The organism is Kitasatospora sp. NPDC003701 (assembly GCF_053587085.1).
Genome location: NZ_JBSFNM010000013.1, coordinates 55,579 through 111,892 on the forward strand (window position 1 = coordinate 55,579; position 56,314 = coordinate 111,892).

The 56,314-nt window shown below is 75.5% G+C and carries 46 protein-coding genes and 1 tRNA gene (1 of these 47 cut by a window edge); 23 read left to right on the plus strand and 24 right to left on the minus strand.

Going from position 1 to position 56,314, the window contains the following annotated elements; genetic code table 11:
* Positions 1 to 248 precede the first annotated feature (248 nt).
* The gene (locus ACWDRR_RS15000) at positions 249 to 713 is read left to right on the plus strand and encodes an OsmC family protein (protein ID WP_449772593.1); all 465 of its coding nucleotides are present in this window, start codon (positions 249 to 251) and stop codon (positions 711 to 713) included.
* 24 nt (positions 714 to 737) lie between these two features.
* Here the strand turns inward: ACWDRR_RS15000 and ACWDRR_RS15005 are convergent, their stop codons facing one another.
* Positions 738 to 3,911 carry a putative bifunctional diguanylate cyclase/phosphodiesterase gene (locus tag ACWDRR_RS15005; RefSeq protein ID WP_449772594.1) on the minus strand — a complete coding sequence of 1,058 codons (3,174 nt, stop codon included), beginning with the start codon at positions 3,909 to 3,911 and terminating at the stop codon, positions 738 to 740.
* Between the two features lie 344 nt (positions 3,912 to 4,255).
* Between ACWDRR_RS15005 and ACWDRR_RS15010 the strand changes: the two genes are divergently transcribed.
* Both ACWDRR_RS15010 and ACWDRR_RS15015 read left to right on the plus strand, forming a co-directional pair.
* Positions 4,256 to 7,612, plus strand: a complete 3,357-nt coding sequence (locus tag ACWDRR_RS15010) for an amino acid adenylation domain-containing protein (RefSeq protein ID WP_449772699.1) — start codon at positions 4,256 to 4,258, stop codon at positions 7,610 to 7,612.
* The gene (locus tag ACWDRR_RS15015) at positions 7,609 to 8,451 is read left to right on the plus strand and encodes a leucyl/phenylalanyl-tRNA--protein transferase (RefSeq protein ID WP_449772595.1); all 843 of its coding nucleotides are present in this window, start codon (positions 7,609 to 7,611) and stop codon (positions 8,449 to 8,451) included. Before ACWDRR_RS15010 ends, ACWDRR_RS15015 begins: the two co-directional genes overlap by 4 nt.
* Positions 8,452 to 8,505: 54 nt before the next feature.
* Here ACWDRR_RS15015 and ACWDRR_RS15020 read toward each other — a convergent pair whose 3' ends face one another.
* The 6 genes from ACWDRR_RS15020 to ACWDRR_RS15045 form a co-directional block, all read right to left on the minus strand.
* A complete protein-coding gene (locus ACWDRR_RS15020) occupies positions 8,506 to 8,988 on the minus strand; it encodes a PH domain-containing protein (protein WP_449772596.1) in 483 nt (160 codons plus the stop codon).
* A 211-nt stretch (positions 8,989 to 9,199) separates the two neighbouring features.
* Complete coding sequence (locus tag ACWDRR_RS15025) at positions 9,200 to 10,345, minus strand: FAD-dependent monooxygenase (RefSeq protein WP_449772597.1); 1,146 nt, start codon at positions 10,343 to 10,345, stop codon at positions 9,200 to 9,202.
* A 71-nt stretch (positions 10,346 to 10,416) separates the two neighbouring features.
* A complete protein-coding gene (locus ACWDRR_RS15030; protein ID WP_449772598.1) occupies positions 10,417 to 11,028 on the minus strand; it encodes a GTP-binding protein in 612 nt (203 codons plus the stop codon).
* Positions 11,029 to 11,031: 3 nt separating this feature from the next.
* Positions 11,032 to 11,457 (minus strand): DUF742 domain-containing protein, encoded by a 426-nt coding sequence (locus ACWDRR_RS15035; RefSeq protein WP_449772599.1) that lies wholly within the window; start codon positions 11,455 to 11,457, stop codon positions 11,032 to 11,034.
* Positions 11,458 to 11,464: 7 nt separating this feature from the next.
* Positions 11,465 to 11,896: a roadblock/LC7 domain-containing protein gene (locus tag ACWDRR_RS15040; RefSeq protein WP_449772600.1), complete on the minus strand. Its 432-nt coding sequence runs from the start codon at positions 11,894 to 11,896 to the stop codon at positions 11,465 to 11,467.
* Positions 11,893 to 15,060 (minus strand): nitrate- and nitrite sensing domain-containing protein, encoded by a 3,168-nt coding sequence (locus ACWDRR_RS15045; RefSeq protein WP_449772601.1) that lies wholly within the window; start codon positions 15,058 to 15,060, stop codon positions 11,893 to 11,895. Before ACWDRR_RS15045 ends, ACWDRR_RS15040 begins: the two co-directional genes overlap by 4 nt.
* A gap of 392 nt (positions 15,061 to 15,452) precedes the next feature.
* On the opposite strand from ACWDRR_RS15045, the gene ACWDRR_RS15050 reads away from it, so the two are divergent.
* A complete protein-coding gene (locus ACWDRR_RS15050; RefSeq protein WP_449772602.1) occupies positions 15,453 to 15,932 on the plus strand; it encodes a YbaK/EbsC family protein in 480 nt (159 codons plus the stop codon).
* A 167-nt stretch (positions 15,933 to 16,099) separates the two neighbouring features.
* A tRNA-Glu gene (locus ACWDRR_RS15055) sits at positions 16,100 to 16,168 on the plus strand.
* Between the two features lie 22 nt (positions 16,169 to 16,190).
* On the opposite strand, the gene ACWDRR_RS15060 is transcribed toward ACWDRR_RS15055, so the two are convergent.
* Positions 16,191 to 17,597, minus strand: a complete 1,407-nt coding sequence (locus tag ACWDRR_RS15060; protein WP_449772603.1) for an MFS transporter — start codon at positions 17,595 to 17,597, stop codon at positions 16,191 to 16,193.
* Positions 17,598 to 17,727: 130 nt separating this feature from the next.
* Here ACWDRR_RS15060 and ACWDRR_RS15065 point away from each other — a divergent pair, with 130 nt between their 5' ends.
* Complete coding sequence (locus ACWDRR_RS15065; protein WP_449772604.1) at positions 17,728 to 18,417, plus strand: helix-turn-helix domain-containing protein; 690 nt, start codon at positions 17,728 to 17,730, stop codon at positions 18,415 to 18,417.
* Between the two features lie 95 nt (positions 18,418 to 18,512).
* Here ACWDRR_RS15065 and ACWDRR_RS15070 read toward each other — a convergent pair whose 3' ends face one another.
* Positions 18,513 to 19,031 (minus strand): GNAT family N-acetyltransferase, encoded by a 519-nt coding sequence (locus ACWDRR_RS15070; RefSeq protein ID WP_449772605.1) that lies wholly within the window; start codon positions 19,029 to 19,031, stop codon positions 18,513 to 18,515.
* Positions 19,032 to 19,670: 639 nt separating this feature from the next.
* Here ACWDRR_RS15070 and ACWDRR_RS15075 point away from each other — a divergent pair.
* The 6 genes from ACWDRR_RS15075 (at position 19,671) to ACWDRR_RS15100 (ending at position 28,452) form a co-directional block, all read left to right on the plus strand.
* Complete coding sequence (locus ACWDRR_RS15075) at positions 19,671 to 20,921, plus strand: 8-amino-7-oxononanoate synthase family protein (RefSeq protein ID WP_449772606.1); 1,251 nt, start codon at positions 19,671 to 19,673, stop codon at positions 20,919 to 20,921.
* Entirely contained in the window at positions 20,918 to 22,522 is a 1,605-nt protein-coding gene (locus ACWDRR_RS15080; protein ID WP_449772607.1) for a carboxyl transferase domain-containing protein, read from the plus strand. Before ACWDRR_RS15075 ends, ACWDRR_RS15080 begins: the two co-directional genes overlap by 4 nt.
* 8 nt (positions 22,523 to 22,530) lie before the next feature.
* Positions 22,531 to 24,699: an acetyl/propionyl/methylcrotonyl-CoA carboxylase subunit alpha gene (locus ACWDRR_RS15085; RefSeq protein ID WP_449772608.1), complete on the plus strand. Its 2,169-nt coding sequence runs from the start codon at positions 22,531 to 22,533 to the stop codon at positions 24,697 to 24,699.
* Between the two features lie 74 nt (positions 24,700 to 24,773).
* Positions 24,774 to 26,036: an ATP-grasp domain-containing protein gene (locus ACWDRR_RS15090; RefSeq protein ID WP_449772609.1), complete on the plus strand. Its 1,263-nt coding sequence runs from the start codon at positions 24,774 to 24,776 to the stop codon at positions 26,034 to 26,036.
* A complete protein-coding gene (locus ACWDRR_RS15095) occupies positions 26,033 to 27,337 on the plus strand; it encodes an MFS transporter (RefSeq protein WP_449772610.1) in 1,305 nt (434 codons plus the stop codon). Before ACWDRR_RS15090 ends, ACWDRR_RS15095 begins: the two co-directional genes overlap by 4 nt.
* A 299-nt stretch (positions 27,338 to 27,636) precedes the next feature.
* Positions 27,637 to 28,452: a helix-turn-helix transcriptional regulator gene (locus ACWDRR_RS15100; protein ID WP_449772611.1), complete on the plus strand. Its 816-nt coding sequence runs from the start codon at positions 27,637 to 27,639 to the stop codon at positions 28,450 to 28,452.
* A 75-nt stretch (positions 28,453 to 28,527) separates the two neighbouring features.
* Here ACWDRR_RS15100 and ACWDRR_RS15105 read toward each other — a convergent pair whose 3' ends face one another.
* Positions 28,528 to 28,962, minus strand: a complete 435-nt coding sequence (locus ACWDRR_RS15105) for a protein-tyrosine phosphatase family protein (RefSeq protein ID WP_449772612.1) — start codon at positions 28,960 to 28,962, stop codon at positions 28,528 to 28,530.
* A 139-nt stretch (positions 28,963 to 29,101) separates the two neighbouring features.
* Positions 29,102 to 30,484, minus strand: a complete 1,383-nt coding sequence (locus tag ACWDRR_RS15110; RefSeq protein ID WP_449772613.1) for a LuxR C-terminal-related transcriptional regulator — start codon at positions 30,482 to 30,484, stop codon at positions 29,102 to 29,104.
* Positions 30,485 to 30,638: 154 nt separating this feature from the next.
* Here ACWDRR_RS15110 and ACWDRR_RS15115 point away from each other — a divergent pair, with 154 nt between their 5' ends.
* Together ACWDRR_RS15115 and ACWDRR_RS15120 are read left to right on the plus strand one after the other, a co-directional pair.
* Positions 30,639 to 31,571 carry an NADP-dependent oxidoreductase gene (locus ACWDRR_RS15115; protein ID WP_449772614.1) on the plus strand — a complete coding sequence of 311 codons (933 nt, stop codon included), beginning with the start codon at positions 30,639 to 30,641 and terminating at the stop codon, positions 31,569 to 31,571.
* Positions 31,572 to 31,867: 296 nt separating this feature from the next.
* On the plus strand, positions 31,868 to 32,662 hold the full coding sequence (locus ACWDRR_RS15120) for an SDR family NAD(P)-dependent oxidoreductase (RefSeq protein WP_449772615.1): 795 nt from the start codon (positions 31,868 to 31,870) through the stop codon (positions 32,660 to 32,662).
* Here ACWDRR_RS15120 and ACWDRR_RS15125 read toward each other — a convergent pair.
* From ACWDRR_RS15125 to ACWDRR_RS15140, 4 genes are read right to left on the minus strand one after another with little or no spacing between them, the layout of a single operon-like run.
* On the minus strand, positions 32,616 to 33,350 hold the full coding sequence (locus ACWDRR_RS15125) for an ABC transporter ATP-binding protein (protein WP_449772616.1): 735 nt from the start codon (positions 33,348 to 33,350) through the stop codon (positions 32,616 to 32,618). The two genes, ACWDRR_RS15120 and ACWDRR_RS15125, sit on opposite strands and share 47 nt — an antisense overlap.
* Positions 33,347 to 34,156: an ABC transporter ATP-binding protein gene (locus tag ACWDRR_RS15130; RefSeq protein ID WP_449772617.1), complete on the minus strand. Its 810-nt coding sequence runs from the start codon at positions 34,154 to 34,156 to the stop codon at positions 33,347 to 33,349. Before ACWDRR_RS15130 ends, ACWDRR_RS15125 begins: the two co-directional genes overlap by 4 nt.
* Positions 34,153 to 36,129, minus strand: coding sequence for a branched-chain amino acid ABC transporter permease (locus ACWDRR_RS15135; RefSeq protein WP_449772618.1), 1,977 nt, complete (start codon positions 36,127 to 36,129; stop codon positions 34,153 to 34,155). The genes ACWDRR_RS15130 and ACWDRR_RS15135 overlap by 4 nt, the downstream gene beginning before the upstream one ends.
* 13 nt (positions 36,130 to 36,142) lie before the next feature.
* On the minus strand, positions 36,143 to 36,886 hold the full coding sequence (locus ACWDRR_RS15140) for a hypothetical protein (RefSeq protein WP_449772619.1): 744 nt from the start codon (positions 36,884 to 36,886) through the stop codon (positions 36,143 to 36,145).
* A 146-nt stretch (positions 36,887 to 37,032) separates the two neighbouring features.
* On the opposite strand from ACWDRR_RS15140, the gene ACWDRR_RS15145 reads away from it, so the two are divergent.
* Both ACWDRR_RS15145 and ACWDRR_RS15150 read left to right on the plus strand, forming a co-directional pair.
* Positions 37,033 to 37,629, plus strand: a complete 597-nt coding sequence (locus ACWDRR_RS15145) for a hypothetical protein (RefSeq protein WP_449772620.1) — start codon at positions 37,033 to 37,035, stop codon at positions 37,627 to 37,629.
* On the plus strand, positions 37,620 to 39,053 hold the full coding sequence (locus tag ACWDRR_RS15150) for an ABC transporter substrate-binding protein (protein WP_449772621.1): 1,434 nt from the start codon (positions 37,620 to 37,622) through the stop codon (positions 39,051 to 39,053). The genes ACWDRR_RS15145 and ACWDRR_RS15150 overlap by 10 nt, the downstream gene beginning before the upstream one ends.
* 35 nt (positions 39,054 to 39,088) lie before the next feature.
* Here ACWDRR_RS15150 and ACWDRR_RS15155 read toward each other — a convergent pair whose 3' ends face one another.
* From ACWDRR_RS15155 to ACWDRR_RS15170, 4 genes are all read right to left on the minus strand, one after another.
* Complete coding sequence (locus ACWDRR_RS15155) at positions 39,089 to 40,246, minus strand: PP2C family protein-serine/threonine phosphatase (RefSeq protein WP_449772622.1); 1,158 nt, start codon at positions 40,244 to 40,246, stop codon at positions 39,089 to 39,091.
* 125 nt (positions 40,247 to 40,371) lie between these two features.
* Positions 40,372 to 40,794, minus strand: a complete 423-nt coding sequence (locus ACWDRR_RS15160) for a MarR family winged helix-turn-helix transcriptional regulator (RefSeq protein ID WP_449772623.1) — start codon at positions 40,792 to 40,794, stop codon at positions 40,372 to 40,374.
* Positions 40,795 to 40,910: 116 nt separating this feature from the next.
* Positions 40,911 to 42,251 carry a M48 family metalloprotease gene (locus tag ACWDRR_RS15165; RefSeq protein WP_449772624.1) on the minus strand — a complete coding sequence of 447 codons (1,341 nt, stop codon included), beginning with the start codon at positions 42,249 to 42,251 and terminating at the stop codon, positions 40,911 to 40,913.
* A 109-nt stretch (positions 42,252 to 42,360) separates the two neighbouring features.
* A complete protein-coding gene (locus tag ACWDRR_RS15170) occupies positions 42,361 to 43,125 on the minus strand; it encodes a universal stress protein (protein WP_449772625.1) in 765 nt (254 codons plus the stop codon).
* Between the two features lie 352 nt (positions 43,126 to 43,477).
* Here ACWDRR_RS15170 and ACWDRR_RS15175 point away from each other — a divergent pair, with 352 nt between their 5' ends.
* From ACWDRR_RS15175 to ACWDRR_RS15185, 3 genes are all read left to right on the plus strand, one after another.
* A complete protein-coding gene (locus ACWDRR_RS15175; protein ID WP_449772626.1) occupies positions 43,478 to 44,185 on the plus strand; it encodes a M24 family metallopeptidase in 708 nt (235 codons plus the stop codon).
* A 187-nt stretch (positions 44,186 to 44,372) separates the two neighbouring features.
* Positions 44,373 to 45,512 (plus strand): CapA family protein, encoded by a 1,140-nt coding sequence (locus ACWDRR_RS15180; RefSeq protein ID WP_449772627.1) that lies wholly within the window; start codon positions 44,373 to 44,375, stop codon positions 45,510 to 45,512.
* A gap of 135 nt (positions 45,513 to 45,647) precedes the next feature.
* Positions 45,648 to 46,205, plus strand: a complete 558-nt coding sequence (locus ACWDRR_RS15185; RefSeq protein WP_449772628.1) for an NUDIX domain-containing protein — start codon at positions 45,648 to 45,650, stop codon at positions 46,203 to 46,205.
* A gap of 74 nt (positions 46,206 to 46,279) precedes the next feature.
* On the opposite strand, the gene ACWDRR_RS15190 is transcribed toward ACWDRR_RS15185, so the two are convergent.
* The 3 genes from ACWDRR_RS15190 to ACWDRR_RS15200 all read right to left on the minus strand — a co-directional run bounded on the left by ACWDRR_RS15190 (position 46,280) and on the right by ACWDRR_RS15200 (position 49,094).
* On the minus strand, positions 46,280 to 46,978 hold the full coding sequence (locus ACWDRR_RS15190) for a siderophore-interacting protein (RefSeq protein ID WP_449772629.1): 699 nt from the start codon (positions 46,976 to 46,978) through the stop codon (positions 46,280 to 46,282).
* Positions 46,979 to 47,104: 126 nt separating this feature from the next.
* Positions 47,105 to 47,764: a TetR/AcrR family transcriptional regulator gene (locus tag ACWDRR_RS15195; RefSeq protein WP_449772630.1), complete on the minus strand. Its 660-nt coding sequence runs from the start codon at positions 47,762 to 47,764 to the stop codon at positions 47,105 to 47,107.
* A 4-nt stretch (positions 47,765 to 47,768) separates the two neighbouring features.
* Positions 47,769 to 49,094, minus strand: a complete 1,326-nt coding sequence (locus tag ACWDRR_RS15200; protein WP_449772631.1) for an MFS transporter — start codon at positions 49,092 to 49,094, stop codon at positions 47,769 to 47,771.
* 532 nt (positions 49,095 to 49,626) lie between these two features.
* Between ACWDRR_RS15200 and dhbC the strand changes: the two genes are divergently transcribed.
* Positions 49,627 to 50,823, plus strand: coding sequence for an isochorismate synthase DhbC (gene dhbC / locus ACWDRR_RS15205; RefSeq protein WP_449772632.1), 1,197 nt, complete (start codon positions 49,627 to 49,629; stop codon positions 50,821 to 50,823).
* Between the two features lie 171 nt (positions 50,824 to 50,994).
* On the opposite strand, the gene ACWDRR_RS15210 is transcribed toward dhbC, so the two are convergent.
* Together ACWDRR_RS15210 and ACWDRR_RS15215 are read right to left on the minus strand one after the other, a co-directional pair.
* Entirely contained in the window at positions 50,995 to 51,333 is a 339-nt protein-coding gene (locus tag ACWDRR_RS15210; RefSeq protein ID WP_449772633.1) for a hypothetical protein, read from the minus strand.
* Between the two features lie 185 nt (positions 51,334 to 51,518).
* Positions 51,519 to 52,466: a GNAT family N-acetyltransferase gene (locus ACWDRR_RS15215; protein WP_449772634.1), complete on the minus strand. Its 948-nt coding sequence runs from the start codon at positions 52,464 to 52,466 to the stop codon at positions 51,519 to 51,521.
* 347 nt (positions 52,467 to 52,813) lie between these two features.
* On the opposite strand from ACWDRR_RS15215, the gene ACWDRR_RS15220 reads away from it, so the two are divergent.
* From ACWDRR_RS15220 to ACWDRR_RS15230, 3 genes are all read left to right on the plus strand, one after another.
* Entirely contained in the window at positions 52,814 to 53,980 is a 1,167-nt protein-coding gene (locus ACWDRR_RS15220) for a PQQ-dependent sugar dehydrogenase (RefSeq protein ID WP_449772635.1), read from the plus strand.
* 248 nt (positions 53,981 to 54,228) lie between these two features.
* A complete protein-coding gene (locus ACWDRR_RS15225; protein ID WP_449772636.1) occupies positions 54,229 to 55,086 on the plus strand; it encodes a DUF4132 domain-containing protein in 858 nt (285 codons plus the stop codon).
* Positions 55,083 to 56,314, plus strand: partial view of a hypothetical protein gene (locus tag ACWDRR_RS15230; RefSeq protein ID WP_449772637.1) — the beginning only. It continues 3,940 nt past the right edge of the window; 1,232 of the gene's 5,172 nt are visible here — the first part of the coding sequence; its start codon is at positions 55,083 to 55,085; the stop codon falls past the right edge of the window. The genes ACWDRR_RS15225 and ACWDRR_RS15230 overlap by 4 nt, the downstream gene beginning before the upstream one ends.

The window sequence follows — 56,314 nt, forward strand, 5'->3', positions numbered from 1 at the left end:
ACGCCGAGCGTGCACCCGACGGACCTGACGGCGCCGAGCGTGCACCCGACGGACCTGACGGCGCCGAGCGTGCACCCGACGGACCTGACGGCGCCGAGCGTGCACCCGACGGACCTGACGGCGCCGACGGTGCACCCGCGGAGGCCGGTCGCGCGGCTCCGTAGGCTGGGAGCGCCGGGCACGGCCCGGCACCCCCCCGGGGTTGGCGCGTCACCGGGCACGACCGGATCCGCAGAAGAGGAATGACGATGGAACAGCAGCAGACCGACCGCGGGCTCGTCGTGGTGAGCGAGAGCGGCATCGGCCGGTACGGGCAGCAGGTCCGGGCCGGCCACCACGAGCTGGTGGCCGACGAGCCCGCGCCGATCGGCGCCGACAGCGGGCCGAACCCCTACGACCTGCTGCTGGCCGCGCTCGGCAGCTGCACCTCGATGACGGTGCGGATGTACGCGGAGCGCAAGGGCTGGCCGCTGGAGAAGGTCACGGTCGCGCTGCGCCACGAGCGGGTGCACGCGAAGGACTGCGCCGAGTGCGAGAGCGGGCACGGGCTTGTCGACCGCATCACCCGGGAGATCCGGCTGGACGGCGACCTCGACGCCGAACAGCGCCGCCGCCTGCTGGAGATCGCGGAGAAGTGCCCGGTGCACCGGACGCTGACCGCCGGCGTCGTGGTCAGCACCACGGCGGTGCCGCCGGAGGGCGCGCCGGCCTGACGCGGCGGACGCCGCGCCGCCCCGTCACTTCCGCCGCACGCCCGCCAGGTCGGCCTCGCCCCGGACCAGGGCGCCGGCCTGGTCCGGCGTCAGCGGGCGGGCGAAGAGGTAGCCCTGGCCGAGCGGGCAGCCCATGGCGGCGAGCAGGTCGCGCTGTTCGGTGTTCTCGATGCCCTCGGCGATCACCTGGACGCCGAGCGTGTCCGCGATCCTGGTGATGCCCTCGACCAGCGCGTACTGCTGCTGCGACATCCCGAGCCCGTCGATGAAGGACTTGTCGATCTTCAGGATCGAGATCGGGAACTCCCGCAGGTAGGAGAGCGAGGAGTACCCGGTGCCGAAGTCGTCGATCGCGATGCCCACGCCCAGTCCGCTCAGCGTGCGCATGTCGGTGTGCACCCGCTCGTCGCGCCGCATCAGCACCGACTCCGTCAGCTCCAGCACCAGTCCGTTCGGGTCGATCCCGGAGGCCCGGATCGCGCCCCGGACGACGTCGACGAAGCCGGCGTCCCGGAACTGCCGGGCCGACACGTTGACGTTGACCCGCAGCGGGGGCCGCCCGGTGGCGCGGCGGTGGTCGGCGCTCTGCCGCTGCCAGCCGGCGGCCTCCTGGGCGGCGCGCTCCAGGACCCAGGCGCCGAGCGGCACGATCTGGCCGCTCTCCTCCGCGAGCGCGATGAACTCGTCGGGGAGGACCATGCCGCGCCGGTCGTGCGGCCAGCGGACCAGGGCCTCGAAGGCGACCAGGTCACCCGTCGCCAGGTCGACGATCGGCTGGTAGTACAGCTTGAACGAGGACTCGGCGATCGCGGTGTCCAGGTTCTCGTTCAGCTCGTGCCGCTCCACCAGTCCGGCCTGCAGGGCGGGCTGGTAGTGGCACCACTGGCGCTTGCCGGCCGACTTCGCCGAGTAGAGGGCCAGGTCGGCGTGGGTGAGCAGCTCCGCCGCGTCCACGCTGTCCTCCGTGGTCGCCACGCCGACGCTCGCCGTCACCCGGACGGCGCCCGCGCTCAGCTTGAACGGCTCGACGAACGCGGCCAGCACGCTGTCGGCGATGGCGCCGACGTCCGCCGGCCGCACCGCGTCCTCCACCAGCACCGCGAACTCGTCGCCGCCGAGCCGGGCCGCCGTGTCGGAGGTGCGCAGCGCGGTGGAGACCCGCAGCGAGACGGCGACCAGCAGCTCGTCGCCGACCGCGTGGCCCTGGGTGTCGTTGACCACCTTGAAGTCGTCCAGGTCGATGAAGAGCACGCCGGTGACCGCGCCGCTGCGCTCCCCCCGGGAGAGCGCGTGGCCGACCCGGTCCTGGAAGAGCACCCGGTTGGCCAGGCCGGTGAGGGAGTCGTGGAAGGCCCGGTGGGTGAGTTCGCGCTCCATCTGCCGCTGCTCGGTGACGTCGCGCAGGGTGAGCACCAGGCCGCCGACGGTCGGGTCCCCGCGCAGGTCGTTGCAGCGGACCTCGGCCTCGATGGGCGTGCGGTCCTGGCGCAGCAGCCGCCAGTGCTCGCGCTGCGGCTCGCGGTCGTTGCCGGAGCGGGTGCCGCTGCCGTCCAGGCCCCGCATCCGGGCCAGCGCGCTGCCGACGGCGCGGCTGTCCTCGGGCGGGACGAGGTCGGTGATCAGGACGCCGTCCAGGGCGGGGTAGCCGAGGACGCGCTCGGCGGAGGAGGAGGCGTAGCGGACGCCGTCGTCGGCGTTGAGGATCAGGATGACGTCGCTGGCGCTCTGCACCAGGGTGCGGAAGTAGGCCTCGCTGTTGCGGCGGTTGATCTCCTGGCTCAGCATGACGCGCTCGACGGCCAGGGCGGCCTGGGCGGCCAGGATCTCCAGCGAGCTCCAGAGGCTGGCCAGCTCCTGCTCGGTGCCGGTGACGATGAGGGCGCCGATCAGCGGGTCGCCGGAGGGGCGCTCGGCCAGGGTGAGCGGGCAGAGCAGGGCGGAGGGCATGCCGTCGAAGCGGTCGGCGAGATCGGGGCCGATGTCCTCGACGGGGATTAACCGGGTCTCGCGGACGGCCGCGAGGGCGAGCACCTCGTCGGAGTCGGAGCCGTCGTGCGGGTGCTGCTGGGCCGGGCCGCGCTCGGCGTGCCGGATGTGCAGGACCCCGGCCTCGCTGACCGCGAGCAGGGCGACGTGCCCGGGCTCGGTGGGCATCAGGGTGGAGGCGGCGCCCTGGACGGCGTCGGCGACCTCCTCGACGGTGACGGCCGCGGTGAGCGAGGCGCCGGCCTCGCGCAGGACGCGTTCACGGGCGATGGCCTCCCGCCGGGCGCTCACCACGATCGCGAGGCGGGCCAGCACGAGCAGGAAGAGCAGGGCGGAGAAGGCGCCGATCACCCCGGCGTTGTTGTTGTTGCCGTTGACCGACTCGACGATCAGGATCGTCGGCGCGACCAGCGAGGCCGCGGCGAGCAGGGCGAGCCGCCCGCGGCCGAGATCGACCTGCTGGCTGGGGACGGGTTTGGTGAGCTCGACCATCGAGGGGTGCAGGGCGGCCGCGCCCCAGGCGGTGTAGAAGGCCGCCCAGCCGAGGTCGACCGGGGTGCCGATGTGCCAGTTGCCGTGCAGCAGGATCAGCCCGTACAGGATGTCGGAGATCAGCAGGCCGATGGTGCCGACGGTGAGCAGCTGGAGGGCCCGGCTGCCGCCGCCGCGTGGCACCAGCAGGCGCAGCAGCAGGGCGAGGACCACCACGTCGCCCAGCGGGTAGGCGATCGACACGGCCTTCTGGAACCAGGTGAGGTCCGGGTTCCGCGCGTACGGGAGGATCAGGTAGATCCAGGCCAGCAGCGCCAGGCCCATGGTGAGGATGAGGGCGTCCAGCAGGCTGGCGCGGTCCTGATGGGCCGTCCGCCATCGGATGAAGCCCAGCACGCCCGCCGCGTAGAGCAGGTACTCGGCGAGGTAGAAGACGTCGGCGAGGGAGGGGAAGGGGCTGCCCAGGTGCAGGAACTGCATCTGGACGACCTGGACGACCTCGCCGGCGGTGAAGCTGAGGTTGGCGAGGGCGAGCAGGTACCAGAACAGCCGGTGCGCCGGGCGGTTGAGGTGCACACCGATCACGATGGCCGCGACGCCGCCGAGGCCGATGCCGGTCCACCAGATGATCCGCTGGGTCGGGTTGCTGTAGTAGATGCAGGTGAACAGCACCATCCACGACAGGTAACAGACCATCAGGCGTTGTCGCCGACGTGTCAAGGAGGCTACCTCCTCCGCGACATCACTTCGCCGGTCCGGCGGTGATTTCGGGTGAGGGCGGGCCTGCGGTGTGCAGGTCCGCGTTGTGCTCTGGCCGTGCTCGGGGGTCCGAACTCGGGGTCCTGGTCGAGGTCCTGGCCGGGGGTCCGGTCGGGGCTCCGGTCTGGGTGCCCGCAGCTTTCGGGCAGGGGCCTCGTGCGCCCGGTGGCTTGCGGCCGGACGTTCGAAATAGGCCTTGAGTGCGTATAGTCGGAAATGTCGCACCTCCCAGCATTCTGCCGCCAACGCACGAGGTCAAGCCGGTGGACGATGCAGTCGACAGCGCACAGGGCGCACGTTCGGATGTGAACTCCGGGCGTCACGCCGTGCTGCGGAACGAAGACGGTCAGTATGCGATCTGGCCCGGTGACTTCACCGTGCCGGGTGGCTGGCACGCGGTCTACGGCCCGGCCTCCCGCGCGGAGTGCCGGGCCCACGTCGAACGCGAGTGGCACTGGGGCGGGCTCGGGCTCCCGGGACCCGGCGGGGCCGGCCGCGGCCCGGCGCGGGCCGGGTTCTCGGACACCGTGCACGGGCTCTTCCGGGCCCGGGCCGCCCACGATCCGGACGCGATCGCGGTGCTCGCCGAGGACGGCGAGCTGAGCTACCGCGAACTCGACCGGCGCAGCGACCGGCTGGCCGGCGCGCTGCGGGCCCGGGGCGTCGGGCCGGAGCGGGTGGTGCCGGTCTGCCTGGAGCGCGGGACTGACCTCGTGACGGCCTGGCTCGGCGTGCTCAAGGCCGGCGGGGCGTTCCTGCCGCTGGACCCGGCACACCCGCAGCGGCGGCTCGCACAGCTCGTCGAGGACTGCCGGGCGGAGGTGGTGGTCGCGGCGGACGGACGGCGGTTCGCGGGGCTCCCGGCGCTCGGCGCCGACGCCCGCCCCGGGCGGGACCCGGGCGCGGACGCCGCCCCGGTGACGGACACGGCCGCGCCCGACGACCTCGCCTACCTGATCTACACCTCCGGCACCACCGGCACCCCCAAGGGCGTACCGGTCACCCACCGTTCCCTGGTCTTCACGCTGGACCGGGTGATCCACGCCTATGCGCTCACTCCCAGTGACCGGGTGCTGCAACTCGCCGCGCTGGGCTTCGACACCTCGCTGGAGCAGGTCTTCGCCACCCTGGTGAGCGGCGCCACGCTCGTCCTCGGCGGCGCGCGGACCTGGGCGCCGACCGAACTGGTGCACCGGATGCGCGAGCTCCGGCTGACCGTCGCCGACCTCACGCCCGCCTACTGGCACCACGTGCTCGCACTGCTCCCCGAGGGCGGCCCGGCCCCCGAGGGCCTGCGGCTGCTCGTGGTCGGCGGGGACACCGTCCACACCGACGACAGCCGCGACTGCCTGGCCCGGCTGCCCGGCGTCCGGCTGGTCAACGCCTACGGGGTGACGGAGGCGGCCGTCACGTCCACGCTCTGCGAGATCACCCCGGCGGTGCTGGCGCCGGCCGGCGGGACCGGGCCCGGCGCGGCCCCCGTCCCGATCGGCAAGCCGCTGCCGGGAGTGCGGCTGCACCTGCTGGACGCCCGGCTCAGCCCGGTGCGCCCCGGCGAGAAGGGCGAGATCTACCTCGGCGGTCCCGGCCTCGCCCGCGGCTACTGGCGCGCGCCCGGGCTCACGGCGGAGGCCTTCCTGCCCGACCCCTACGCGCCCGTCCCCGGCGAGCGGATGTACCGCACCGGCGACGCCGGCCGCTGGCGGGCCGACGGCCAGCTGGAGATCCTCGGCCGTTACGACGACCAGGTGAAGGTCCGCGGCTACCGGGTCGACCCGGCCGAGGTGGAGGCGGTCCTCGCCTCCCACCCGGACGTCCGGCAGGCCCGGGTCGCGGCCGACGGCAGCGCCGACGGCGCGCACGTCCTGACCGCCTACTACACGCTCGCCGGGCGGGACGGCTCCGGTGCCCAGGCCCGGCGCGCCCAGATCCGCGAGTACCTCGCCGAGCGGCTGCCGGACTTCATGGTCCCGGCCGACTTCGTCCTCCTCGACAGCATGCCGCTCACCGACGCCGGCAAGATCGACCGGCGCCGGCTGCCGCGCACCGCGCCGCAGCTCCAGCGGCGGGACGGCGGCGGCGGCGAGCGGCACGCGGTCGAGGCCCGTGGCGGCGACACCCCGGCCGACGGGGCCGAGCGCCCGCGCCGCGGCGCGGGCTCGCTCCTCGGCGGCAGCGGGAGCACCATCGAGCCCGCCGTCGCCCACCTCTGGTCCGAGCTGCTCGGCGTCGAGGAGGTCGGACCGGCCGACGACTTCTTCGCCCTCGGCGGCAACTCGCTGCTCGCCATGGAGATGCTGGCCCGGGCCCGGATCATGTTCGGCATCGACGTCACCCGGATCCGCTTCCTCACCCGCTCCCTGCTGCGCGACGCCACCCTGCGCGCCTTCGCGATCGCCACCCAGAGCGCCCGCTCCGGCGGCAACGGCTTCGGCGAGACGGCCGTCGACTGGACGGCCGAGGCCGAACTCGGCACCCCCGTCCGGCAGTCCTGGCGCCCGGCCCCCTCGCGCGCCGAGCCGGCCGAGATCCTGCTCACCGGCGCCACCGGCTTCTGCGGCGCCCACCTGCTCGACGCCCTGCTGGCCACCACCCGGGCCCGCATCCACTGCCTGGTCCGCGCCCCCGACGAGGAGCACGCGGTGGAGCGCATCCGCGCCGCCCAGCAGCGGTACCTGCGGCACGACGTGCTGGACAGCCGGGTCGTCCCGCTGGTCGGGGACCTCTCCGAACCGCTGCTCGGACTGTCCCAGCACCGCTTCCAGTCGCTCGCCGAGAGCCTGGACGCGATCCACCACCTCGGCGGGCAGGTCAACTTCATCTACCCCTACCACCAGCTGCGCGGCCCCAACGTCGGCGGCACCCGGGAGATCGTCCGGCTGGCCGGGCACTCGCGGGGCATCCCGGTGCACTACCTCTCCACGCTCGCCGTGCTCGCCGGCTTCGGCCCGGCCGGCGTCGGCGAGGTGACCGAACGGACGCCGCTGGCCCACCCGGAGCGGCTCGCGGTCGGCTACGTGGAGAGCAAGTGGGTCGCCGAGCAGCTGCTGCACAACGCGGCGGCGGCCGGGCTGCCGGTCACCGTGCTGCGCACGAACGACGTCACCGGCGACCTCGCCACCGGGGTGATGAACACCGGTACCGAGATCTGCGCGCTGATCAAGTACATGGCGGACAGCGGGAGTTGCCCGGACGTCCGGCTGCTGCTCGACTTCGTCCCGGCCGACCGGTTCAGCCGCGCCGTCGCGCACATCGCCCGCCACGCCCCCGCGATCGGCGAGGTCTACCACGTGACCTCGCCGCGCCCGGCCGTCCTCGCCGACCTCGCCGACCGGCTGCGGGTGCGCGGCCACCGGGTGGAGCAAGTGCCCTACAAGGCCTGGGTCGAGGACCTCGTCCGGTTCGCCGCCGGGCACCCCACCCACCCGATGACCCCGTTCGTGCCGCTCTTCGTGGACCGCAGCCCGGGCACCGAACTGTCCATCAGCGAGATGTACTTCCGCCCGACGTTCCCGCTGTTCGACCGGGCCAACACCGAACAGGCGCTGGTGGGCAGCGGGATCGACCTGCCGGCGGTGGACGACGCCTTACTCGACCGGTACCTGGAGCAGTTGACGGCGGAGGGCTTCCTGACGCCGCCGGTCGGGGTGGTCCGCCGGTGAGCGGGCCGGGCGCGGCGGACGAGGCCGGCGGGGCAGTCGGGGACTTCGGGGACTTCGGGGCCGCCGGGGCCGGCGCGGCGGGCGGGGCGTTCGAGCGGCTGGACCTGCGGCGGGCACCGGGGGACGGGCCGGTGGCGTTCGGCGCGGGGCTCGGGGCGGACGTGCTGCTGGCCGCCTACCGCCGCGGGCTCTTCCCGATGCCCGCCGCCGACGACTACGCGAGCGCCTTCAACGAGGCCCGGTTCGAGGAGGCGGTGGCGGCGGGGGAGGTGGCACTGCTGCCCGGCGCCGAGGACGACCCCTACGCGCTCGCCTGGTGGTCGCCCGACCCCCGCCCGGTGATCGCCCCGGACGGGGTGCGGCTCGGGAGCCGGCTCGCCCGGCGGCTGCGCAACGGCCGGCGGTGGTGGACCAGCGCCGACCGGGTCTTCGAGCGCGTCCTCGCCGAATGCGCGCAGGGGCGCCGGCCGCCCTGGCTCACCGCGCAGCTGCGCGCCGCGCTGCTCGAACTGCGGGAGCGCGGCGCCGCCCACAGCGCCGAGGTCTGGGAGGGCGAGGAGCTGATCGGCGGGGTCTTCGGGGTCGCCGCCGGCCCCGTCCTCAGCCTCGACTCGATGTTCCACCGCCGCCCCGACGCCGGCCGGGTCGCCGTCGCCGACCTCGCCGCCCGCTTCGCCGCGGCCGGCGGCCGGCTGCTGGACGCCCAGTGGGACACGCCCCACGTCCGCGCCCTCGGCGCCACCGCCGTCCCGCGCGAGCGCTACCTCACCGCGCTCGCGGACCCGGCGGACGTCGGCCCGCTCCCCACCGGGGCGCTCCCGGCGGCCCGGCTGGGCTGAGGCCCGCCGCGCCGGGCCCGCCGCGGTCACCGGGCGCGAGCCGGCGGCCGCCGGTCAGTCGGCGCCACCGGGCTGCTGCCGGTGCCGGTCCAGGACCTCGGTCAGCCGGGCCACCTCGCGGTCCACCAGGACGTGCTTGTCGTCCACGAACGGCAGCTGGACCTTGCGGCCGTCCCGGAGGTGGGCGTAGGTGAAGAACTGCGGTGCGCCCCGGCCCATGTGGGCGTTCGGGTTGGGCTGCTTGCGGATCTCCGCGATCTCGGCCCAGGCGAGCCGCCGGCGCCGGATCATCCCGCGGACCCTGATGCCCTCCCCGGTCACCACGGTCGCGGCCTGTGCGGCCGAGACGACCAGGAGCAGGCAGAGCCCCAGGATCAGCAGGGTGCCGGCGCCCTTCACCCCGGAGGAGAAGCCCTCGTCGGCCCAGAGCGGCAGCAGGGCGCCGAACGACAACAGCAGGACGGTGAACGCGAAGCCCCCGATCCGCGTGCTCGCCACCCGGTACTCGTGCGGAAGTCTCAGACCCTCGGTGCTCATGCCACCCACCCCTGACGAATGTCATCCCCGGTGATCGACCGGTCTCGCAGTGTAGGGGCGGGGGGTGGCCGCCGACAGGGGGCGCGCACCGGCGGGCAGGGCCGGGACCGGACGACGGGGCCCCGCACGGGAGGGTTCCCGTGCGGGGCCGGTCGGTCGTGACGGCGGGGCCGCGGTCGAGCTGACGGGTGACGTCGGTGACGCGCGGGCGTCAGTACGGCTGGACCAGGACGTGGGCGGCGCCCGGGATGCCGACCTTCAGCAGCTCGTCCTCCTCCGGGGTGGTCGGCGTGCCGGTCTCCTGCTTCAGGACCGCCCGCGACAGCGCCTGCACCCACATCGCGCGCGGCCGGCGGCGCTCCTCCCACGCGGCGAGCGCCCCCGCGAGGTCCTCGGCCGGGTCCTCGACGGCGTCCAGGCTCTGGGCCAGCACCAGCGCGTCCTCGACCGCCATCGCCGCGCCCTGCGCCAGGTGCGGGGTGCTGGCGTGCGCGGCGTCGCCGGCCAGCACCACCCGGCCGACGTGCCACGGCTCCTCCACGCTCACCTGCGAGATCCGCGAGTGGACCACCGCGGCCGGGTCGGTGACCAGCGCCAGCGCCTCGGCGACCGGGCCGCCGAAGCCGGCCAGCCGCTCGGCCAGCTGCTCGTGGGCGCGCTCCGGGTCCGGGCGGAAGTCCTCCGGCTCGGCGAACACCGAACCCAGGTACATCAGGTCGTCGGTGATCGGGGTCAGCAGCGCCTTCGCCCGCAGGTTCCCGGTGGACATCACCACGCCCTGCACCTCGGGGGAACGCGGCAGCGTCACCCGCCAGTTGGCGAAGCCGGTGTACTCGGGCCGGTACGCGTCGCCGTACAGCCGGCGGCGCAGCGGCGAGCCGATGCCGTCGAAGCCGACCACCAGGTCGTACCGGTCGCGGTGACCGTCGCTCAGGACGACGTCCACGCCCGCGCCGTCGTCGGTGAGGTCGGTGATCGTGGTGCCGAAGCGGAGCGTGGCACCGGCCGCGGTGGCGGCGCCGCTCAGCACCTCGGCGAGGGCGGGGCGCGGTATGCCGTTGTTGGACGGGGCGTCGCCCATCCGCGGCTGCGGGATCTTGGCGAGGGTGGCGCCGGCGGGGTCGCAGATGGTCAGCACCTCCCACTCGAAGCCGGCCGCCAGGCAGGCGTCCAGCACGCCGATCTCGCGCATCACGTGCAGGGCGTTGGAGGGCTGGATGATGCCGACGCCGAGCGCCTCCAGGCCGTCGCGGAGCTCGGCCACGTCGACCCGGTGGCCGCGCCGGGCGAGGGCGGTGGCCAGGGTCAGGCCGCCGATGCCGCCGCCGTGGATCAGTACGCGCAGGGGTGAGGTCATGACGGGGGGTTCTCCCAAAGGGGTCGAAGCGGTGGGGGCGGTCGGGGGCGGTCGGGGCGGGGCGGGCCGGATCAGCCGACGGGCGCGGGCCGGGCGGCGGAGAGGTCCATCAGGTGGTCGACCAGGGCCAGCAGCAGGTCGCGGCCGAAGCCGCGGTCGCGGACGTCACCGAGCAGCATCGGCACCTGCGGGTCCAGGTCGAGCGCGGCCCGGATCTCGTCCGGCGTCCGGGTGTTGTGCCCGTGGAAGCAGTTGATCGCCACCACGAACGGGATGCCCCGGCTCTCGAAGAAGTCGATCGAGGCGAAGCTGGTGTCCAGCCGGCGGGTGTCGGCGATGACGACGCCGCCGAGCGCGCCGTTCACCAGGTCGTTCCACATGAACCAGAAGCGCTCCTGCCCGGGCGTGCCGAACAGGTAGACCACCAGGTCGGGGCTGACGGTGATCCGGCCGAAGTCCAGGGCGACGGTGGTGGTGTCCTTGCTGTCCACGCCGGACAGGTCGTCCACGCCCACGCTGGCGCGGGTCAGGTACTCCTCGGTGCGCAGCGGCGGGACCTCGCTGACCGAGCCGACCAGGGTGGTCTTGCCGACACCGAAGCCGCCCGCGATGAGGATCTTCACGGCGGAGGGCGCGGCGGTGGTGCCGGGTGCGGAGGGGGGAAGGGGTGCGGTCGGTGCCATGGTTCAGAGTCTCCGGAGTCCTTCGCGAACGGCCGTCAGCAGGCCGAGGTCCACGCCCCCGCTGGCCCGGGCCACCGAGAGCGGGGCCCGGGCCAGCAGCAGGCCCTGGGAGATCAGGTCGCCCAGGAGGATCTTGGTGACCGAGACCGGCAGGTCCAGGGCGGCCGCCACCTCGGCGACGGCGGCCGGACGCCGGCAGCGGTCCAGGATCATCCGGTGCTCGGGCTGGAGCCCGCGCGGCCCCGACCGGGACGAACCCCGGGCCAGGACGGCGCGGGCCTCGTCCGTGACGGTGGTCAGCACCGTGATCAGGGTGAGGTCGTCGCGCTCGGGCGCGGTGCGGCCGCGGGTGATGGTGTACGGGCGCACCATCGTGCCGGAGCCGTCCTCCTCGTCCTCGTCGGGCACCTCGCTCCAGTGCGGGATCACCTGGGCATCAACCCCGGTTCCTGGCCGCGAAGGCGTCGAACTCGCTGCGCACCGGCGTGCTCAGCTTCTGGCCGACCTGCTGGACCAGGGTGTGCATGGCCACCGACATCACCTCGGCGTCCACCTCCTGGGAGGCGACCACGGCCAGGTGGGTGCCCTGCGCGGCGGCGATGATGAACAGCCAGACCTCGGACAGCTCGACGATCACCTGGTGCACCGGCCCGCCGTCGAACAGCTGGCCGACGCCCCGGGCGAGGCTCTGCTGACCGGTGGCCACGGCGGCCAGCCGCTCGGCGTCGGCCCGCTCGATGGTGCGGGAGTGGCTGACGACCAGGCCGTCGTCGGAGAGCAGCACGGCGTTTCTGGTCCCGGCCACCGAGTCGACGAGTCCGTCCAGCAGCCAGTCCAGGTCCTGGTGGGTGGCGATCGTACGGTTCATGGCTGGTCATCCGTCCTAGTGGTTCGGGGATCCGCGGCGGGGAGGGCCCAGGGGGACGGGTCCTGCGCGGGAGTCGGGGAGCCGGTGGGGCCGGTGGGGGGCGCCGGGCGGGAGCGGCGGTCGGTGAAGACGCCGTGGTCGGGGAGGTGGACCTCGCCGGAGTCCTGGCCGCGGGCCACCCGGGACTGTCGCTGGAAGGCGCCGATCGCCGCGCCCGAGCGGCGCGCGGGGCGCTGGAACACGCTCGCCGACCCGATCGGCGTGCCGAACGAGCCCGGCATGCCGGGCGCACCGGTGACGCGCTCGCCGACGGCCTCCGGCGGTGGCGGGACGCGCAGCTCGGCGGCCAGGCTGGCCTGGCGGACCCGCTGCGGCAGCGGTGCCTGCCCGCCGGCCGGCGCGGTGAGCGGCACCGTCGAGGCGTACTCGCGCCGCTCGGCGAGGCGGTAGTGGTCGGCCGGGCGGTACTGCTCGTCGGCGTACGGGGCCTCGGCGGGCGACACCTTGGCGTAGGCGATGTCCGGGTAGGCGGGGGCGTCCGGAGCCGGCGGGCCGGGCGCGGGGGCCTCCTGGGCGGGCGCGTCGCCGGTCGGTGCGGGGTGGGCCGGGCCGGCGTCGGCGGGCGCGTCGTACCCGGCGGCGCCGGGGGCCGACGGGTCGTACGAGCCGCCGTAGGCGTCCGCCGGGTACCCGTCGGTGCGGTACCCGTCCGTCCCGTGGCCGTCCGCGCGGTAGCCGTCGGCGCCGTAGCCGGGGGTGCCGTAGCCGCCGGCGGTGTACCCGGTGGTGGCGTACCCGGTGGTGGCGTACCCCTCGCTGCCGTAGGCCGTGCCGTCGACCGGGGAGCTGTGCTCGACCGGCTGCTCCGGCTCCGGCGGCTGGATGTACTCGACGTGCGCGAACGCCTCGGCCGGACTCGGCGCGGCGGCCGAGGAGACCAGGACGGTCTCCGGCGGCTCGATCGCCGGCGGCGTCGGCGTCGCGACCGCCGTCGCCACGGTGGCCTCGGGGTCCGTCGGCGCACCGTGCTCCGGGCCCGCGCCGAGGGCGGTCAGCCCCGCCTTGTGGGGACGCCGGGCGAGCGGGATCGGCTCGACCGGGGTGGCGTCCGGCAGCCCGGCGTCGCCGTCGATGACCAGCTCATCGGGGACGAGCACGACCACCCGCGTCCCGCCGAAGGCCGACGGCCGGAACTCGATCTTCAGATGGGAGTTGGCCGCCAGCCGGGAGACCACGTAGAAGCCGAGGCGGATGTCGTCCGCCCGGGCCAGCACGTCCATCCGGGGCGGACGGCTCATCAGCTCGTTGGCCGCGTCGTACTGCTCCGGGTCCATGCCGAGGCCGCGGTCCTCGATCTCCACCGCGAGCCCGCGGCCGACCATCGCGGCCCGGACCTCCACCGGCGTCGGCGGCTTGGAGAAGCTCGCCGCGTTCTCCATCAGCTCGGCGATCACGTGCGCGACCGGGCCGACCGCGCGCTCGGAGAGCCACGGGTGGCCCTCGACGTCCAGCATGATCCGCCGGTAGTCCTGCACCTCGCTCTGCGCTGCCCGCAGCACGTCCAGCAGCGGGACGGGCTTGCGCCAGCGCCGCTGCGGCTGGCCGCCGGCCAGGATGACCAGGTTCTCCTCGTAGCGGCGCAGCCGGGCGGTGAGGTGGTCGAGGTCGAACAGGCCCTCCAGCACTTCGGGGTCCTCGTGCTTGCGCTCCAGCTCGTCCAGCTTGCGCAGCTGCTGGCCGATCAGCAGCTGGGTGCGGCGGGCGATGCGCTGCAGCAGCCGCTCGAAGCCGCGGTGCTGGTCGGCCTGGCGGACGGAGGTCTCCAGCGCGGAGGCGCGGGCCAGGTTGAGCGCCTGGCCGAGGCGGGCCAGCTCGTCGGTGCCGTGCTGGTCGGCGGTGATGGCCCGGCTCTCGGCCTCGACGTCGACCTGCTCGCCCCGCGAGAGGCGCTCGACGACCTCGGGCAGGGTGCGCTCCAGCTCCTCGGCCTGGGTGTGCAGCTCCTTGATCCGGCGGCGCAGCGAGCGGGTCAGCCGCCAGCTGGTGAGGATCACCGCGACGACCGCGATCAGGCCGATGACGGTGGTCAGCACGAAGGCGGTGAGCAGGGAGAGGAAGGAGCCCTTGCCGACCTCGACGATGCCGTCGGTGCGGGTCTCGATCGCCGTCACCAGCAGCGGGTTGAGCTGGTCGAGCGCCTGGCGCCACTGGTCCTGGGAGGCCGGGAGCTTGACGGCGCCGCTCGGGTCCGCCGGGGTGGCCCTGATCAGCGCCTGCTCCACGGCGGACTTGGCCTGCCAGGCGGGGCTGTTCATGACGTCCTGCCAGGCCGCCGCCTCACCGGCCGGGATGTAGGGGACGACCTGCACGGTGAACAGGTGCTCCTGCGCGCCGATCGCCTGCTGGACCTGCTGGTAGTCGGCGGCGGCGAGCTTGCCGGACGGCCAGCCGCGGGCCAGCACGGCGTCCTCGCGGGCCAGCATCTCCTTGGCCCAGAAGGCGTTCACCAGGGTCTTGGAGATCCAGGTGACCTCGCCGTTGTCGACGTGGCTCAGCGCGGTGAAGAGCCGCAGGTCGACGGCGATCAGGTCGGTGTAGTAGGCGAAGGCCGTCTGCTGGTCGACGGCGGCGCGGTCGATCGCCGCCCGCTGCTCCGCGAGCCTGCCCATCGACTGCCGGGCCTCGGCGACCGCGGTGCGCACCTCGGTGGGCGCGCTGTCGGCGGTCTCCCCGGAGAGCGTCTGGAACTGGCGCACCGCGTCGTCGGTGAGCTGGCGCTGGCGGCGCAGCGCGTCGGTGACGCTGCCGGGCCGGGCGAGCGCCTCGGCGCTGAGCCGGCGCTCCTCCTGGAGGTTGTAGTAGACGTGGTTGGACGGCTGCCCGGCCTTCTGGGCCAGCAGGCCCTGGGCCGCCTGGCGCTGGAAGTCGAGGAAGGTCTGGCCGCTGGTGACCGCCCAGAGGGCGGCGAGGGCGAGACTGGGGACGACGGCCAGGACGAGCAGCGCCGTTCGCAGGGACAGGCGCGGACGCCTGCGGGGGGACTTCGGCGTCGGGGGCCGCCGATTCGCACGCGCGCGCAGAGCTGACTCCTTGGGACTGGCGGCCGGCCTGGTGGGGTCGAACCGTCCGGGGGCACGAGCTTTTGACGAAGTGATACTAGTCATACGGTGTGATAGGAGTGAAAACCCGTTCGCTGCCTGGACGGTGTGCGCACACAGTCTTAACACACCGTCATCGAGCAGTTAATGATCAGTGAACGAAGGGACCTTGGGGGAACGGCCTCCCGGGAGCTCCCGCGGCCGGTCGCCGATACGGCGTGATCGTGTGCGGAGCGTGCACCCCGGGCTGCCCGGAAGGCCGGGCGGCCGGTGCCCGACCGGTGCGTCCGCGGCCGCCCCGCCGCCGGTCCGGGGCGGGGTCCGGGTGGTCGTGGGGCCGGGGTCGACGGCCGGCCCGTGGTCGCCCCCGGCCGGGACGCCCGCGTCCTCGCGGCCGGGGTCCGGGCGGTCCCGGGTACCGTCGGCCGGGCGGTCCGGGGGTACGGGAGGATGCCGGTATGACACCCACTCTTCCCACCCGGAGCCAGGCGGTCGCCGACGCCCTCGCGGCGGCCGGACTGCCCGGCGAGATCCAGGTGCTGCCCGACTCCGCCCGCACCGCCGCCGAGGCGGCCGACGCCCTCGGCTGCGAGGTCGGTGCCATCGCCAACAGCCTGGTGTTCAGCTGCGACGGCGCGCCGCTACTGGTCATGACCAGCGGTGCCCACCGGGTCGACACGGCGTACCTGGCCGAGCGGTTGGGCACCGGCCCGATCGTCCGGGCGAGCGCCGCCGAGGTCCGCGAGGCCACCGGCCAGGCCATCGGCGGCGTCGCCCCGGTGGGTCACCCGGCCCCGCTGCGTACCGTGGTGGACGTGGCGCTGGCCGGGTACGAGCTGCTCTGGGCGGCCGCCGGGCACCCGCACACCGTGGTGCCGATGACCTACGACGAGCTGCTCCGGCTCACCGGCGGCACGCCGTCCGCGGTCGCGCCGTAGCCCCCGACCGCGCCGGGCCGGGGGCCGGCCGCCCCCTGACGCACCGCCCGGGCGAGGCGTCAGGGGGCGGCCGGCGGCCCCGATTTCGTCTTTCGATCATCCGTTGGTAGTTTCTTCCTCGACGGCAGGACAAGATCGCGGAAGCGGTCGAAGGCCAGGCCGGTCAGGCGTCGGTGGTGCAGTGGTAGCACGCCCGCTTTCAGCGGGAAGGGTTCGTTCGATTCGGGCCCGGCGCTCGGTTCACAAGGGCGGGAGTCGTCATCGACTCCCGCCCTTGTCGTGCTGCCCCGGGCCGGAGGCCCGCGCCACGACGACGAGGAACAGCCCGCACGCCGTCACGAGCAGCCAGCCGGGCCGCGAGGCACCGGCCAGGCCGTCGGGGTCGACCCCCACCACCAGACCCCCGGCGACCGCGATGCCGATCGCCGCGCCGATCTGACGCGCGGTCGAGGTGATCGCCCCGGCCACCCCGGCCCGGGCGGGCGGCAGACCGCCGACCGCGGTGTTGGTGATCGGCGCGTTGGCGAAACCGAAGCCGACACCGATGAGCAGGTAGGCCGCCAGGAGCAGCAGGACGGGGGTGTCCCGGTCGAGCCGCACCAGGCAGAGGCCGCCGGCGGCGACGAAGGCGCCCGCCAGCAGCAGCGGACGTCGGGGCCCGAGCCGGCCCACCAGGGCGCCGGACCAGGGCGCGCACACGGTGGCCCCGAGCGCCATCGGCAGCGTCGCCGCGCCGGTCGCCAGTGCCGTCCAGCCACGGGCGTGCTGGAGGTAGAGCGTGTTGAGCAGCAGGCTCACGTTCAGCGCGACGAACAGGGCCACGGCGCCCAGGGCCGCCATCGCGAACGGTGCCCGGCGGAAGAGCGCGAGGTCCATCAGGGGCTCGGGCCGGCGCAGCTCGACCCGGGCGAACCCGGCGGTGGCCAGCGCCGCCACGACGCAGCCGGCCAGCGCGGGGGGAGAGGTCCAGCCGATCCGGGGCGCCTCGATGAGGACGGCCACCGAGGTGCCCAGGGCCAGCACGAGCAGCAGCTGGCCGGGCAGGTCGAGCCGTCGGGCGCGCCGGCCGCGCGACTCCGGCACGAGCACCGCGACCAGGACCAGGGCGGCGAGGACGACCGGCGCGTTGATCCAGAACACCGAACGCCAGCCGAACGCCGCGATGAGCGCTCCGCCGGTGACCGGCCCCGCCGCCATGCTGAGGCCGAAGACGGACGCCCAGACGCCGATCGCCCGGGCCCGCTCGCGCGGGTCGGGCATCGTGTTCACCACGATCGCCAGGGCCACCGGGCTCAGCATCGAGGCCCCGACCCCCTGGGCGGCCCGGGCCGCGACGAGGAGGCCGAGCGAGGGGGCCACCGCGCACGCGAGCGAGGCGAGGCCGAAGACGACCAGCCCGCACTGGAAGACGCGCCGCCGTCCGAAGCGGTCCGCGAGGGCGCCGGCGGAGATCAGCAGCCCGGCCAGGACCACCGTGTAGGCGTCCACCACCCACTCCAGGCCGCTGGTGCCCACGCCCAGCCCGCGTCCGATCTGGGGCAGGCCGACGTTGACGATGGTGGTGTCCAGTCCGACCAGGAACATGCTCAGCGCGCAGACGGCCAGCACCGTCCATCGTCGGCGGGTGCTCAGTACGGGTCGATCGGCCAGGATTGTCGTGGTCACGGGTCCACCTTCGGTTCGGTATCGTCTGCGGCCCCATGCTCGGACCGGGTGGCAGCACCGGCCCAGGAACTTTGCGAAGACTGCAAAACGCTCCGGCCCCCCGACGGACCGGACGGACCGGAGGAGCCCCATGCACCGCACCGACCCCGTGGACCCGGTGGACCCGGCGGGCCCGGTGGACCCGGTGGGAGCCGCGGACGCCGACGTCGAGGAGATCCTGGCCGGCATCGGGCCGCGGCTGCGGGCCCTGCGCCGCGACCGGGGGCTCACCCTGGAGGCCCTCGCGGCGGCCACCGGGATCTCCGTGAGCACGCTGTCGCGCCTGGAGTCGGGCAAACGGCGCCCGACCCTCGAACTGCTCATCCCGCTCGCGCGCACGCACCGCGTCGCCCTGGACCAGCTGGTCGCGGCGCCGGCCACCGGGGACCCGCGCCTCCACCTGAAGCCCCACCGCCGGGAGCGGGGCAACGTCCTGGTGCCCCTGACGCAGTACCCGGGCCGGGTCCAGGTCTTCAAGCAGGTGCTCGCCCACCGCGAACCGAAGCTCGTGACCCACGGCGGCTACGAATGGCTCTACGTGCTCGCCGGGGAGCTCCGCCTCATCCTCGGCGAACGCGAATTCACCCTCCGCCCGGGCGAGGTGGCCGAGTTCGACACCGGCGAGCCGCACTGGTTCGGCCCGGCCGACGCGCACGCGGTGGAGATCCTGCACCTGTTCGGCCCGCACGGCGACCAGGCCGTCGTCCGCACCGGTCCGTCCACCGCGGCCCCGTCGACGGCGGCCCCGTCGACGGCGGCCCCGACCACCACGGCCCCGTGACCGCCGGGTGGCGGCGCCGGGGCGGCGCCACCGCCCGGCGGTTCCCGGTCCGCGGGCCTACGTAGGCACCGCAGGAGGGAACTCGGCGACCGGCCCTAGATGCCGAAGGCCGCGGCCCAGCGGACCGTGCCGGACGGCAGCGGGTGCCGGTCGTCCAGGCTCAGCGCCATCCACGCCTCGTCGGGCGCGTCGACGGTGAGGACCAGCCCGTGCGCGGAGGCGCGGACGAAGCCGAAGCGCGGGTAGTACGACGGGTGTCCGAGCAGCACGACGAAGCGCTCGCCGAGGCCCCGGGCGGCGTCGAGGGCGGCCAGGACCGCGGCGGAGCCGGCGCCGGAGCGCTGATGGTCCGGGCGGACCGAGACCGGGCCCATGGCGAGCGCCGGGACGTCACCGATGAACGCGCGGCTGAGCACGACATGGCCGACCGGGATGCCGGCCGGGTCGGTGGCGACGACGGAGAGGCCGTCGATCCAGCCCTCGTCGGTGCGGAGCACGGCGAGGAGGTCGGCCTCGGCGGGCCGGCCGAACGCCGCGCGGGTGAGGGCCTGGACGGCCGGGACGTCGGCGTCGGTCTCGACGCGGGTGAGCCAGGAGGAAGGGGAAGAAGACACGGTGAAACCCTTGGGTGAAGGGCCTGGTCCAGCGCCGGAGCACCCCGCGGAACGGGGAGCGGAAGCGGTCAGACCAGGGCCCGGGGGATGAGGACGGTCGTCCGGGCGCCGCGCCGCACGGGCGCAGCCGTCGTCACCGTGGCCACCGTTCCACCTCCCTCGAGTCTCTTCGTCCTGAGTCCGGTACGGACCCGCCGAACGTAACACGGGTGGGCCGGCGGGCGCCCCCCATTATCCGGCAGGGGCCGGGCGGGAGCGGACCGGGTCATCCGGCGCGCGTCAATGCGGACCGACCGGCAAATAATTTCCGGTGCACCCGCCGGATGGCGGTCTGTCCAGTTTTGCGAGGCGGCAAAAATCTTCCGGTTGACAGTCGTCGCAGCGTATTGAATTCTTTCAATCGCCGGGGAGGCGCGCAGCTCCTCGGACCTATTGCGAGCGACTCCGGGGGCCGGCAGGGCAAGCGGTGCAGGGATCACTGGATCAAGCGAGCGGCCGGACGGTCGAGGTCGACCTGTTCGGACGGCGGACCGGACGTGGTTTCCACGAGTACGCCTGATCACCCGGAATTGACGATGCCGATAAAGGCCCGGTCTTGGGCCCGGTATTACCGTACCGAAATTCAACAAGGAATCTGGCGTGCACTCATACATGAACATCAAGAAGTCCGCGCGGATCAGCCACGACTTCTGGGAGGTCACCGCCGAGGCCGGGATGTTCGACATCGTGGTGTCCGGTCTCGGCGACGGCCGCCACCGGGCGCTCGCGGACGGCCACGAGTTCGTGAACATGTCCTCGTACTCCTACCTCGGCCTGGACACCCACCCGCGGATCGTGCGGGCGGCCGCCGACGCGGTGCTCGCCGAAGGGGCGCTCAACAGCTCGACCTCGCGGATGCGGATCCGCTTCGGCTCGCTGCGGGACGCCGAGACGGCGCTCTCCGAGCTGTTCGACGTCGAGGCGCTGACCGTGGCCTCCTGCGCGGCCGCCGCCTGGGCGAGCCTGCCGCTGCTGGCCTCCGGGCTGCTGACGGACGGCGTCCCGCCGCTGATGGTCTTCGACAAGAACGCGCACTTCTGTCTCAACGCGATGAAGCCCGCGGTGGCCGACGAGGCCGAGATCGTCACCATCGGGCACAACGACGTGGACGCGCTGGAGGACCTCTGCCGCAAGCACCCGCAGGTCGCCTACGTCGCCGACGGCGTCTACAGCACCGGCGGGGCCGCGCCGATCCCCGAACTGCTGCGCCTCCAGGAGAAGTACGGGCTCTTCCTGTTCTTCGACGAGGCCCACGGCGTCTCCACCGTCGGCGAGCGCGGCCGCGGCGCGGTGCTGGAGGCGATGGCGGCCAACGGCGGGATGAACGACCGCACGCTGATCATCACCTCGCTCAACAAGGGCTTCGGCGCCTCCGGCGGGGCGATCTTCCTCGGTCCGGGCGGCTCGCAGCAGCGCCGCGACACCGCGCTGCGCAACGGCGGCCCGCTGATGTGGTCGCAGCGCATCAACACCGCCGGGCTGGGCGCGATCATGGCCTCCGCGCAGCTGCACGACTCCCCGGAGCTCAAGGAGCTCCAGCAGGGGCTCCAGGGCAACATCGCGCTCTTCGACTCCCTGGTGGAGACCTCCTTCAAGGGCGACGGCCTGCCGATCCGCTTCGTGGACATCGGCTCCGAGGACGCCACCATCCGCCTCGCCGGGACGCTGCTGGAGCGCGGCTACTACACCTCGCCGATCTTCTTCCCGGTGATCGGCCGGGGCAAGGCCGGCCTGCGGCTGATGCTGCGCGCCAACATGGCCGAGGCCGAGATCCGCGACTTCTGCGGGGCCCTGAACGAGGGCCTGGCCGCCGAGGCGGCGCGCGAGCCGGGGCAGGAGCAGCCGCGATGACGGCCCTGCGTTCGCACATCGACTCCTCCGCCGAGGTGTTCCGCCGCAACGTCGAGGCCTTCGACGAGAAGCGGCAGGTCATCGCCCGGGCCCGGGCCGCCGCCGTCGCCGGCGGGGACGAGCGCTCGCGCCGGCGCCACACCGAGCGCGGCAAGCTGACGGCCCGCCAGCGGGTCTACCAACTGCTCGACCCGGGCACGCCGTTCATGGAGCTGGGCCAGCTGGCCGGGCACGAGGTCTACGACGAGCACGTGCCCTCGGCCGCGCTGGTCACCGGCATCGGCATGGTGAGCGGCCGCCCGGTGGTGGTCTTCGCCAACGACGCCACGGTCAAGGGCGGCAGCTACTTCCCGCTGACGGTGGAGAAGCAGCTCCGGGCCCAGCTGGTGGCCCGGGAGAACGGCCTGCCCTGCATCTACCTGGTGGACTCCGGCGGCGTCTACCTGCCGCTCCAGGAGCAGCTGTTCCCCGGTGAGTACCACCTGGGCCGGATGTTCCGGAACATCGCCGAGATGTCGGCGGCCGGCCTGCCGCAGATCGCCGCGGTGATGGGCAACTGCACGGCCGGCGGCGCGTACATCCCGTCGATGTGCGACGAGACGGTGATCGTGCGCGGCACCGGGACGGTCTTCCTGGGCGGCCCGCAGCTGGTGCGCGCGGCCACCGGCGAGGTGGTGGACGCCGAGACGCTGGGCGGCGCCGACCTGCACACCCGGGTCAGCGGCGTGGCCGACCACCTCGCCGAGAGCGACGAGCACGCGCTGGCGATCGTCCGGGAGATCATGGCGCGGGACGGCCGCCCGGCCCTCACCCCGCCGCCGCAGCCCCCGCGCCCGCCGCTGTACGACCCGGCGGAGCTGCCCGGCATCGTCAGCGCCAGCCTGCGCGAGCACATCCCGGCCCGGGAGATCCTGGCCCGGCTGCTGGACGGCAGCGAACTCGCCGAGTACCGGGCGCGGTTCGGCCCGACCATCGTGTGCGGCACCGGCCACATCGGCGGCTACCCGGTGGGCGTGGTGATCAACGACGGGGTGCTGTTCCCGGAGAGCGCCCAGAAGGCCGCCAACTTCATCGAGCTCTGCACCCAGCGGGACATCCCGCTGCTGTTCCTGCACAACATCAACGGCTTCATGGTCGGCGCCGAGTACGAGGCCGACGGCATCGCCAAGCACGGCGCCAAGCTGGTCAACGCCGTCTCCACGGCCAAGGTCCCCAAGTTCAGCCTGGTGATCGGCGGCAGCTACGGCGCCGGCAACCTCGCCATGTGCGGGCGCTCGATGGGCCCGCGGCTGATGGCCATGTGGCCGAGCGCCAAGTCCACCGTGGTCGGCGCCGAGCAGACCGCGACGGTGATGGCGCTGATCCGCAGCGACCAGCTCGCCAAGGAGGGCAAGGTCCTCTCCCCCGAGGAGGAGGAGTCGATCCGGCGCCCCATCATCGAGACGTACGAGCGCCAGTCCCACCCGCTCTACTACGCCGCCCGGATGTGGGTGGACGCCGTGGTGGACCCGACCGAGACCCGTGAGTGGCTGGCGCTCTGCCTGGCCATGTCCGCCGACGCCCCCAAGCAGGAGACGCGCTTCGGCGTGTTCAGGATGTGATGACGGAAATGATCAAGCGTGTCCTGATCGCCAACCGCGGCGAGATCGCCCGGCGGATCGCCCGCACCTGCCGCCGGCTCGGCATCGAGTACGTCGCGGTCCACTCCGACGCCGACCGCTTCTCGGCCCACCTGGCGGGCGCCGTCGAGCGGGTCCGGATCGGCCCCGCCGCGGCCGCCGAGAGCTATCTGCACGTCGGCGCGCTGGTCGACGCCGCCGTCCGGACCGGCTGCGACGCCGTCCACCCCGGCTACGGGTTCCTCTCCGAGCACCCGGGCTTCGCGGCGGCCGTCGCCGAGGCCGGTCTGGTCTGGGTGGGCCCGGAGTCCGCGACCATCACCGCGATGGGCGACAAGTCGACCGCCCGCGCGCTGATGGCCGCCGCCGGCGTCCCCGTGCTGCCCGGCTCCGGGACGGCCACCGAGTCCGAGCAGGAGATCCTGGCCGACGCCGAGCGGATCGGCTACCCGGTGATCCTGAAGCCCGTCGCGGGCGGCGGCGGCAAGGGCATGCAGGTGGTCCGCGCCGCCGCCGACCTGCCCGAGGCGGTGGCCGAGGCCGTCCGCCTGGGCCGCAGCAGCTTCGGCGACGGCCGGCTGCTGGTCGAGCGGTACGTCGAGCGGCCCCGCCACATCGAGGTGCAGGTCTTCGGTGACGGGCACGGGAACGTGGTGCACCTCTTCGAGCGCGAGTGCTCGCTGCAGCGCCGCCACCAGAAGATCGTCGAGGAGGCCCCGGCCGCCAACCTGCCCGACGCCGTCCGGGCGGAGCTGCTGGAGGCCGCCGTCCGGGGCGCCCGGTCGCTCGGCTACGTCAACGCCGGCACCTTCGAGTTCATCCTGGACGCGGCCGACCGCTGCTACTTCCTGGAGGTCAACACCCGCCTCCAGGTGGAGCATCCGGTCACCGAGGAGATCACCGGCGTCGACCTCGTGGAGTGGCAGCTGAGAGTCGCCGACGGGCAGCGGCTGCCGCTCGAACAGCACGAGATCACCGCCACCGGCCACGCCGTCGAGGTCCGCGTCTACGCCGAGGACCCGGCCGACGGGTTCCGGCCCGCGCCGGGCCGGGCGGCCGCCGTCCGCTGGCCGGCCGGCATCCGGGTGGAGGCGGCGTTCGACGACACCGGGTCGGGGTACGGCGCGTCCTCGCCCGGCTCCGGCGGTCCGGACCGCTTCCTCGACGACCCGGCCCTCGACGGGCCGGCCGGGGGCGCCGCCTCCGGCGGCAGTGCCTTCGGCGGCGCCTTCGACGGTGCGGCGTTCGGCGGCGGGGCCGAGGTCCCGGCCTTCTACGACCCGATGTTCGCCAAGCTGATCGCCCACGGCCCGGACCGCCCGAGCGCACTGCGCCGGCTGCTCCCGGCCGTGCGCGACACCGCCCTGCCCGGGCTGACCACCAACCTCGGCTTCCTCGCCGAACTCCTCCAGGCACCCGCCGTGGTCGCCGGACGGATGGACACCCACCTGGTGGACACCCTGGTCGCCGCCCCGGCCGGGCCGTCGGAGCAGGGCGGGCCGGCCGGCCCCGCGCACCGGACCGACCGCGTCCTGGCCGCCGCGGCCTGCGCGGCGGCGATGCAGCTCCCGCCCCTCGGCGAGGCCCCCGCCTCCCCGTGGCACGGTGTCGTCGGCCCGTTCGACCGCCACCGGCTGGACCCGGTCGCGCCGTTCGGCCGGGTCGTGCTGCGCCACGGGCGGCGGACGGTCCAGGCCGGGCTGACCGGCCGGCGCGGCGGCGCCGTCGACGTCCAGGTGGAGTCCACCCCGTTCACCGTCACCGTCGCCACCGTGCCGGGCCACCCGGGCCTGCTCCGGGGCACCGTCGGCGACCGGCGGTGGACCGGTCTGCGCAGCACCACCGGCTGGGAGCTCTCCATCGACGGGCACCGGGTGGCGCTGGCCGCCCAGAGCTTCGCCGAGGGCGGCTCCGGGGCCGCCGACAACGCCGTGAAGTCGCTGATGCCGGGCACGGTGGTCGGGCTGCTCTGTGAGGTCGGCGACCGGGTCGAGGAGGGCGACGCCCTCGTCATCGTCGAGGCGATGAAGATGGAGAACCGCATCCTCGCTCCCTTCTCCGGCGTCGTCACCGGGATCCGGTGCGCCGTGCGCGACCTGGTGGCCACCGAACAGGTGCTGGTCGAGCTCGACGCCGACGCCGAGGCCGAAGCCGCCTGAACCCGCCTGAACCCGCCGTACTTCCTGCCCAGTTGAAGCACCACCCCCGCACCACGCACGCAAGGAGCCCTCGTATGCCCGCAGAACCAACCCCCCTGAAGCTGCTGCTGGTCGGCGGGGTACGGGCGGTGCCGCTCGGCCTCGACATGGCGAAGCTCGCCCTGGACCAGGCCCACGCGCGCGGGCTGCGGACCCACCTGACCAACCAGGAGGCCGTCCTCGCCGCCACCCCCGGGGTGACCGAACAGGCCGGCGCCGTCTCGGCGGTGGACTTCGCCCGCCCCGGCGAGGCGGCCGCCTGGGCGCGCGACCGGGCCGGCGAGGGTGAGCGCTTCGACGCCGTGCTCGCCCTGCAGGAGATGGCCCAGGTGGCCGCCGCCGAGACCGCCGAGGCCCTGGACCTGCCGGGCAACCCGCCCGAGGCCGTCCGGCGGGTGCGCACCAAGGACGCCTGCCGGGCCGCACTGGCCGCCGCGGGCTTCCGGCAGCCCGCCGTCGAACTCTGCGCCGACCTGGCGGAGGCGGCGGCCTTCCTGCACGGGTCCACCGGGCCGTGGATCGTCAAGCCCCGTGACGCGATGGGCAGTACGGGCGTCAGCCGGATCACCGGACCGGAGGGACTGCCGGCCGCGATCGCCCTGCTGCCCGGCCAGGGCCCCTTCCTGGTCGAGGAGTTCGTCCAGGGGGCCGAGTACAGCGTCGAAGGCCTCTTCCTCGGCGGCGAGCCGGTCGTCATCGCGGTGACCGAGAAGGAGAAGGTCGAGCCGCCGTTCTTCGTCGAGGTCGGCCACATCCTCCCGGCCGAACTCCCCGACGTGCAGCGCGAGGAGATCGAGCGTCAGGTGAAGGCGGCGCTCGCCGTCCTGGGCCTGCGCTCCGGCGCCTTCCACGTCGAGCTCTGGCTGAGCCCGGACGGGATCGTGCTCGGCGAGGTGCACGGGCGGTTCGGCGGCGACTGGATCCACCGGATGCTCGCCCACGTCGTCCCGGGCCTGGAGCTGTTCGGCCTCCTCTACGACGACCTGCTCGGCCTCCCGCGCGCCGACGCCGCGCCGACCCCGACCCGGGCCGCCGCCGCCCGCTACCTCACCCCGCCGCCCGGCCTGGTCACCTCGGTCGAGGGGTGGGCGGAGGCCGCGGGCCACCCGGACGTGCTCTTCGCCGACCTCACCGTCGCGCCCGGCGGCACCGTCCGGCCGCTGCGCACCTCGGCGGACCGGGTGGGCGTGATCGTGGTCGGGGCCGACACCGCGGACCAGGCCCGCAAGCTCGCCCGCGAGCTGGCCGACTCCGTCCGCTTCACGGTGGAGCCGGCCCGTACGGTGGAGCCGGCATGACGGCCACGGACGCCCCGCCCCGGGCCGCCACGCTGCTGCGCCGGCTGACCGCCACGCTGCTGCCCGGTTCCCGGCAGGGCCGGATCATGGCCGCCGGCACCACCGTGGACGCGGTCGCCAACGGCCTCTACCTGGCCACCGCCACGCTCTACTTCGTCCGCTACCTCGACATCACCGCGGTCGCGGTCGGCACCGCGATCGCCGCCGCCAACATCGCCGGGCTGCTCAGCCCGCTGGTCTTCGGGCCGCTCGCGGACCGGCTCGGCGCCCGGCCGGTCTACGTCGCGCTGACGCTGGTCCGGGGCGCCGGCTTCATCGGGTACGCCCTGGTCGGCAGCTACGCCGGCTACCTGGTCGTCACCTGTCTGACCATCGCCGCCGCCCGGGCCTGCTCGCCGCTGCTCCAGGTGATCGTCGGAGAGTTCGAGGGGGCCGCCGAGCGGACGAAGACGATGGCCTCGCTGCGGGCCATCACCAACATCGGCCTCACCGCCGGCTTCCTGCTGGCCGCCCTGGTGCAGGCCGCGCACTCCCGGGCCGCCTTCGTCGCGCTCTTCCTGTTCAACGCCGTCGCCTTCGCCGCCGTCGCGCTCGCCGTGGTGCGGGCCGGCCGGGTGGCGGGATCGGCGGCCCCGGCGCAGGCCGCCGCGCCCGCCGAGGCCGGGGCGGAGAGCGGCTCCGGCTCGCCCTACCGGGACCGGCGGTTCCTGCTGGTCACGGCCGCCAACGCGGTGCTGATGCTGCACGACTGCGTGCTCTTCATCCTGCTGCCGCTCTGGGTGGTGGAGCGGGCCGGACTGCCGGCCAGTGCCAGCTCGGCGCTGCTGGCGATCAACACGGTGCTGACCGTGGTGCTCCAGCTCTCGGTGGCCCGCTTCGCCCAGGGGCTCACCAAGGCGCTGCGGATGCTCCGGATCGCCTGCCTCTTCCTGGTGCTGGCCTGCGCGTTCTTCGCCTTCGCCGACGGCCGCGGCAAGTACCTGGCGCTGGCGGCCGCAGTGGTGGCCGTCGCGCTGCTGACCGTCGGGGAGAACCTGCACGCCGTCTCGCGCTGGGAGATCTCGTACGAGCTGTCGCCCCCGGTGGGCCGCTCCCGCTACCTGTCGCTCTTCAGCACGGGCATGAGCGCGCAGCTGATCGTCGGCCCGTTCCTGGCCACCGGCCTGCTGCTGCCGGCCGGCGCGGTCGGCTGGGTGTTGCTCGCCGCGCTGTTCGCGGGCGCGACCACCGTCACGGTGCTCGCCGGCCGCACCGCCGTCCAGGCCTCGCCGACACCCGCCTCGGAGGCGCTGACCGGCTGATGTCACTCTCCGTTGCTTGAACGAGCACAGCCAAGGAAGTACAGTCCCCCTAGAGCGTGTCAAGGGCCACGCGGGCACACCGGGGGGTGGACTTCTTGTTGCAGCGCTCAGTCGCGATGTTCCCCGGTCTGCCGTTCCGATGTCGGTCGTCCCGCTGAACCGAGCTTTCAGTCAAGGGACTTGTCATCGCCGACCGGACTGACGAACGATCAGTTCCACCGGCTCTTCGGGCTGCCCCGAACTTCGACACGTCCCCCGGGACCGTCATCGTCGAATGCAGGAACAGACCGGAGTGAGTCATGGTGCTGCGCGAGGCACTGAGCATCCCCATCCCCCTCGATCACGAAGAGTCCACCACCGCCGAACTCCCCGGCCTCGCCAGTCTGCTGCGTGACTGGCGAGGCCGGGCCGGCCTGCGGATGGGGCTCGCCAAGCCGCTTCCCCAGATGGTCGTCGCCACCCGGCTCGGCATGAGCGAGCGCTGGTACCGCGACCTGGAGCGCGGCGGCACGGCCCGCTTCGACCCCAGGCTGCTGGCGCTGCTCGCCGACGTGCTGCTGCTCGACGCGGACGAGCGCGCCACCCTCTACCTCTACGCCATGGGCGGCACCCCGTCCGCCGGCCCGGCGCGCCCGGAGGACCTGCACCCCCTCCAGGAGCTGGTCGACCGCCAGATGCCGAGACCGGCCTTCCTCGCCGACCGGGCCTGGACCATCGTCGGCCACAACCGGGCCGCCGCCGAGTGGTTCCCCTGGATGCGCCACCCCGGGGCCAACTTCGCCCGCTGGGTGCTGACCGCCCCGGAGGCCCGCGAGCAGGTCGCCGACTGGACGTGGCAGGCCCGGATGACCCTCGCCATGATCCGCTTCGCGCTGGCCCGCTACCCGGGTGACGAGGCGGTGGTCGCCCTGCTCACCGACGTCCTGCGCGATCCGCTCTGCCGCCGGCTCTGGGCGGGGCGGGCCTGCGTGGTCGCGAACCGCGACGGGGACCGCTTCGGCCTGCGGCTGCCGCACCTGTCGTCCGAACCGATCGAGACGGTGGCCCAGGTCCTGACCCCCGGCGGCCGGCCGGACCTGAGCTTCGTCGTCCTGGGCCCGCCGCCCGGGGTCTGAGGCCCGGTCGCCCGGGGCCCGGGGTCCGGAGGCTGGGGCCCGGGGGCCGAGGCCGGCCCGCGCACGGGCGTGCTGTCAGTGGAACCGGGCCACGAACCGGCGCTGCCAGGGCGTCTCGACGGCGTGCCGGTCGTAGTGCTCCCGCACGTAGGCCACCGCCGAGGCGGCCGGCACCCCGTCCAGCACGGCCAGGCAGGCCAGCGCGGTGCCCGTCCGCCCGCGCCCGCCGGCGCAGGCCAGCTCGACCCGCTCGGCGGCCGACCGCTCCCAGACCTCCCGGAAGGCCTGCGCCGCCTCGGCCCGGTCGGCGGGCAGCCGGAAGTCCGGCCAGCGCAGCCATCGGCTCGCCCAGGGCACGGCCGGCGGCCGGCGCCCCAACAGGTAGAGGCCGAAGGCGGGCTGCGGTCCGGGCGGCAGTGGCCGCAGCAGACCGCGCCCCCGGACGAGTCGGCCGGACGGCAGCTGCAGTACCCCGGCGGCGGTGGGGTCCCAGGTGGCGGAGGCGGTCATGGGGCGAGCCTACGGCGCGCCCGACCGGTCACGGGTGGAGCCGGACCCGCCCGGTGCGGCGGCCCCGTGCGGTGGTGCTGCGGTGCGGCGGCGCTCCCGTGTGGCGGTGCGGCGCCCGGCAGGTCAGGAGGCCGGCCGGTCAGGAGGCCGCGTACAGCGTGGCCGGGGCGGGCATGCCGGCGCCGTGCGCCAGGGCGGCCGCCTCGCCGCGCGAGGACACGCCCAACTTGGCCAGGATGTTGGCCACATGGAACTTCACCGTGGACTCGCTGATCAGCAGCGCACGGGCGATCTCCCGGTTGCGCCGGCCCCGGGCGAGCTGGTCGAGGACGTCCAGCTCCCTGGGCTGCAGCCCCGCCAGCGGGTCCGGTCCGCCGGTGGCGGCCGGCTCGGTCAGCGGCAGGTCGACGGTGACGGTGGTGCCCCAGCCGGGGACGGCGTCCACGGCGAGCCGGCCCGCGAGGGCGGTGATCCGGTCCGACGTCCGGTGCGCGGCCAGGGCGTCGGCGGTGAGCAGGCCCGGGCCGTCGTCGCGGACCACGGCCCGCACGCCGTCCGCGACGAACTGCCAGCTCACGTGCAGCCGGGTCAGCCCGTCCTGTTCCATCATGGTGAGCACGGTGGCCCGGACGGCCGCCCGGGCGGCGTGCGCGGTGTCGGCCGGGACGGACCGCTCGCCCGCGGCCGGGGGCAGCAGGTCGAGCCGGACGGGGCTGTGGCGCAGCAACGGGCGGAGCTCGTCCGCGAGTCGGGCGAAGGCGGTGGCGGCGGGCTCCTCGCTCAGCGTCCGGTCGAGCTCGGCGCCCGCGCGCAGGTCCAGCAGGGCGCCGACGGCCAGCTCGGTGGCGCTGCGGCGGGCGGTGGCGTCGTCCAGGGCGGCGGAGCGCAGCGGCGCGAGGATCGCGGAGAGCGCCGAGGCGTGCGCGCCGCTGAGTTCGGCGATCGCGCGGGCCCGGGCACCCGCGGAGGCCCGTGAGGCGGCGGCGTGCACGGGGGCGGCGTCGGCGGCCCGGTGGTGGGAGTGGGTGGTGACCAGCTCCCACAGCTGCTGCAGGACGGCGAGCGGTCGGTCGGGCAGCAGCTCGGCGCTCGGCCGGACCAGCACCAGCAGCGCGCCGTTGCTGCCGGCCGGGGCGGCGGCGACCGCGACGGCCGGTCGCGGCCGGCCCGCCAGCACCGCCTCGCCCTGCCAGGGCCGACCGGGCGTCACCGCTTCGGCCAGGTGGGCCAGTTCCAGGCTGGCGATCCGCCCGGCCAGCCCGGTCGGACCGAATGCGTTGGTGGGGGAGTGCGTGCAGACACCGCTGAGCTGGGCGACGGCGGTGTGCGGGACGAGATCGGCGAGCAGCCGGGAGAAGCGCGGAAGGATGTTCGGCCGGGGTGCCCGCAGGATGTCCACGGCCTGCGCGAGCACGTCCTCGGGACGCTCCCAGCCGCGCTGCCGCTGCTCGGCGCCGTCCACGGCCGCCCCGTCGCCCACCGCGCTGCCCACCACGCCGCCGCCCGCCCCGTTGTCCGCCATGCGATCCAGCCTAGCCGCGCGGTGCGCGCCCGCGCCCGGCCGTTCGGCCAGGTCGAACCGGCCGAACGACGGGCCGGTCAGCAGCCGCGCCGGTACCAGGCTGGAGAGGTCAGAAAGACGAACTCCCCGACCAGTGAAGGACAGTGGGACTCCCATGACGAAGGCCATCGGCTTCTCCGCGTTCGGCGGCGCGGACGTGCTGCACCCGATCGAGATCGACCTGCCCGCCCCGGGCCCCGGCCAGGTGCGGGTCGCCGTCCGCACGGCGGGCGTCAACCCGGTGGACCACAAGCTGCGCAGCGGCGCGATGGCCGAGCTGTTCCCGGTGACGTTCCCGCACGTCACCGGCTACGAGCTGGCCGGCGTGGTGGAGGCCGTCGGCGCGGGGGTGACGCGGTGGGCGCCCGGCGACGAGGTGCTCGGCCCGACCGACGGCGGCGGCGGGTACGCCGAACACGCGCTGCTGGACGCCGGCAAGGTGGTCCGCAAGCCGGCCGCGCTGGGCTGGGAGCAGGCCGCCGCGATCCCGGTGGCGGCCGAGACGGCCTGGCGCTCGCTCGCCCTGCTGGACGTGGAGCGCGGCGGGACGCTCCTGGTGCACGGCGCGGCGGGCGGGGTCGGCACCGTCCTGCTGCAGTTCGCCCGCTCGCGCGGGATCCGGGTGATCGGCACCGCGAGCGAGTCCAACCACGCACGGCTGCGGGCCCTGGGCGCGATCCCGGTGACGTACGGCGACGGGCTGGCCGAGCGGGTGCGGGCCGTGGCGCCGGACGGGGTGGACCGGGTGCTGGACGCCGCCGGGCAGGGCGACGTCCTGCCGCTCTCGATCGAGCTGGTCGGCGGGGCCGGGCGGGTGCTGACCATCGCCGACTGGGCGGGCGCCGCCGAGCACGGGGTGCGGTTCAGCGGCGGCTCGGAGACCGTCCACCACCACGGTCCGGCGCTGGCCGCCGCGCTCGCGCTGTACGAGGAGGGCACGCTGGACCTGCCGCTGCACGAGGTGTTCCCGCTGGCGGAGGCGGCGCAGGCGCACCGGGTGAGCGAGGCCGGGCACGTCCGGGGGAAGATCGTGCTCGCCGTCGGCTGACGCCGGGGCCGGGCTGCGCCCACCCGTTCGAGTAAGGGGGTGGGCCGGGTGTGCGGGCGGCCCGGTGCGGTCCGACCGGCCCGGGTCGGGAGGCTGCGGACGGACGGACGGACGGACGGACGGACGGGCGATCGGGCGATCGGTGGTCGGTGAGTTCCTCGGAATGCTGTTGGTGCGACCGGCGGTGGCCACGGATGCCCGGGCGTCCACCCGCCGAGCGGTGAAGAGGTTTCTTCCGGTGCCCAACTGAACGGCGTGCGGCGCAATCTGACGCTCGATCGGTAGAGTCCGGTGTCATGGCTGATGCGATCGATCCCCCGGCTACGCCGGGCGCCGGGCGGCTGGCGGGCAAGTCGTGCGTGGTGACGGGGGCGGCGAGCGGGATCGGTCGCGCGGTGGCCGAACGCTTCGCCCGGGAGGGCGCGTCGGTGGTCGCGACCGACGTGGACGCCGAGGGTCTGCGGCGGCTGGCGGGGGAGCTGCCGCAGGCCGTCAGCACGGTGGTCGGCGACGTCTCCCGCGACGACGACGCCCGCCGGATGATCGCCGCCGCCGTCGAGCGGCACGGCCGGATCGACGTCCTGGTGGCCAACGCGGGGGTGCTCCCGTTGATGGAGATCACCGAGGCCGACGCCGAGGACTGGGACCGGGTGATGGCCGTCGACGGCCGGGGGATGTTCCTGACCTGCAAGTACGCGATCGAGGCGATGGCCGGGCCCGGCGGGGCCGGTGGCGCGATCGTCTGCGTCTCGTCCATCTCCGGCGAGGCCGGCCAGCGCGGCCAGGCCGTCTACGGGCCCGCCAAGTTCGTCGCGTCCGGCCTGACCAAGCACCTCGCCGTCGAGTGGGCCGACCGCGGCATCCGGGTCAACGCCGTCGCGCCCGGCACCATCACCACCGAGCGCGTCCGCCGTCTGCGGGACGAGCCGGGCGGTCCCGAGTACCTCGCGGCGATCGAGCAGCGGCACCCGATGGGCCGGCTCGGCGCCCCCGCGGAGGTGGCCGCGGCGGTCCTCTTCCTGGCCTCCGACGACGCCTCCTTCATCACCGGAGCCGTGCTCCCGGTGGACGGCGGCTACCTGGCGCAGTAGGCGAGCGCCGGACCGGTCGGCCCGCCCCGGGCGGGAGCCCGCCCAGCTCGGCGGGCTCCCCGGAGAAGCCGACCTCGCCCCGGTGCAGCACATGGACCACGGCCGCGCCGGCCAGGCTGCGGGGGAGCGACTGCGCGGTCAGGACGACGGTCCGGCCCTCGGCGGCGGCGGTGCGGAGCAGGTGCGCGTGCAGCCGGGCGGCGACGGCGGGCGCCAGCCCCCGGTCCGGCTCGTCGAGCAGGAGCAGGCCCGGCCGTGCGGTCAACGCCCGTGCCACGGCCACCAGTTGCTGCTGTCCACCGGAGAGCGCCCCGGCCGGGCGGGGCAGCAGGGCGGTCAGCTCGGGGAAGAGCGCGAGCGCCTCCGCGGCGGGGCCCCCGCCGAGCCCGAGGTGCTCGGCCACCGTGAGCGAGGCGAACACCGCCCGCTCCGCCGGCACCAGCGTCAGCCCCAGCCGGACCCGCTGGTGGACGCCGAGCGCGGTCACGTCCCGCCCCCGCCAGACCACCCGGCCGGCGGCGAGCCGGACCACCCCGGCCAGGGCGTGCAGCACGCTGGTCCGCCCGGAGCCGTTGCGGCCGAGCAGCACGGTGACCGCGCCGGCCGGGAAGGCGAGGTCCACCCCGTGCAGTGCCTCCAGCGGCCCGTACCGGACGCGGGCGGCGGACAGCGCGGCCTCGACGCTCATCCGGCGCCCGGCCCGGGCCCCGGGACCGGCCCCGCCCCGGGTCCCGCGACCGGCCCCGCGACCGGTCCCGCCCCGCCCCACGCCCGGGTCACCCCGGCATCGGCGAGCACCGCGGCCGCCGGGCCGCGGGCCACCACCCGGCCGCCGGCCATCGCGTACACGGTGTCGGCCAGCTCGCGGACCAGGTCGGGGTCGTGCTCGACCAGCAGCAGCGCCATGCCCCGGTCGGCCAGGCCGCGCAGGACGGTGACCAGCCGGGCGGTCTGCGCCGTGTCCAGGCCGGCCGCCGGCTCGTCCAGCAGCAGCACCCGGGGGTCGCCCGCCAGCGCGCGGGCCAGCTCCACCAGGCGCAGTACCCCGGTCGGCTGGTCGCCGGCCGGCTGCGCCGCGAGGTCCTGGAGCCCGAACAGGGCGAGCGCCCGCGCCGTCGCGGCGTCGACGGCGCGGGCGTCCGGGCGGTGGCCGTGCCGCTGTTCGGCACCGATCCGGACGTTGTCCGCGACCGGGAGGGTCGGAAAGACGGCGATCTGCTGGAAGGTCCGGGCCAGACCGAGCCGGACCCGGGTGTGCGTGGGCAGCCGGGTGACGTCCCGGCCGCCGAGCAGCACCCGGCCGGCGTCCGGGCGGACCGTCCCGGCCAGGCAGTCGAACAGGGTGCTCTTGCCGGCGCCGTTCGGCCCGATCAGCGCGGTGATCCGCCCCGGTGGCGCGGCGAGGTCCACCCCGGCGACGGCCTCGATGCCGCCGTACCGGCGGACCACCCCGCGGGCCGTCAGCCGGGCCCGGCCGGCACCCGTCCGGCTCATGGCAGCCTCTCCGGGGTCTCGGCGGCGGCCCGCCGGGCGGTGATCAGGGCGCGGGCCCGGCGCCCGGCCGGGGTGAGGCGCCCGGGCGGCAGCGCGGCGGGCGGTTCCGCCGGGCGGCGGCGGGTCAGTCGGGCCGCGACCCCGGCCAGGCCGCCCGGCAGGCGGCCGATCGCCGCCGCCAGCAGGCCGACCGCGACCGCCGACACCCCGGCCACCGTGCCCGCGTCCAGGCCGATCAGCAGCGCGGCGGCCAGCACCGCGCCGAGCGCGCTGTCCGCGCCGGCCACCACCACCGCGGCGAACCAGAGCAGCCCGCGCACCGGATCGAACGAGGCCGGGTCGAAGGCCCGCCCCGCCAGGCCCATCAGCCCGCCGCCGAGCGCGGCCAGCGCCGCCCCGGCCACGAAGGCGAACAGCTTCAGCCCGGGCACGTTCACACCCGCCGCGACCGCGCCCGGCTCGTGGTCGCGCATCGCCGTCAGGGCCCGGCCCAGCCGACCCCGGTGCAGCCCGCGCACCACCACCAGGCCCAGCCCGAGCAGCAGCAGCTCGGCGAGGTAGAAGGCGCGGTCGCCGGCCAGGAAGGCGGGCCGGTCCAGGGTGAGCCCGGTGGTCGCGTACGGCTGCTGGAAGACGAAGCGGCTCATCGCCGTCCCGACCGCGAAGGTGACCAGTGCCAGCGCCAGCCCGCGCCGCCGGATCGCCGGCCAGCCGGTGAGCAGCCCGAGCGGGGCGGTCGCCAGCACCGCGAACAGCAGCGCGGGCACGGCGGGCAGCGCCGGGACGAAGGGGATCCGCCCGGACATCAGCAGCGCCGTGCCGAGCGCGCCCAGCCCCGCGTACCCGGCCTGGCCGAGCGAGATCTGCCCGCCGTAGCCGGTCACCACCACGATCGAGAGCAGGACCAGGGCCAGCGCGGGCACCAGCAGCGCGCTGCGCAGGTCGTTGTCGCGGAAGCCCAGCGGGAGCAGGAGCAGCACCAGGCAGACCGCCCGGGCCGCCGGGCCGCCGCCCGCCGGTCCGCGCGCGGTGAGCGGGGCGCGGTCGCCGGACCCGCCCGTGATCCGCGGTCCGGCCAGCAGCGCGGCGGCCAGCAGCGCCACCACGAACAGGTTGGCCTGCACCGCCTGCACCAGCGGCAGCAACTGGCCGGCGGGGCGCAGCCTGGTCAGCTCGGCCTGCGCGATCCCGAGGCCGAGGCCGGTCGCCACCGCCACCGGGATGCTGCGCAACCGCGCCGCCACCGCGACCGCCATCGTCTCCATCACCAGCAGCGGCAGCCCGTACGGATCGAGCAGCAGGTACGGCGCGAGGGCGACGCCGACCAGGCCGGCGGTGAAGGAGCCGAACGCCCAGCCCGCCGCCGAGACCCGGTCGGCGTCCACCCCGGCCAGCCGGGCCAGCCGGCGGTCGTCGACCACGGCCCGCAGCCGCAGACCGAACCGGGTGAAGCGGGTGGTGGCGGCCACCGTCAGGGCGAGCACCAGGATGGCGGCGAGCTGCGCCACGGTGTCGGGGCGCAGGGTGTGCCCGCCGGGCAGCACGATCGGGGCGGCGCCGAACGGGGACGGCGCGCCGCTCAGCGGGGCGGTGCCCCAGACCAGCACCGCCACCCCGATGAGCAGCACGAACACGCCGAGACCGGCGACCATCGTCTCGGCCGTCCCCGCGCCGCGCCGCTGCAGGGGCCGGTACACCAGGACGTCCAGCAGCACCCCGAGGGCGGGTGCGACCAGCAGCAGGCAGAAGGCGAGGGCCGGCCAGACCGGCCAGTGCCGCTCCACCACGAGGTCGCGCAGGAGGTAGGCGACGAGCATCGCCTGGGCGCCCTGGGCGAGGTTGAGCACGCCGGTGGCGCGGTGGCAGACGACCAGACCGATGCCGCTGAGGGCGGCCGCACTGCCGACGGTGAGGCCGGCCAGGGCGAGGTCGACGGTGAGGCCGACGGAGTCGAGGGGGGCGGCGGCGGGCACGGGTGGCACCGCCTCAGCCGGCCGGGTGGGCGGGGTCGGTGGGGTCGGACCCGCCGGGTTCGCCCGGGCCGGACGGTTCGCCCGGTTCGCCCGGTTCGCCCGGTTCGCAGATCCGGCAGGGGGCGAGCCCCCGCGCCCGTACGGCGGCGGCGTCGACCGGCTCCGCGCCGTGCTTGCCGGCCACCAGCGGGCAGCCGGGCCGGTGGTAGAGCGTGCCGTCGGCGAGGGCGAGCGGGCCGGTACCGGGCAGGTCCGGTCCGGCCCGCCCGTCGGGTCCGTCCGGTCCGTCGGGTCCGTCGGGTCCGTCGGGTCCGGCCAGTCCGTCGGGTCCGTCGGGTCCGTCCGGTCCGTTCGGTCCGTCGGGCCCGTCGGGTTCGACCAGGAGGGTGTAGAGCCGCTCGACCCGCCGGTCCGTCAGGGCGCCCGCGCCGGGCGGGGGCGGCGGGGCCGGCGGCCGACCGGGTGAACGCAGGGCGACCAGGACGATGCCCGCCACGATCAGGGCCGCACCCGGGATAGTGGCGGAGGCCAAGTAGGGGATCTGCTCCTCGACGAAGGCCTCACCCGAGACGCCGTACCAGCCCAGGACGCACAGGGCCGCCCCGGCGGCCGCGAGGATCCAGCCGGGCCACTCGCGGGCTTCCCGGGCCGTCCGCAGCGCGCGGGCGGCCGAGCGCGGCAGCCCCGGGCCGGGCCGCCCGCCCGCCCGCTCCGGTGCGGTACGAGGCCTTTCGCCCCCGGATTGCGATTCGTCCATGGATCCGCCTTGATGGTGTCACGTGCGACATTTCCAGGATCGGCCTGGAACAGCATCCGGAGATCGGCGGCCCGGCCCGTGCGGTGCAGCCGAGCGGTCGGCGCCGCCCCCGGGCGGCGGGAGCCGAGTTCGTCGAGAGGAACACCATGCGCGTAAGGCAGAGCGGCACCCGTCGGGGCGGTGGCCCGGTCCTGCGGTCGGCGGGCGCGCTGCTGGCGCTGTTGCTGGTGGGCGCGGTGGCCGGATGCAGCAGCAGCTCGTCGAGCTCCCCGGCCTCGGGGTCGGCCTCGGTGTCGATCTCCGTCCCGGCGACGGCCTCGGCGACCGTCAGCGTCAGTGTCAGCGCGAGTGCGAGCGCCGGCGGTACCGCGCCCGCCGATCCGGCGACCGCCACGAACCAGGTCACCGCGAACTGGGAGAAGTTCTTCGACCCCACCACCCCCATCCCCGAGAAGGCGTCGTTGCTCCAGAACGGTGACGTGCTGCTCCCGGCGCTGGAGGGCTTCTCGCAGGACCCGCGGGTCGGCCAGGTCAAGGCCAGGGTCACGAACGTGGCGTTCACCTCGCCGACCGATGCCACCGTCACCTACGAGCTCTCCCTCCAGGGCACCGTGATCGAGCCGAGCGCCACCGGTCAGGCCGTCCTCGACAACGGCACCTGGAAGGTCTCCCGCTCCTCGCTCTGCGGCCTGCTCACCCAGGCCGGCGCCGCGAGCGGCACCCCCGTCCCCGGATGCAGCTGACGGCCCCGCCGTCCCGCCGGGCCGCCGACGCGTCCGTCCGTCGGCGGCCCGCCCGCCGCGTCCGCCGCCGGGCCCCGGCCCGCTGCGCGGGCGCGGTCCTCACCGCCCTGCTGCTCGCCGCCGCCACGGCCTGCGGCACCCGGCTGCCGGCGGGCGCCTTCACCCACCGCCCCGCGGCGGCCGGCGCGAGCGCCACGGCCGGCGCCAACCCCGCCTCCGACACCGGCGTCACGGCGGGGGAGATCCGGATCGGCATCGTCACCTCGCTCACCAGCCCGGTCGGCAGCGAGGTGTTCAGCGGCCCGCGCTACGGCGCGCAGGCCTTCGTCCAGGCCCTCAACGACCGGGGCGGCCTGCACGGGCGCACCGTCAAACTGGTCACCTGCGACGACGGCGGCAGCGGCATCGGCAACCAGGACTGCGTGCACCGCCTGATCGACCAGCAGCACGTCTTCGCCTTCGTCTCCGGCAGCGTGCTCGACTACGCCGGCGCGCCGTACGTGAGCGGGAAAGGCGTGCCGGACGTCGGCGGCCAGCCGATCGGCACCGCGTACGACCGGTGGCCGCACCTCTACGGCATCTACGGCAGCAGCGCGCCGCGCGACGGGCAGGCCGTCGGCTGGAACGGGACGCTCTACCAGACCCCCGAGGTGTTCCGCTTCTTCACCGAGCGGCTGGGCACCACCAGCGCCGCCGTGGTCGCGTACAACCAGGCCGACTCGGCCCGCTACGCCGCCCAGCTGAAGGCCGGGCTGGAGGCGGAGGGCTACCGCGTCCTGGTGCAGACGGTCGACTTCGCGCTCCCGAACTTCCAGGCGGTGGCCGCCGCCGTCCGCGCCGACGGCTCGCAGCTGCTCCTCGACGCCATGGACACCCGGGGCAACGCGGCGCTCTGCCGGGCGCTGGACGAGGCCGGGGTCCGGGTCGCGGCGAAGGCGACCAACGTCCAGAACTGGTCGCAGACCGTCGGCACCGACTACGCGGCCTCACCCGGTTGCCGCGGTGCGCTCTGGGCGACCTCCGCCAGCCTCAACTACGAGGACGTCCAGTACCCGGCGGTGCGGGACTTCCGCGCCGCGATGGCCCGCTACTACCCCGACCGCGAGCCGCTGCTCTCGGCCTGGGAGCTGGAGGGCTGGGCGGGCGCCCAGTGGCTCACCGACGCGATGGACTCCTGCGGCGCCGACCTCACCCGGGCCTGCGTCGAGCGGTTCATGAACCGCGCCGAGCCGTACGACGCGCACGGGCTGCTCCTGCCCGCCTCCTTCGTCCCGCAGCCCCCGCCGACCGGGCCGACCCGGGCCTGTCTGAACGCGGCCCGCTGGCAGGACACGGCCTACGGCGGCCGGGGCGGCTGGGTCACCCAGGTGGCCTCGATGGACACCACCTGCTTCGAGGTGCCGCAACTGCCCTACCGGCCGTAGCGGCAGCGAGGCGGTGGGCCGGCCGCGCGGCGGCCTCAGGCGAGGCGTTCCACCGCGACGATCGCCGCGTCGTCGTCCAGCCGGCCGCCCGCATGGGCCAGCAGGTCGTGGCGCACGTACTCCACCAGGGCCGTCGGAGGGCCGGCCGGCCAGGCCGCGAGGCGCTCGGCGAGCGGGTAGAACCGCCGCCGGGCGTCACGGGCCTCGATCACGCCGTCGGTGTAGATCAGCAGGCGGTCGCCGGGCAGGAACGGGAACTCGTCCACCTCGTACGAGCCCGGGGCCAGTTCGCCGAGCCCGAGCGGTGGCGCCGGGCAGTGGGCGTTCAGCGCGGTGACGCCGTCGGCCCGCAGCAGCAGCGGGGGCGGGTGGCCGCAGTCGATCAGGCGGATCACCGAGCCGTCGTCCGGGATGTCCAGGATGACGGCGGTGATGAACGACTCGCCGCTGTCGTCCGCGTCCTCCTCGGCGGCGGCGCCCCCACCGTCCGGCTGCTCGCCGCGGTGCTGCTCGCCGAGCTGGGCGAGGCCCCAGCGGACGCTGCCGTCCAGGTAGCCGGCGAGTTCGGGCAGGTCGGCGTGCAGGTGCGCGGCCGCGCGGAAGGCCCCCAGCAGCAGGGCGGCGTCGCCGAGCGAGGGGAGGCCCTTGCCGCGGACGTCGCCGACCAGCAGCCGGGTGCCGCCGGCGGTGCGGGCCGCCGCGTAGAGGTCGCCGCCGACCTGGGCCTCGGCCTCGGCGGCGAGGTAGGCGGAGGCGAGGCGCAGCCGCCCGATCCGGTCCGGCAGCGGGCGCAGCAGGACGCGCTGCGCCGCCTCGGAGACGGAGCGGACCTGGGCCAGCTCCCGCTCGTGGCGGTCCCGCAGCACCCGCAGGCCGACGATCAGCACCGAGACGACGACCTGCGCGCCGAGCTGCGTCTCGTGGTTGGGGGTGGCGAGCCCGTCGCGCATGATGCCGATGACGGTGAGGGCGGCGAGCGCGAGCAGGGCGACCAGGGCGGTGGTCCGCGCGCCCGCGAAGGAGGCGGTGATCGCGGGGGCGACGATCAGCAGCGGCCCGAGGTGGATCGCCGGCGGCGACAGGATGTCGACCACGGTGATCACGACGATCAGCGCGAGCGGGATCGCCGTCAGCGCGTGGCGGCCGGGCCGCCACGACGGGCGGCGGTCACGGGGACGCGGCCGAAGGGGCACCCCTCCTCTGTACACCGTCCGGGTGGTGCCCCGCACCCCGGCGTGCGCCCGGCGTCCGCGCTCCGGCCGGAGCGCGGCCGGACCGGGGCCGGTCCGGGGCCGGTCCGGACCGGGCTCCGGGCGGCTCAGTCCTCGGCGCCGTAGCGGGCGAGGTAGCCGGCGAAGCGGGCGACGTCGTCGTCGGACCAGTCGGTGAAGCGGGCGGTGAAGGCGATCCGGCGCTGCTCGCCGGCCACGCGCAGCAGGGTCAGGCCGGCCTCGGTGGCGCGCAGGATCTGGCCGCGCTGGTCGTCCGGGTCGGTCTCGCGGCGCAGCAGGTCGAGCTTCTCCAGCGCGGTGACCTGGCGGCTGACGGTGGACTTGTCGAGCATGAAGTACGAGGCGACGTCGGCGGCCCGGCAGCCGCCGCGCTCGTTGATCAGGTCGAGGATGCTGTAGGTGACCAGGGAGAGGTCCGGGTGCAGCTGGGAGGCCTTGTGCCGGGCGCGCCGGGCGAAGGCGGTCAGCTCGCGCTGGATGATGTCGATCGATGTCTCGCGGCCGGGCACGGCGGTCCTACCTCCTCGGTAATTTGTTGCACTATACAACGGTTTCGTGGTCGGTCGCGCTCCGGCGCCCGCTGCTCCGCTCCGCCGGACGTGGCCGCCCCGGTGCGGGAGCGGGCTCAGCCGGGCCGAGGCCCGTCGGCCGGGACTCCGCCGTCCGGAGCCTTCGGAGTCCCGTCGCCCCGGGTCCCGGCCGGGGCGACGTCGGTCCGGGCGCCGTCGTCCGGTGTCCCGTCGTCCGGTGTCCTGCCGGCCGGGGCGCCGGTGGCCGCCGCGGCCTGCCAGGCCCGGGCGGCCGCGATCCGGCGGGTCGCACTCGGATGAGTGGCGAACAGTAGCTCAAGCACCCGGGGCGGGTCGACATCGGAGACGTTGGCCAGTGCCAGTCTGCGCTGCATGGCGATGAACTGCTCGGCATCCGAGGTCAGTTCGAGGGCGTGCCGGTCCGCCCGGGCCTCGATCCGGCGGCTCACCGCGCACTGGAACGGCCCCGACAGGGCGCCCAGCAGGGCCGCGCAGGCCGCCAGCAGCGGCAGCGCGCGCGGATCCGCCGCGTCCGTCGCCCCCGCCGCCGACAGCAGCGGGCCCCAGCCGCCCAGAAGGCCGAGCAGGCAGACCACCACGGCCGCCCCCGCCGCGCCCAGCAGCGTGCCGGTCAGCACGTCCCGGTGCTTCACGTGCCCCAGCTCGTGCGCCACCACCAGCTCCACCTCGCGCGGCTCGGCGGTCGACAGCAGCGTGTCGTAGGCGACGATCCGGCGGGTCGCGCCCAGGCCGGACACGTACGCGTTGAGGGCCGTCGTCCGCCGGGAGGCGTCCGCCACCAGGACGTCCCGCACCCGGACGCCGTCCTGGTCGGCGAGCGCGAGCAGGGCCGTGCGCAGCGGGCCCGGCGGCATCGGGGTGAAGCGGTTGAAGACCGGCTCCACCAGCAGCGGGTAGAGGAAGGAGAGCGCCGCCGTGAGCAGCGCCGCCGCGCCGGCCGCCGGGAGCCACCAGCGGTCCGGCGACCGGTCGGTGAGCGCGAACAGCCCGAACGCCAGCGGCAGCGTCAGGGCCAGGCCCAGGGCCAGCCCGCGCAGCACGTCCACCGCCCAGCCGCTCCAGCCCTGGGTCACCAGCCCGTACCGGGCCCGCACCGTCCGGCCGCCGGCGGCGAACGGCAGCTGCGCCGCCCGGCCGAGGAGGACCAGGGCGGCCGCCCCCGCCAGGACCTCGGCCGTCCGCGAGCCGCCGAACAGCCGGCCGGCGGCCGTCACCAGAGCGGCCCCGGCCGGGGTCAGCCCGAGCAGCAGCGCCAGTGCCAGCCCGCCCAGCCGCCCGCCCAGGGCCCACGGCAGCTGGGCACGTCGCAGTGCGCGGCCCCGGGCGCGCTGGTCGGGGGTGAAGTCGGGGACGGTGGTGCCGGCCCCCGGGGCGGGGATCGCTGCGCCCGGAGCCGGGCTGACCTGGTCTGTCATCTGTCGGCTGTCATCCGTTGTCCGTGAGCTGTCGGTTGCCCTCCGTCGGCCACCGCCCGCCGGTTGCCCACCGGGCGTCGCCGGTCGGCGGCCGCCGGGAATCAGCATGTCACTCCTGCGACGCTCCGGAGGCGCTCCGGGTGCCCGCGCGGAGCAGTTGGTGGCCCAGGTCGATCAGGGCCCTGCCCGCGGCGAACGCGTCGCCGACCACCGGGGCCGGCTCGTCGCGCGGGTTGCGGCGGGCCCGGGTGTCGCTGTGCAGCACCGCGCCGTCGGCGTCGAGCACGGCGTGCACCCGGGTGGTGTCGCGGTCCTCGACGACGTGCAGGCTCAGCTGCCAGTCCTTGGTCCGGGCGGCCGGCGCTGCGCCGGCCGCCCCTTCGGCGGTGCCCTCCGCCGTCCGCACGGCGGCGGCCGGTGACACCGCGGTGCCGTCCGCGCGGACGATCACCACCGGGCAGCTGCCGTGCACCGCGCAGCGGGCGCTCACCGAACCCAGCAGCGCCCGGGCGAAGGTGCCGCGCCCCCGGCTGCCGAGGACCAGGAGGTCCGCGCCCTCGGCGAGCTCCAGCAGCACCTCGGCCGCCTGCCCGAGGACCAGGCTCTCCTCGATCTCCACCGGCCGGTCGCGGCCGGCCACCTCGTCCACCTCGGCGGTCAGGGTGCGCCGGGCCGCCCGCTCGAAGCCGTCGTCCAGCATCGGCACGACCCACCCGTAGAGCGACGGGTACTCCCAGGCCGCCACCGCGTGCACCCCGGCCCCGGTGAGCACCGCCTGATCGACCGCCCAGCGCAGCGCCGCCTTCGAGGGGGCCGAGCCGTCGATCCCGACCACGATCCGCTGCCGGCCGCCGCCGTTCTCCGCGCCGTCCATCACCCGTCCACCTCGCCGCCTCGACCTCGGGAGCGGCCACCGTGACCCCGAGGACCGCCACCCTCCACGCTGCGCGTCCGGACGGCCGTCGCGCCAGGGACGCGACGGCCCGGTGGGGCGGGCGACCGGGCCACCGCGTCCCGGTGGCGGAGCCGGGCCGGGATTCGAGCCGGCCGGAATCGAGTCGGACCGGACATCGAGCCGGCCGGAATCGAGCCGGGCCGGAAATCGAACCGATGCCTCCGGGCGCGCGGTTACGATCTGTCGGGGCTGCCCGGCCCGGCAGGTCCGGGCGGTGTCGTGAGCTGTGGCGCGGCTTCCGGCGGCGCCACCTGGGGAGAGGGGATCCGGTATGGCAGTCGAACCGTCCGGGGCACAGGAGGCCCGGCGCGTCGAGGGCCTGGTGTCGGCGCAGGAGAAGGCGATCGCCCTGTTCGCCGAGGTCGAGGCACGCGCTCTGGTGGTGCCCGGGGTGGGCGAGCGCGAGGCGAGCGACCGCATCCGGGACCTCGCCGACGAGATGTTCGGCACCACCCGGCACTGGCACAAGCGGATCATCCGGTCCGGCCCGAACACCCTGGCCCCGTACCGGGAGAACCCGCCGGACCGGATCATCGGCGCCGACGACGTGGCCTTCGCCGACTTCGGCCCGATCTTCGAGGAGTACGAGGCGGACTTCGGCCGCACCTACGTCTTCGGCGACGACCCGCACAAGCAGCGGCTGCTGGCCGACCTCCCGCGCGTCTTCGACGCCGGCCGCGCCTTCTTCGCGGCCGACCCGGAGATCACCGGGCGGCAGCTGCACGCCGAGGTCGAGCGGCTGGCCGCCGAGGCGGGCTGGGAGGTCGGGATCTGGCACGCCGGCCACCTCGTCGGCGAGTTCCCGCACGAGCTCAACGACGGTGCCAGGGCCGAGTCCTACATCGCCCCCGACAACGACACCCCGCTGCGCCGCACCGACCGGTCGGGCCGGACCTGCCACTGGATCCTGGAGCTGCACCTGGTGGACCGGGAGCGCGGCTTCGGCGGCTTCTACGAGCAGCTGCTCGACCTGGCGTGAGGGCGGGCGGCGGCGACCGGTGAACACGGCCCCCCGGCCCGGGCGAGCGGGCCGGTCGGGGCGGTCGGGGTGGCCGTGTTGCGAGCGGGGGTCGTTCCGGGGCACCGGTGTGTGGACGCGGGGCGAAGGCGGTGCGGGGGAGTGGCGTAGGCTGACCGCTCTCGAATCGACCCCGGGGGGACTTCACATGCGCCGAGTCGCGGCCGCCGTCGCACTGCTGCTCGGGCTGATATCGGTGGCCGCCTGCGGGCCCGACGACCCGGCGCCGGAGCGGGCGGCGCCGGCGGGCGACGCGGCGAAGTCCCCCGCCGCCGCCACGAGCGCCGGCACCACGCCGGCCACGCCGTCCGGCAGCGCCCCGGCGCCGCGGCCGGACGGCACCGTCACGGTGGCGTTCGCCGGGGACGTCCACTTCGAGGGCCGCACCGAGGCCCGGCTCGCGGTGAAGCCGCCCGAGCAGGCGCTCGGCCCGATCTCCGCGACCCTCTCCGAGGCGGACCTCGCCGTCCTCAACCTGGAGACCGCGATCACCGACCGCGGCGCCCCCGAGGCGAAGACGTACACCTTCCGCACCTCGCCCAAGGCGCTCACCGCGCTCAAGGACTCCGGCGTCGACGTCGTCTCGATGGCCAACAACCACGCCGTGGACTTCGGCGCGGACGGGCTCGCCGACACGCTCGCCGCCAAGGACTCCTCGCCGATCCCGGTCGTCGGCTTCGGCCGCAACGCCAAGGAGGCGTACGCCCCGTACGTCACCACCGTGCGCGGGGTGAAGGTCGCGGTGGTCGCGGCCAGCCAGGTCGAGGACCTGACCAACCAGAAGTGGCGGGCCGGTGCCAACAAGCCCGGCATCGCCTCTGCGCTGGATGCCGCCGCGCTGGTCAAGGCGGTGGAGGAGGCCAAGAAGCAGGCGCCCGTCGTCCTCGTCTACCTGCACTGGGGCGACGAGGGCAAGGCCTGCCCGACCGGTGCCCAGACCGCCATCGCCAAGAAGCTCGCCACCGCCGGGGCCACCGCGGTGGTCGGCACCCACGCCCACACCATGCTCGGCTCGGGCATGCTCGGCTCCACCTACGTCGGCTACGGCTTCGGCAACTTCCTCTGGTACGGCACGTCCGACTACGCCTTCTCCAACGAGACCGGCGTGACGACGCTGACCCTGACCGCGGCCGGCAAGGTCACCGGGGAGACGTTCACGCCCGCCACCGTCGACGGCCAGGGCGTCCCCGTCCCGCAGACCGGGCCCGCCGCCGCGGCCGCCCTCAAGCGCCGCGACGGCCTCCGGGGCTGTACCGGCCTGGCCCCCGTGCCCGGCGCCTCGCGCTGAGGCCGTCCGGACCGGCCGCTCGCCGGCCTCCCGGGGTCTGCGGGGTCTGCGGGCGGTCCGGAGCCCCGGGGACGACGGCGTGAGAGGGTCGGGGCGGAAGACGTGGTGGTCGCGGGTGCGGAGGAGAGCCGGCCGATGACGGAGTGGAAGACGTACGGCCGGCGGCCGGTCTACGAGTCGCCCTGGGTGGAGCTCTGGCTCGACGACGTGGAGATCCCCGGGGTCGGGCGGGTCGACCACCATGTGGTGCGGATGCCGAAGGCCTGCACCACGGCGGTGGTCACCGACGACGAGGGGCGGTTCCTGTTGCTGTACCGGCACCGCTTCATCACGGGGCAGTGGGGCTGGGAGGTACCGGCCGGGTGGGCGGAGCCGGGTGAGGAGCCGGCGGCCGCCGCCGCCCGGGAGGTGGAGGAGGAGACCGGGTGGCGGCCCGGCCGGGTGGAGCCGCTGGTCGGGTACAACGCGATGTCCGGCATCTCGACGATGCGCTTCCACGCGTTCCACATGACCGGCTGCACCCGGATCGGTGAGCCGGCCGACCGCAGCGAGGCGAGCCGGGTCGCGTGGGTGGCGGAGGAGGACGTGGTGGAGTTGCTGGCCGCCGGGGAGGTGCCCGAGGGGGCGTCGCTGACGGCACTCTCGTACTTCCTGGGGCCGTACCGCTCGGCGCGGCGGCGGTCGGCGGGCTGATCACGGCGGCGTCGGCCGTCACCGGGGCCGGGTTCGCCTGCGGGGCCCGGGAGATGACGGCCGGTCGGCCGGGTTCACCCCTGGTGATCGGCTTCGCCGTGCTTCCAGTACCCCTTCGCGTGGACGCGGTCGCGGGGGAGCGCCCGATCGGTGAGGAGGTGGCGGCGGACGGTGCCGACGGCGGTCGCCTCGCCGGCGATCCAGGCGGCCGAGTCGGCCGGGACGTCGGTGGCGAGGAGGGCGTCGGTGAGGAGCCGGCCCTTGGGGTGGGAGCCGCCGCGGGGGAGCCAGTGGGTGGTGAGCTCGGCGCGGGTGGCGAGCGGGAGCGCGTCGCCGTCCTCGGCGATCTCGAACCAGGCGAACACGCTCACGGTGGTGGGCAGTTGGTCGAGGATGGTGAGGGCGGCGGGGAGGGCGCTCTCGTCGGCGGCGAGGAGCAGCCGGCCGGCGCCGTCGACGTCCGGCCGGCGGCCGCGCGGTCCGGCGATGCGGGCCCGGTCGCCCGGCCGGGCGACGGACGCCCAGCGGGCGGCGGGGCCGTTGCCGTGCAGGACGACGTCGATGTCCACCTCGCACGCGGCGGGCCGGTGGTGGCGGACGGTGTAGGCCCGGGAGGGGCCCTCGGGGATCGCCAACTTGACCCACTGGGTGGGGTGTTCGATCCCGAGCCGGGACAGCGTCGGGCCGCCGAGGGTGATCCGGAGGAGGGTGGAGGTCAGCGGGGCGGTCGCGATGACCTCGACGTCGTGGGTCGGGCGGGAGCGTCGGAACATGAGGACTCCTGGGCGGGCCCGGAGGCGGACACGGGCCGGATGAAGGGGGCGCGGTGAAGGTGAAGACCGCGGTGGAAGTGGCGGAGCGCGGCGGCGGCGTGGGACGGCCCGGTGCGGGCGTCGGGATCAGCGCGCGAGGTGGGCGAGGTGCTGGTCGAGCAGCGTGTCGACGAAGCCCCGGTCGAGCGGGCGGCGCAGCACCAGGGCGCGGTGGTAGAGCGGGGCGAGCAGCGCGTCCAGCAGGACGGCCGCCTCGTCCTCGGAGGTGTCCAGGCAGGCCCGGATGTGCGCGACATCGCGGGCACGGAGCGGATCGAGGAAGCCGGTGTGCAGCAACTCCGCCGTACGGGCGTCCAGTTGGGCGTGTCCGAGAAGGGCCTGCAGGACACGGCCGGCCGGTTCCTCGCCGAGGAAGACGGCGAAGCGGTGGACATAGGCGCGCAGATCGGCCGGCGCGGCCGGGGCGTCCGGCCAGGCCAGGCCCGGGCCGGAGTCCAGGGCCAGGTTGTCGAAGAGGATGTCGACCTTGGACTTCCACCAGCGGTAGATCGTCTGCTTGGCGACGCCCGCCGCGGCGGCGATGCCCTCGATGGTGAGGCCCTCGAAGCCGTGCTCCACCAGGAGGTCGTCGGCGGCGTTCAGCACGGCCAGGCGTGCGGCCTCGCTGCGGCGGCTGCTGGTCGCACTGCTGCCGCCGGTGGCGGGGCGGGGCTGGGCGGCGATGGTGCTGCGGTCCTCACGGGCGGGCCGGTGCGGGAGCCGGCCGGGGTGCTTGGTCGGGCTCATCCTCTCATGCCCCCTCCGCCGGGGCGGTCGTCGGCCGCGGACGACGACCGGTCAGGCCGGCCGCGACACCGACGGCCAGGACGGCGACCAGCGCGCTGAAGACGACGCCCGCCGTCCGCAGGTCGGTGGCCCGGACGAGGACGCCGACGCCGACCACCGGCACCGAGAGCATCGCGTACAGGACGGCGAAGAAGGCCGAGACCACCGCGCCGCGCTGCTGCGGTTCGACACCCCCGTTGACGGTGCCCAGGCCGGTGCCGACGGCGGTGCCGGTGGCGAGGCCGTTGACGCAGGCACCGAGGAGCAGGGGCGTCAGTGACTCGGTCAGCAGTGCCGTGGCGATCAGGGCGGCCGCCAGGACCAGTCCGGCGCAGGCGGCGGGCAGGGCGCGCGGCCCGGGCAGGACACGGGCGAGCGACTGGCCGACCGCGGTGGCGGCGAAGGCGAGGCAGACGACCAGGCCGGTGAGCGCGTGGTGGTGGAGGCCGAGGACGGTGGCGAGGAAGAGCCCGCTGACCGAGGTGAGGACACCGAGGACGGCGAAGCCGGATCCGGCGGCCAGCGCGGCGGGCAGGAGGGCGGGCCGGATGCCGGCCGGCACGCGCAGCGGCTGGAGGCCCGGACGGAGCCCGGCGGCGGTGCGGGCGCTCCGGCGGGTGCCCTCGGACGCGTTCGCGGAGGTGCCCTCGGGGGCGTTCCCGGCGGTGCCCCCGAGGGCCTTCCGGGGGACGCTCTCGGGGACGGCGAGCAGGCCGAGCAGGGCGGCGCCGGTGAGGGCGAGCATCACCGTCCAGGGCAGGCGCAGCGGGGAGCCGGCCCATTCGGCGAGGGCGCCGGAGAGCAGGGTGCCGCCGGCCAGTCCGCCCATGTTGGCGGCGAGGGCGAGGGTCTGGGCGCGCAGCCGGCGCTCCGGCGGGGCGAGGTCGAGCAGGGCCGCGGTGGCGGCGCCGGTGATGAGGGCGGCGGCGAGGCCGGAGACCACCCGGGCGACCAGCAGCCAGGGCAGGGCGGAGGCGGCCTCGAAGAGCCCCGCGGCGGTCGCGGCGAGGAGGAGGGCGCCGGCCATGACGGGGCGGCGGCCGATCCGGTCGGAGAGGCGGCCGAGGGTGAGCAGGCCGGCGACGACGCCGACGGCGTAGACGGCGAAGGTCACCGTGACCGTCAACGGCGAGAAGCCGAAGGCCTGTTGGTAGAGGGGGTAGAGCGGGGTCGGGACGGTGGTGCCGGCCATGGTGACCCAGAGGGCGAGGGCGACGGCGGCTCTGGCGGGCGGCGTCGCGCGCGGCGGCGCGGGGGTCGTCGGGGGGAGGGCGGGGGGTGCGGAAGGCACGGGAGTGTTCCTCGGAGGGGGCTCGGGTGGGTCCGACTCAGGGCCGATGGCAGGGCCCGATGGCAGGGCCGGGGCGCGGGGCCGGTGCGAGGTCGGTGCGAGGTCGGTGCACGGCCGGTGCGGGCCTCGGGGGGCCAAAGTGGACGCAACGTTGCGTTGCGATTGGAAGGTAGCACTGGACGCAACGTTGCGTCCAGGTTCACCGCGGGGCCGGGGCACGCCGGCGTGGAGTCGGCCCCCGGCGTCGGGAGTTGACGGACTCGCAGCCGGCGGCGCACCCGAGCGGCTGTGTTAGGTTAGCCTTGCCTAATGTCGCTGGTCGGAGGGGATGCCCCGTGCAGCAGCGGCCGCCGCACGACAGCCCACCGGAAAGGCCGGGACGGAACGCCGGCCGACGTACCGCCGCAGGCCTCCGCGTCACCCGGGCGACCGGTCCGCCCGGCTCGCGGCAGACCCCGAACCACCCCACACCGCCCGCCGACCGCTCCGACCCGGGGCACCCGGCGGCCACTCGCAGACTGGGAGATTCCAGGTGACCACGGTGCACCACGCCCCCGCCGGGACGGACGACACCGTCATCGGCGCGGCCAGCGGGCTGCTGGGCCAGTACCGGGCCGCGCCCGACGAGGCGTTCTTCGCCTCGCCGACCCGCACGCTGCTCGCCGAGGGCGTGCACGCCCGGGTGCCGCAGGACGGGCGCCCGCTGCCGGTCCGGGTCGCCGAGACGCTGGCGCGGGCGCGCCGTGACGGGGTCCCGCACCCGCTGGTGCTGGGCGCGGTGGCGTTCGATCACGACAGCCGGGCCGAACTGGCCGTCCCCGCCGGGCTCCGCACCTGCGGCGCGCTGCGGGACGACCCGCTGATCGCGCTGCCTGCCCCGGCCGCCGAACCGGTGGAGTGGCAGGTCCGCCCGATACCCGAGCCGGCCGCGTACGGCGCGGGCGTCGCGGAGGCCGTCCGGCGGCTGCGGGCGGGCGAGTTGAGCAAGGTGGTGCTCGCCCGGACGCTGGAGCTGAGCGCCGGCCGTCCGCTCGACCTGCCCGCGATCCTCCAGCGGCTGGCCCGCCGGGACCCGGGCGGCTACACCTTCGCGGTGCCCGCGGGCGCCGGCCGGACGCTGATCGGCGCCAGCCCCGAGCTGCTGCTCTCACGCCGGGGCACCACCGTGGTGGCCAATCCGCTGGCCGGGTCGGTGCCGCGCACCGCCGACCTCGGCGAGGACGTCCGCCGCGCCGCCGCCCTGCTGGAGTCCCCCAAGGACCGGCACGAGCACGCCTTCGTGGTGGACGCCATCCGCGAGGCGCTGGCGCCGTACTGCCGGACCCTGGAGGTGCCGCAGGCCCCGACCCTGGTCCGCACCGCCGCGATGTGGCACCTGGCCACCACGATCACCGCCGAGCTGGCCGATCCGGCCGTCTCCGCGCTGGAGCTGGCCACCGCGCTGCACCCCACCCCGGCCGTCTGCGGTTCGCCGACTCCGTCGGCCCGGCGGGCGATCGGCGAGATCGAGCCGTTCGACCGGGGCCTGTACGCGGGCATGGTCGGCTGGAGCGACGCGGACGGCGACGGCGAGTGGGTGGTCACCCTGCGCTGCGCCGAGGCGGACGGGCGCACGCTGCGGGTGTTCGCCGGGGCGGGCGTCGTCGCCGACTCCCGGCCGGAGGCCGAACTGGCCGAGACCAGCGCCAAGTTCCGCACCTTCCTGGACGCCGCGGGGGTGCCGCGCTGAGCGGACCGGCCGGTCGCCGACCCCGTGTGCCGGTTCCCCGTCCGGGGCGGCCGGTCCCGGCCCGGACGGGGCGCCGACGGGTCTCGGCGGTCGAAGGCGGGTGCGCCGATCGCCGCTCGGCGCTCCCGTCGCCCGCCGCCCCGCGTCGGCGTCCGGTCCGGAACGCGACGCTCAGGGCCGGGGCAGATCGATCCGCTCGGTCCGGTAGGCCCCGATCACCTCGATCCCCCTGGTCCCCGTGATGCCGTCCAGCGGCAGGGACTCGGTGTACGCGGCGGTGGCCGGGAGCCCGAAGCCGGACAGCGAACCGATCACCTCGATGCCCCAGTACTCCGGCTGGGCGATGAAGACCCGGGGCGACAGGCGGACCGTCATGTTCAGGTACGGCTTGGTGCCGCTGACGACGAGGATGAACGTGCCCGGGACGATCCCCGGGACGGCCTTCGCCTCGTCGAAGTCGATCAGGCGCACCGACTCCGACGCCGGCCGCTCCGCAAAGTTCTCCGCCATGGTGAGCCCTTCCGTCACCGCGATGCCCGCAGGCCTTCCGACGACGCAGGCTAGCTGACGGTCGATCACGAACCATGCCTGCCACACGCGCACGGCGGTGGTCCGGGCGCCCGACACCCGGGTGGCGGATCGGGCGGGGCGGCGCGCGCCGGATCCGGGCGGCCGCCCGGGGTGGCGGCCCCGGCTCAGAGGTCCTTGACCAGTCGGTAGCGGCCCGGGCCCCAGCGGTATCCGAGGGCCGAATTGACCGCGATCATCGGGCTGTTGCCCGCCTCGACCGCGGTGCGGGCGGTCCGCACGCGGTGCGCGGCGAGGCGGTGGGCGGCGAAGGTCTTGAGGGCGCGGGCCAGTCCGCGCCGCCGCCAGGGCCGCAGGACTCCGGTGTAGTCGATGTGGCAGGTGTGCGGGTCGTCGGTGGTGCGGGCGGTGCTCACGCCGACGACGCGTCCCGCGCACTCGGCGGTGAACACCCAGTCCGGGCGGCAGCCTTCGCCGGTCACCGCCTCGGCGTACCAGCGGTCGAAGTCGGGCAGTGCGTCGGCGAAGCCCGGGTTGTCCTGCAGGGTCTCGCGGTAGAGCCGGTAGAGCTGGAGGGCCGGCTGCGGGGCGGCGGTGGTGGCGAGCGTGCCGAACCGGATGCCGGGTGGTGGCGTGGCCGGACGGAGGGCGTCCAGCCGGGCCGTCGCGGTGCGGACGTGTGCGTCGACCCGGTGGCCGCGCGCGGTGAGCAGGCGGAGGAAGGCGGCGCCGCCGTCGGGCAGTTCGCCGAGCAGGCGGTGGGCGCCCGCGCCCCGGGCCCAGCCCTCCAGTGCGTCCGTCAGCGGCAGGAGCAGCTCGGGCGGCCGGCCCGCCGAGCCGACCACCAGCGAGGCGACGTCCCCGGGCGGGGTCCACGGCGCCCGCCAGGCGGTGGCGTAGGCGAGGAGCTCTCCGTCGGGGCCGGCGTCCACCAGCCGGATCCGGCCGAAGCCGGTGAGCGGCTTGCCGGGTGCGGCGTAGAGGCTTCCGTGCGGGGGCAGTTCGGCGTCCTGGGCGCGCAGCGCCGCCGGCGTGACCGGCCGCAGCTCGGTGGCGGCGAGCAGTCGGGCCAGCGGCGGGTAGTCGACGGAGGGCTGGAATGGACGGTGAGTCACAATGTGACATTGCACTAATGCCGCTTCGCACGCAAGCCCACCCGTGGAGGCGGCGGCGGGGCACCGGAGAGGCGGTGGCTGCTCCCGCTGTCCCGGTACGCCGGCCGCTCCGGCGCATCCGGCGATCCTGGGGCCGGCCGGGGCCTCCGCGTGCTGCGCCCGGGCCGCCCGCGGTGGGCCGGGCGCGTCGGGAGCTGTTCGGGCGGGTGAGGGGCGAGGGCGTGGCCGAGTGTCGAGCGGTGGGCGCCGGGCCGTTGTGATGAGCTGAGGACTGCCGTGCTTCCTGCCCTTCCCGCGCGGCAGCCGTTCCCGGTCCTCCTGAACCGCCCTCCTGAGGGGAGACGCTCGTGCGCAGTCGTGTCGGAGTCGGGTTGCTGGCCCTGCTCCTGGGATCCGGTGCCCTCACGGGCTGTTCGTCGGCTCCGGCGCCCGCCGCCACGTCGGCCGCCCCGACCTCGGCCGTCCCGGCGTCCGCGCCGTCCTCGGGCGCCGCGTCCGTGCCCTCCTCCTCGCCCGGCGCCGCTCCGTCGGTGTCCGTCCGGGCGACGGTCACCGAAGAGCTGGAGGCGCCCTGGGGCCTGGTGGTGCTGCCCGACGGCGACCTGCTGGTCTCCGAGCGGGACAGCGGCCGGATCCTCCGGGTCGCGGCGAAGGACGGCGCCCGCACCGAGGCCGGCACCGTCCCCGGGGTGGTCTCCGGCGGCGAGGGCGGGCTGCTGGGCCTCGCGCTGTCGCCCGGCTACGCCGACGACCACCTGGTGTACGCCTACCTCAGCACCGCCACGGACAACCGCATCGTCCGCCTGACGTACGACCCGGCGCGGCCCGCGACCGAGCAACTCGGCACCCCCGAAGTGCTTCTGACGGGCATTCCGCACGGACCCCGGCACAACGGCGGCCGGATCGCCTTCGGTCCCGACGGTCTGCTCTACGCGGGCACCGGCGACAGCAGCAACACCGCGCTCGCCCAGGACAAGGGCTCGCTCGGCGGCAAGATCCTGCGGCTCACCCCGGACGGTGCCCCCGCCCCCGGCAACCCCTTCCCCGGCTCGCCCGTGTACTCCTACGGCCACCGCAATGTGCAGGGGCTCACCTGGGATCCCCAAGGGCGGCTCTGGGCCTCGGAGTTCGGCCAGGACACCTGGGACGAGCTCAACCTGATCCGGGCCGGCGGCGACTACGGCTGGCCGGTGGTCGAGGGCACCGGGAACCGCCCCGGGTTCATCGACCCGGTGGCCGAGTGGCCCACCTCCGAGGCGTCCCCGAGCGGCATCGCCTACGCCGACGGCGCGATCTGGATCGCCGCGCTGCGCGGCACCCGGCTCTGGCGCGTCCCGCTCGACGGCGACCGGGCGGCCGGCGCCCCGCAGGCGTTCCTCACCGACGCCCACGGCCGCCTGCGCACCGTCGTCGCCGACCGGGACGGCACGCTGCTGCTGGTCACCAACAACACCGACGGGCGCGGGGACTCCCGCTCGGGCGACGACCGGATCCTGCGCGTCGGCATTTCGTAGGTCCGGCTGGTGGGGGGCCTTCGGCGGGGGCCCGCCGGCCTCCGGGGCGAATCGCTTCTTCCATGCCGGAGTTGGGCCGCCGCCGTCCCACAGGGCCGCGGCGGCCGCGCCGCATCGTCGCAGGTCGTTCACTCGTTCGATGGGTTTGGGAAGGCCCGCCCGCAGGAGCCGCCCCCCGGCGGACGCGTTGTCAGTGTGTCCCGTTACGTTCCTCCCATCGCAGACCAGCAGCTGGGAGGAGAGCGGCCGTGGCATGGGTGGAAGCGGGAACGGGCGGCTATCAAGTCGCGCTCGACGACGAGGGCAGGGTGGTGTGCCGCAACGCGGCCGGCCGCCCCTTGAAGGCCGTTCCGTCGAAGCTGAACGACGATCCGGTCGTCACCGGGCTCAAGCAGCTCACCGAGTGGCTCGCCGCGCACCGGCGGCGCTGCCTGGAGGACGTCGAGCGGTGGATGGTCCGCTCGCTGCCCGTGCCCGCCGCGGTCGTCGTCGCGGTCTGGCCCGACGAGGCCTGGCAGGAGGTCCTGCGCGACCTGGTGGTCACGGGAGCGGACGGCGAGGTGGCCGGGTTCCTGCGCGGCGCCGACGCCGAGCGCGGGCTCGGCCTGGTCGACCTCGACGGGGACACCGTGCGCCTGACCGCCGGTGAGATCCGGATACCCCACCCCGTCCTCCTGGAGGACTTGGACGAGCTGCGCGAGTTCGCCGTCGAGCTCGGGGTCTCCCAGCAGGTGCAGCAGCTGTACCGGGAGGTCTGGCACCGCCCGGCGGAGCCCGCCGCCGGCACCGAGGTGACGACCTACTCCGGTGGCCGCTACAAGGAGTTGCGCGAGCTGCTCGGCCGCTGCGCCCGGCTCGGCTACCGGGTGCGCGGCGGCCACGCCGTGCTGCCCGTCGTCGAGGGCGGCCTCGCCCTGGAGGCCCGCGTCTGGGTCGGGGACTACTACGAGTACGACGCGTGCGAGACCGGCGCGCTCAGCTGGGCCGGCCCGGACGGCAAGGTCCTGCCGCTGGCCGAGGTCGGGCCGGTCGCCTGGTCCGAGGGCATGCGGATGGCCGCCGCGCTGCACGCCGGCCGCACGATCGACGGGGAGGAGCCCGCATGAGCACCACCGAACTGCACGAGCGCCTGCTGGACGCCGGAGCGGTCCTGCCGGCGGGCACGCTGCCCGGCGCCGGGCAGCCCGACAGCGCCGCGGACGTCCTGACCGCCCGCAGCTACGCCCACCCCGCGCTCGACGGGCGCCGCGTCGTCCGGCTCGTCCCGGGCGCGCTCGGCCCGGCCGAGGACCTCGCGGTCGACTTCCTCGGCCTGAAGCCCGCCGGGGAGCCGGCCGAGGTCGGCCAGGTGCGCCAGGAGGCGCTGGGCTTCCCCGCCTGGGCACTGGTCCACGACCCGGCGAACGGCCACCACGCGCTCGCCCTGGTCAAGGAGATGGAGCGGCTCGCCCGCCAGGCCAAGTCCAAGCCCGGCCACGCCAAGGACGGCTTCGAGGAGCTCGCGGTGCGCCTCGGCCGCGCCGTGCCGCACTTCCTGCCGACCTACTGCGAGGAGGTCGGCCGGATCTTCGTCGAACAGGGCAACCAGAGCTACGCCGGCACCTTCTTCGGCAAGGCCCGCGAGGCCGAGCGCACCCACAGCCTCGCCGTGGACGAGGAGCGGCTGCGCGCCGTCTTCCTGGAGTTCGCGCTGGCCGGCGCGCTCACCGTCAAGGCGCTGCGCCAGTACGTCAAGGAGCTGAGCGGTCGGCTCGACCCGCTGACCGCCTGGCAGCGCTTCCGCCAGCTCTGCACCGAGCGCTCGGCCGCCGGCATGGCCCCCTACGCCGGGGTCGCCGAGGACGCCCGCGCCCTGATCCGGGCCGCCGGGCTGGACCGCGCCGAGCACGAGCAGGCCCTGCTCGCCGAGCTGCTCGCCTCACCCGCCGTCAACCGGGCCCCCGGCGCGTTCTGGAAGTCCTGGCACGGCGCCGTCGTCGAGCTCGGCCGGCGCGACGAGGGCGTCCGCGCCCGGCTGCTGGAGATCCTGCCCGACCCGGCCGGCGTCTCCGACCAGGGCGCCCAGGACGCCGCCTGGCTCGCCGTCCTCGCCGAGAGCGGCGCCGACCGGCTGCTGACCGGCCCGTCCGCCGGGGGTGCGGCCGGGCCGGGCCCCGACGGCCGGGGCCCCGACGGCCGGGGCCCCGACGGTCAGGACGCCCCGGGCGGTGCTGCCGAGCCGGCCGCCGTCTGGCTGCAGCGCTGGGTGGGCCACATCGGCCGGGGCTGGCGCAACCAGGGCCTCAGCACCGAGACCCTCGCCCTGGCCGCCAGGATGACCGAGCGGCTGCGCGC

What these genes read in the sequence shown, in the direction of transcription:
- ACWDRR_RS15000 (WP_449772593.1), top strand. Translation starts at nt 249, where the DNA reads ATGGAACAGCAGCAGACCGACCGCGGGCTCGTCGTGGTGAGCGAGAGC.
- ACWDRR_RS15020 (WP_449772596.1), bottom strand. Translation starts at nt 8,988, where the DNA reads ATGAGCACCGAGGGTCTGAGACTTCCGCACGAGTACCGGGTGGCGAGC.
- ACWDRR_RS15025 (WP_449772597.1), bottom strand. Translation starts at nt 10,345, where the DNA reads ATGACCTCACCCCTGCGCGTACTGATCCACGGCGGCGGCATCGGCGGC.
- ACWDRR_RS15030 (WP_449772598.1), bottom strand. Translation starts at nt 11,028, where the DNA reads ATGGCACCGACCGCACCCCTTCCCCCCTCCGCACCCGGCACCACCGCC.
- ACWDRR_RS15040 (WP_449772600.1), bottom strand. Translation starts at nt 11,896, where the DNA reads ATGAACCGTACGATCGCCACCCACCAGGACCTGGACTGGCTGCTGGAC.
- ACWDRR_RS15045 (WP_449772601.1), bottom strand. Translation starts at nt 15,060, where the DNA reads ATGACTAGTATCACTTCGTCAAAAGCTCGTGCCCCCGGACGGTTCGAC.
- ACWDRR_RS15050 (WP_449772602.1), top strand. Translation starts at nt 15,453, where the DNA reads ATGACACCCACTCTTCCCACCCGGAGCCAGGCGGTCGCCGACGCCCTC.
- ACWDRR_RS15065 (WP_449772604.1), top strand. Translation starts at nt 17,728, where the DNA reads ATGCACCGCACCGACCCCGTGGACCCGGTGGACCCGGCGGGCCCGGTG.
- ACWDRR_RS15080 (WP_449772607.1), top strand. Translation starts at nt 20,918, where the DNA reads ATGACGGCCCTGCGTTCGCACATCGACTCCTCCGCCGAGGTGTTCCGC.
- ACWDRR_RS15085 (WP_449772608.1), top strand. Translation starts at nt 22,531, where the DNA reads ATGATCAAGCGTGTCCTGATCGCCAACCGCGGCGAGATCGCCCGGCGG.
- ACWDRR_RS15090 (WP_449772609.1), top strand. Translation starts at nt 24,774, where the DNA reads ATGCCCGCAGAACCAACCCCCCTGAAGCTGCTGCTGGTCGGCGGGGTA.
- ACWDRR_RS15095 (WP_449772610.1), top strand. Translation starts at nt 26,033, where the DNA reads ATGACGGCCACGGACGCCCCGCCCCGGGCCGCCACGCTGCTGCGCCGG.
- ACWDRR_RS15100 (WP_449772611.1), top strand. Translation starts at nt 27,637, where the DNA reads ATGGTGCTGCGCGAGGCACTGAGCATCCCCATCCCCCTCGATCACGAA.
- ACWDRR_RS15105 (WP_449772612.1), bottom strand. Translation starts at nt 28,962, where the DNA reads ATGACCGCCTCCGCCACCTGGGACCCCACCGCCGCCGGGGTACTGCAG.
- ACWDRR_RS15110 (WP_449772613.1), bottom strand. Translation starts at nt 30,484, where the DNA reads ATGGCGGACAACGGGGCGGGCGGCGGCGTGGTGGGCAGCGCGGTGGGC.
- ACWDRR_RS15115 (WP_449772614.1), top strand. Translation starts at nt 30,639, where the DNA reads ATGACGAAGGCCATCGGCTTCTCCGCGTTCGGCGGCGCGGACGTGCTG.
- ACWDRR_RS15120 (WP_449772615.1), top strand. Translation starts at nt 31,868, where the DNA reads ATGGCTGATGCGATCGATCCCCCGGCTACGCCGGGCGCCGGGCGGCTG.
- ACWDRR_RS15125 (WP_449772616.1), bottom strand. Translation starts at nt 33,350, where the DNA reads ATGAGCGTCGAGGCCGCGCTGTCCGCCGCCCGCGTCCGGTACGGGCCG.
- ACWDRR_RS15130 (WP_449772617.1), bottom strand. Translation starts at nt 34,156, where the DNA reads ATGAGCCGGACGGGTGCCGGCCGGGCCCGGCTGACGGCCCGCGGGGTG.
- ACWDRR_RS15140 (WP_449772619.1), bottom strand. Translation starts at nt 36,886, where the DNA reads ATGGACGAATCGCAATCCGGGGGCGAAAGGCCTCGTACCGCACCGGAG.
- ACWDRR_RS15145 (WP_449772620.1), top strand. Translation starts at nt 37,033, where the DNA reads ATGCGCGTAAGGCAGAGCGGCACCCGTCGGGGCGGTGGCCCGGTCCTG.
- ACWDRR_RS15150 (WP_449772621.1), top strand. Translation starts at nt 37,620, where the DNA reads ATGCAGCTGACGGCCCCGCCGTCCCGCCGGGCCGCCGACGCGTCCGTC.
- ACWDRR_RS15165 (WP_449772624.1), bottom strand. Translation starts at nt 42,251, where the DNA reads ATGACAGACCAGGTCAGCCCGGCTCCGGGCGCAGCGATCCCCGCCCCG.
- ACWDRR_RS15170 (WP_449772625.1), bottom strand. Translation starts at nt 43,125, where the DNA reads ATGGACGGCGCGGAGAACGGCGGCGGCCGGCAGCGGATCGTGGTCGGG.
- ACWDRR_RS15175 (WP_449772626.1), top strand. Translation starts at nt 43,478, where the DNA reads ATGGCAGTCGAACCGTCCGGGGCACAGGAGGCCCGGCGCGTCGAGGGC.
- ACWDRR_RS15180 (WP_449772627.1), top strand. Translation starts at nt 44,373, where the DNA reads ATGCGCCGAGTCGCGGCCGCCGTCGCACTGCTGCTCGGGCTGATATCG.
- ACWDRR_RS15185 (WP_449772628.1), top strand. Translation starts at nt 45,648, where the DNA reads ATGACGGAGTGGAAGACGTACGGCCGGCGGCCGGTCTACGAGTCGCCC.
- ACWDRR_RS15190 (WP_449772629.1), bottom strand. Translation starts at nt 46,978, where the DNA reads ATGTTCCGACGCTCCCGCCCGACCCACGACGTCGAGGTCATCGCGACC.
- ACWDRR_RS15195 (WP_449772630.1), bottom strand. Translation starts at nt 47,764, where the DNA reads ATGAGCCCGACCAAGCACCCCGGCCGGCTCCCGCACCGGCCCGCCCGT.
- ACWDRR_RS15210 (WP_449772633.1), bottom strand. Translation starts at nt 51,333, where the DNA reads ATGGCGGAGAACTTTGCGGAGCGGCCGGCGTCGGAGTCGGTGCGCCTG.